Annotated in this window: 56 protein-coding genes and 1 tRNA gene (1 of these 57 only partly in view); 37 read left to right on the top strand and 20 right to left on the bottom strand. The window is 74.3% G+C overall.

Annotated elements, in window-relative coordinates:
• Positions 1-753 carry the end of a phosphodiester glycosidase family protein gene (locus H9624_RS12955; protein WP_251840305.1) on the top strand. 885 nt of this gene lie to the left of the window's left edge, so the window shows 753 of its 1638 coding nt (coding positions 886-1638); its start codon lies off the left edge, out of view; the stop codon is at positions 751-753.
• Positions 754-896: 143 nt separating this feature from the next.
• On the opposite strand, the gene H9624_RS12950 is transcribed toward H9624_RS12955, so the two are convergent.
• Positions 897-1310 (bottom strand): hypothetical protein, encoded by a 414-nt coding sequence (locus H9624_RS12950; RefSeq protein WP_251840304.1) that lies wholly within the window; start codon positions 1308-1310, stop codon positions 897-899.
• Positions 1311-1509: 199 nt separating this feature from the next.
• Here H9624_RS12950 and H9624_RS12945 point away from each other — a divergent pair, with 199 nt between their 5' ends.
• Complete coding sequence (locus H9624_RS12945; RefSeq protein ID WP_152192985.1) at positions 1510-1758, top strand: WhiB family transcriptional regulator; 249 nt, start codon at positions 1510-1512, stop codon at positions 1756-1758.
• 113 nt (positions 1759-1871) lie between these two features.
• A complete protein-coding gene (locus H9624_RS12940; protein ID WP_251840337.1) occupies positions 1872-2480 on the top strand; it encodes a DedA family protein in 609 nt (202 codons plus the stop codon).
• On the opposite strand, the gene H9624_RS12935 is transcribed toward H9624_RS12940, so the two are convergent.
• Positions 2477-3934: a sensor histidine kinase gene (locus H9624_RS12935; protein ID WP_251840303.1), complete on the bottom strand. Its 1458-nt coding sequence runs from the start codon at positions 3932-3934 to the stop codon at positions 2477-2479. The genes H9624_RS12940 and H9624_RS12935 overlap by 4 nt on opposite strands.
• Before the next feature lie 77 nt (positions 3935-4011).
• Between H9624_RS12935 and H9624_RS12930 the strand changes: the two genes are divergently transcribed.
• The 9 genes from H9624_RS12930 to H9624_RS12890 all read left to right on the top strand — a co-directional run bounded on the left by H9624_RS12930 (position 4012) and on the right by H9624_RS12890 (position 12653).
• Positions 4012-4509, top strand: a complete 498-nt coding sequence (locus H9624_RS12930) for a DUF2505 domain-containing protein (RefSeq protein WP_251840302.1) — start codon at positions 4012-4014, stop codon at positions 4507-4509.
• Between the two features lie 31 nt (positions 4510-4540).
• Complete coding sequence (locus H9624_RS12925; protein ID WP_251840301.1) at positions 4541-5512, top strand: AAA family ATPase; 972 nt, start codon at positions 4541-4543, stop codon at positions 5510-5512.
• Positions 5509-6759 (top strand): DUF58 domain-containing protein, encoded by a 1251-nt coding sequence (locus tag H9624_RS12920; RefSeq protein ID WP_251840300.1) that lies wholly within the window; start codon positions 5509-5511, stop codon positions 6757-6759. The genes H9624_RS12925 and H9624_RS12920 overlap by 4 nt, the downstream gene beginning before the upstream one ends.
• Entirely contained in the window at positions 6756-9245 is a 2490-nt protein-coding gene (locus H9624_RS12915) for a transglutaminase TgpA family protein (RefSeq protein ID WP_251840299.1), read from the top strand. The genes H9624_RS12920 and H9624_RS12915 overlap by 4 nt, the downstream gene beginning before the upstream one ends.
• Before the next feature lie 284 nt (positions 9246-9529).
• Positions 9530-10015, top strand: a complete 486-nt coding sequence (locus H9624_RS12910; protein WP_251840298.1) for an OsmC family protein — start codon at positions 9530-9532, stop codon at positions 10013-10015.
• On the top strand, positions 10012-10719 hold the full coding sequence (locus H9624_RS12905; RefSeq protein ID WP_251840297.1) for a hypothetical protein: 708 nt from the start codon (positions 10012-10014) through the stop codon (positions 10717-10719). The genes H9624_RS12910 and H9624_RS12905 overlap by 4 nt, the downstream gene beginning before the upstream one ends.
• 130 nt (positions 10720-10849) lie before the next feature.
• A complete protein-coding gene (locus H9624_RS12900; protein WP_251840296.1) occupies positions 10850-11290 on the top strand; it encodes an Hsp20/alpha crystallin family protein in 441 nt (146 codons plus the stop codon).
• A 59-nt stretch (positions 11291-11349) separates the two neighbouring features.
• Entirely contained in the window at positions 11350-12159 is an 810-nt protein-coding gene (locus tag H9624_RS12895) for a thymidylate synthase (RefSeq protein WP_251840295.1), read from the top strand.
• Between the two features lie 8 nt (positions 12160-12167).
• Positions 12168-12653, top strand: coding sequence for a dihydrofolate reductase (locus tag H9624_RS12890; RefSeq protein WP_286011196.1), 486 nt, complete (start codon positions 12168-12170; stop codon positions 12651-12653).
• Between the two features lie 2 nt (positions 12654-12655).
• On the opposite strand, the gene H9624_RS12885 is transcribed toward H9624_RS12890, so the two are convergent.
• From H9624_RS12885 to H9624_RS12870, 4 genes are all read right to left on the bottom strand, one after another.
• The gene (locus tag H9624_RS12885; protein ID WP_251840293.1) at positions 12656-12898 is read right to left on the bottom strand and encodes a helix-turn-helix transcriptional regulator; all 243 of its coding nucleotides are present in this window, start codon (positions 12896-12898) and stop codon (positions 12656-12658) included.
• On the bottom strand, positions 12891-13745 hold the full coding sequence (locus H9624_RS12880; protein WP_251840292.1) for an ABC transporter permease: 855 nt from the start codon (positions 13743-13745) through the stop codon (positions 12891-12893). The genes H9624_RS12885 and H9624_RS12880 overlap by 8 nt, the downstream gene beginning before the upstream one ends.
• Positions 13742-14686 (bottom strand): ABC transporter ATP-binding protein, encoded by a 945-nt coding sequence (locus tag H9624_RS12875; protein WP_251840291.1) that lies wholly within the window; start codon positions 14684-14686, stop codon positions 13742-13744. The genes H9624_RS12880 and H9624_RS12875 overlap by 4 nt, the downstream gene beginning before the upstream one ends.
• A 169-nt stretch (positions 14687-14855) precedes the next feature.
• On the bottom strand, positions 14856-15668 hold the full coding sequence (locus tag H9624_RS12870; RefSeq protein ID WP_251840290.1) for an alpha/beta fold hydrolase: 813 nt from the start codon (positions 15666-15668) through the stop codon (positions 14856-14858).
• A 39-nt stretch (positions 15669-15707) separates the two neighbouring features.
• On the opposite strand from H9624_RS12870, the gene H9624_RS12865 reads away from it, so the two are divergent.
• Genes H9624_RS12865 through H9624_RS12845 form a run of 5 tightly spaced genes read left to right on the top strand, consistent with a single transcriptional unit; the run spans position 15708 to position 19755 of the window.
• Entirely contained in the window at positions 15708-16433 is a 726-nt protein-coding gene (locus H9624_RS12865; RefSeq protein ID WP_251840289.1) for a DUF4129 domain-containing protein, read from the top strand.
• The gene (locus tag H9624_RS12860; RefSeq protein ID WP_251840288.1) at positions 16430-16882 is read left to right on the top strand and encodes a hypothetical protein; all 453 of its coding nucleotides are present in this window, start codon (positions 16430-16432) and stop codon (positions 16880-16882) included. The genes H9624_RS12865 and H9624_RS12860 overlap by 4 nt, the downstream gene beginning before the upstream one ends.
• Positions 16875-17861 carry an AAA family ATPase gene (locus H9624_RS12855; RefSeq protein ID WP_251840287.1) on the top strand — a complete coding sequence of 329 codons (987 nt, stop codon included), beginning with the start codon at positions 16875-16877 and terminating at the stop codon, positions 17859-17861. Before H9624_RS12860 ends, H9624_RS12855 begins: the two co-directional genes overlap by 8 nt.
• On the top strand, positions 17858-19165 hold the full coding sequence (locus H9624_RS12850; protein WP_251840286.1) for a DUF58 domain-containing protein: 1308 nt from the start codon (positions 17858-17860) through the stop codon (positions 19163-19165). The genes H9624_RS12855 and H9624_RS12850 overlap by 4 nt, the downstream gene beginning before the upstream one ends.
• Entirely contained in the window at positions 19162-19755 is a 594-nt protein-coding gene (locus H9624_RS12845; RefSeq protein WP_251840285.1) for a hypothetical protein, read from the top strand. The genes H9624_RS12850 and H9624_RS12845 overlap by 4 nt, the downstream gene beginning before the upstream one ends.
• 16 nt (positions 19756-19771) lie before the next feature.
• On the opposite strand, the gene H9624_RS12840 is transcribed toward H9624_RS12845, so the two are convergent.
• The gene (locus H9624_RS12840) at positions 19772-21331 is read right to left on the bottom strand and encodes an ABC-F family ATP-binding cassette domain-containing protein (protein ID WP_251840284.1); all 1560 of its coding nucleotides are present in this window, start codon (positions 21329-21331) and stop codon (positions 19772-19774) included.
• A 248-nt stretch (positions 21332-21579) separates the two neighbouring features.
• On the opposite strand from H9624_RS12840, the gene H9624_RS12835 reads away from it, so the two are divergent.
• Genes H9624_RS12835 through H9624_RS12815 form a run of 5 tightly spaced genes read left to right on the top strand, consistent with a single transcriptional unit; the run spans position 21580 to position 25767 of the window.
• Positions 21580-22086, top strand: a complete 507-nt coding sequence (locus tag H9624_RS12835) for a DUF2975 domain-containing protein (protein ID WP_251840283.1) — start codon at positions 21580-21582, stop codon at positions 22084-22086.
• Complete coding sequence (locus tag H9624_RS12830) at positions 22087-22308, top strand: helix-turn-helix domain-containing protein (protein WP_251840282.1); 222 nt, start codon at positions 22087-22089, stop codon at positions 22306-22308.
• On the top strand, positions 22305-23429 hold the full coding sequence (locus tag H9624_RS12825) for an NAD(P)/FAD-dependent oxidoreductase (RefSeq protein WP_251840281.1): 1125 nt from the start codon (positions 22305-22307) through the stop codon (positions 23427-23429). The genes H9624_RS12830 and H9624_RS12825 overlap by 4 nt, the downstream gene beginning before the upstream one ends.
• A 35-nt stretch (positions 23430-23464) precedes the next feature.
• Complete coding sequence (locus tag H9624_RS12820; protein ID WP_372435145.1) at positions 23465-24262, top strand: alpha/beta fold hydrolase; 798 nt, start codon at positions 23465-23467, stop codon at positions 24260-24262.
• Positions 24259-25767, top strand: a complete 1509-nt coding sequence (locus H9624_RS12815) for a SpoIIE family protein phosphatase (RefSeq protein WP_251840280.1) — start codon at positions 24259-24261, stop codon at positions 25765-25767. The genes H9624_RS12820 and H9624_RS12815 overlap by 4 nt, the downstream gene beginning before the upstream one ends.
• A gap of 63 nt (positions 25768-25830) precedes the next feature.
• On the opposite strand, the gene H9624_RS12810 is transcribed toward H9624_RS12815, so the two are convergent.
• Together H9624_RS12810 and H9624_RS12805 are read right to left on the bottom strand one after the other, a co-directional pair.
• Positions 25831-25907: transfer RNA gene (locus H9624_RS12810), tRNA-Met, on the bottom strand.
• A gap of 91 nt (positions 25908-25998) precedes the next feature.
• Positions 25999-29010, bottom strand: coding sequence for a UPF0182 family protein (locus tag H9624_RS12805; protein ID WP_251840279.1), 3012 nt, complete (start codon positions 29008-29010; stop codon positions 25999-26001).
• 197 nt (positions 29011-29207) lie between these two features.
• On the opposite strand from H9624_RS12805, the gene H9624_RS12800 reads away from it, so the two are divergent.
• Positions 29208-29765 carry a PPA1309 family protein gene (locus H9624_RS12800; RefSeq protein ID WP_251840278.1) on the top strand — a complete coding sequence of 186 codons (558 nt, stop codon included), beginning with the start codon at positions 29208-29210 and terminating at the stop codon, positions 29763-29765.
• Between the two features lie 4 nt (positions 29766-29769).
• Here H9624_RS12800 and H9624_RS12795 read toward each other — a convergent pair whose 3' ends face one another.
• Complete coding sequence (locus tag H9624_RS12795) at positions 29770-30888, bottom strand: YlbL family protein (protein WP_251840277.1); 1119 nt, start codon at positions 30886-30888, stop codon at positions 29770-29772.
• 139 nt (positions 30889-31027) lie between these two features.
• Here H9624_RS12795 and H9624_RS12790 point away from each other — a divergent pair, with 139 nt between their 5' ends.
• A complete protein-coding gene (locus H9624_RS12790) occupies positions 31028-32482 on the top strand; it encodes a zinc-dependent metalloprotease (protein ID WP_251840276.1) in 1455 nt (484 codons plus the stop codon).
• On the opposite strand, the gene H9624_RS12785 is transcribed toward H9624_RS12790, so the two are convergent.
• The gene (locus H9624_RS12785; protein ID WP_251840275.1) at positions 32479-33012 is read right to left on the bottom strand and encodes a M48 metallopeptidase family protein; all 534 of its coding nucleotides are present in this window, start codon (positions 33010-33012) and stop codon (positions 32479-32481) included. The two genes, H9624_RS12790 and H9624_RS12785, sit on opposite strands and share 4 nt — an antisense overlap.
• A gap of 136 nt (positions 33013-33148) precedes the next feature.
• Here H9624_RS12785 and H9624_RS12780 point away from each other — a divergent pair, with 136 nt between their 5' ends.
• Positions 33149-34180: a thiamine biosynthesis protein ThiF gene (locus H9624_RS12780; protein ID WP_251840274.1), complete on the top strand. Its 1032-nt coding sequence runs from the start codon at positions 33149-33151 to the stop codon at positions 34178-34180.
• Between the two features lies 1 nt (position 34181).
• On the opposite strand, the gene H9624_RS12775 is transcribed toward H9624_RS12780, so the two are convergent.
• The 3 genes from H9624_RS12775 to H9624_RS12770 all read right to left on the bottom strand — a co-directional run bounded on the left by H9624_RS12775 (position 34182) and on the right by H9624_RS12770 (position 37001).
• Positions 34182-34520 carry a WhiB family transcriptional regulator gene (locus H9624_RS12775; protein ID WP_307784963.1) on the bottom strand — a complete coding sequence of 113 codons (339 nt, stop codon included), beginning with the start codon at positions 34518-34520 and terminating at the stop codon, positions 34182-34184.
• A 109-nt stretch (positions 34521-34629) separates the two neighbouring features.
• Entirely contained in the window at positions 34630-34764 is a 135-nt protein-coding gene (locus tag H9624_RS16630; protein ID WP_286011195.1) for a hypothetical protein, read from the bottom strand.
• A 194-nt stretch (positions 34765-34958) separates the two neighbouring features.
• Entirely contained in the window at positions 34959-37001 is a 2043-nt protein-coding gene (locus tag H9624_RS12770; protein WP_251840273.1) for an ATP-dependent helicase, read from the bottom strand.
• A gap of 150 nt (positions 37002-37151) precedes the next feature.
• On the opposite strand from H9624_RS12770, the gene H9624_RS12765 reads away from it, so the two are divergent.
• On the top strand, positions 37152-37373 hold the full coding sequence (locus tag H9624_RS12765; RefSeq protein WP_251840334.1) for a mycoredoxin: 222 nt from the start codon (positions 37152-37154) through the stop codon (positions 37371-37373).
• A 70-nt stretch (positions 37374-37443) separates the two neighbouring features.
• On the opposite strand, the gene nudC is transcribed toward H9624_RS12765, so the two are convergent.
• Positions 37444-38418, bottom strand: a complete 975-nt coding sequence (gene nudC, locus H9624_RS12760; RefSeq protein ID WP_251840272.1) for an NAD(+) diphosphatase — start codon at positions 38416-38418, stop codon at positions 37444-37446.
• A gap of 85 nt (positions 38419-38503) precedes the next feature.
• Between nudC and H9624_RS12755 the strand changes: the two genes are divergently transcribed.
• The 9 genes from H9624_RS12755 to H9624_RS12715 all read left to right on the top strand — a co-directional run bounded on the left by H9624_RS12755 (position 38504) and on the right by H9624_RS12715 (position 47755).
• On the top strand, positions 38504-39664 hold the full coding sequence (locus H9624_RS12755) for a macrolide 2'-phosphotransferase (RefSeq protein ID WP_251840271.1): 1161 nt from the start codon (positions 38504-38506) through the stop codon (positions 39662-39664).
• Entirely contained in the window at positions 39661-40524 is an 864-nt protein-coding gene (locus H9624_RS12750; protein ID WP_251840270.1) for a phosphatase PAP2 family protein, read from the top strand. The genes H9624_RS12755 and H9624_RS12750 overlap by 4 nt, the downstream gene beginning before the upstream one ends.
• 48 nt (positions 40525-40572) lie before the next feature.
• A complete protein-coding gene (locus H9624_RS12745) occupies positions 40573-41886 on the top strand; it encodes a sugar ABC transporter substrate-binding protein (RefSeq protein ID WP_286011194.1) in 1314 nt (437 codons plus the stop codon).
• Positions 41883-42878 carry a carbohydrate ABC transporter permease gene (locus H9624_RS12740; protein ID WP_251840268.1) on the top strand — a complete coding sequence of 332 codons (996 nt, stop codon included), beginning with the start codon at positions 41883-41885 and terminating at the stop codon, positions 42876-42878. The genes H9624_RS12745 and H9624_RS12740 overlap by 4 nt, the downstream gene beginning before the upstream one ends.
• Positions 42878-43726, top strand: coding sequence for a carbohydrate ABC transporter permease (locus tag H9624_RS12735; RefSeq protein ID WP_251840267.1), 849 nt, complete (start codon positions 42878-42880; stop codon positions 43724-43726). Before H9624_RS12740 ends, H9624_RS12735 begins: the two co-directional genes overlap by 1 nt.
• Before the next feature lie 25 nt (positions 43727-43751).
• Positions 43752-45053: an ABC transporter ATP-binding protein gene (locus H9624_RS12730; RefSeq protein ID WP_251840266.1), complete on the top strand. Its 1302-nt coding sequence runs from the start codon at positions 43752-43754 to the stop codon at positions 45051-45053.
• A 508-nt stretch (positions 45054-45561) separates the two neighbouring features.
• Positions 45562-46035: a diaminobutyrate acetyltransferase gene (gene ectA, locus H9624_RS12725; RefSeq protein WP_251840265.1), complete on the top strand. Its 474-nt coding sequence runs from the start codon at positions 45562-45564 to the stop codon at positions 46033-46035.
• Between the two features lie 47 nt (positions 46036-46082).
• Positions 46083-47363 (top strand): diaminobutyrate--2-oxoglutarate transaminase, encoded by a 1281-nt coding sequence (ectB, locus tag H9624_RS12720; protein WP_251840264.1) that lies wholly within the window; start codon positions 46083-46085, stop codon positions 47361-47363.
• A gap of 2 nt (positions 47364-47365) precedes the next feature.
• Positions 47366-47755 carry an ectoine synthase gene (locus tag H9624_RS12715; RefSeq protein ID WP_251840263.1) on the top strand — a complete coding sequence of 130 codons (390 nt, stop codon included), beginning with the start codon at positions 47366-47368 and terminating at the stop codon, positions 47753-47755.
• Between the two features lie 88 nt (positions 47756-47843).
• Here H9624_RS12715 and H9624_RS12710 read toward each other — a convergent pair whose 3' ends face one another.
• The 5 genes from H9624_RS12710 to H9624_RS12690 all read right to left on the bottom strand — a co-directional run bounded on the left by H9624_RS12710 (position 47844) and on the right by H9624_RS12690 (position 53056).
• On the bottom strand, positions 47844-49400 hold the full coding sequence (locus tag H9624_RS12710; protein ID WP_251840262.1) for a leucyl aminopeptidase family protein: 1557 nt from the start codon (positions 49398-49400) through the stop codon (positions 47844-47846).
• A gap of 3 nt (positions 49401-49403) precedes the next feature.
• Positions 49404-49574 carry a DUF3117 domain-containing protein gene (locus tag H9624_RS12705; RefSeq protein ID WP_110852098.1) on the bottom strand — a complete coding sequence of 57 codons (171 nt, stop codon included), beginning with the start codon at positions 49572-49574 and terminating at the stop codon, positions 49404-49406.
• Positions 49575-49714: 140 nt separating this feature from the next.
• On the bottom strand, positions 49715-50572 hold the full coding sequence (locus H9624_RS12700) for an LOG family protein (protein WP_251840261.1): 858 nt from the start codon (positions 50570-50572) through the stop codon (positions 49715-49717).
• Positions 50569-51675, bottom strand: coding sequence for a succinyl-diaminopimelate desuccinylase (gene dapE, locus H9624_RS12695; protein ID WP_251840260.1), 1107 nt, complete (start codon positions 51673-51675; stop codon positions 50569-50571). The genes H9624_RS12700 and dapE overlap by 4 nt, the downstream gene beginning before the upstream one ends.
• Positions 51676-51679: 4 nt before the next feature.
• Entirely contained in the window at positions 51680-53056 is a 1377-nt protein-coding gene (locus H9624_RS12690; RefSeq protein ID WP_504740258.1) for an NAD(P)H-quinone dehydrogenase, read from the bottom strand.
• A 195-nt stretch (positions 53057-53251) separates the two neighbouring features.
• On the opposite strand from H9624_RS12690, the gene H9624_RS12685 reads away from it, so the two are divergent.
• Positions 53252-54085, top strand: a complete 834-nt coding sequence (locus H9624_RS12685; RefSeq protein ID WP_251840259.1) for a purine-nucleoside phosphorylase — start codon at positions 53252-53254, stop codon at positions 54083-54085.
• 15 nt (positions 54086-54100) lie between these two features.
• Positions 54101-55798: a phospho-sugar mutase gene (locus H9624_RS12680; protein ID WP_251840258.1), complete on the top strand. Its 1698-nt coding sequence runs from the start codon at positions 54101-54103 to the stop codon at positions 55796-55798.
• Positions 55799-55896 lie beyond the last annotated feature (98 nt).

Genomic DNA, 55896 nt, shown 5'->3' with positions numbered 1-55896 from the left:
GGCCTCAACCGGGTGCCCGGCCTCGTCCGCAACTGCGGCGGCCTCGACGACCTGCCCACCACCCTGCCGCTGCACGACGTCACGTGCACCGACCCCGACGAGCTCGTCGTCTTCACGGAGACCTTCGCGGAGCGGACCCCCGCCGGCGAGGGTGTCGAGGCGGTCCTCGACCGCCACGGTCGCGTCACCGAGCTGCGCGACGAGCGGGGCGGCCCGGTCCCTGACGGCGGCAGCACCGTCCAGGCCACCGGCGACCTCGCCCCCGTCCTGCGCTCGCTCGCCGAGGAGGGCGGCCGCCTCGACGTGCGGACCGCGCTCACCGGCGAGGACGGGCGCACCGTGCACCCCAGCCGCTACCCCGCCGTCGTCAACGGTGGGCCCGAGCTCGTCCGCGACGGCGAGCGGCACGTCACCGCCGCCACCGACGGCATGGTGCACCCGGACAACCCGAGCTTTTACTACGGCTGGGCCCACAAGCGGAACCCGCGCACCCTCGCCGGCGTGGACGACCGCGGCCGGCTCGTCCTCGTCACCGCGGACGGGCGCAGCACCGACGCGCTCGGGCTGTCGATCCCCGAGGCGGCGGACGTCGCCGTCGGGCTCGGCCTGCGGGAGGCCCTCAACCTCGACGGTGGGGGCTCGACAGCGATGGTCGCCGAGGGCCGGCTGCTCACCGTCCCGTCCGACGCCGCGGGCGAGCGCCCCGTGGGCGACGCCGTGCTCGTCCTCCCCGGACGTCCCACCCGCCCCTGACCTCCCCCCCCCTGCGCCGAGCGCTGAGTTGTTCCGCCGGAACAACTCAGCGCTCGGCACCAAGTGGAGCGGAACAACTCAGCGCTCGGCACCAAGTGGGGCGGAACAACTCAGCGCTCGGCGCCAAGGAGGGGGACGGGCGCCTAGACGACGGCGCGGGGCGGGGCGGTCCGGTTGGCCCAGGCGACGGACGGCGGGACGAGGAGCCCGACCGTGACCGCGACGGGCAGGACGACGAGGAGGGCGACGATCCACCCCGGGATGACCCCCGACTGGGAGAGGCCCGTGGCGAGCACGAGCAGCTGCCAGGTGACGAGGGGCCCGCGGCCCCAGCGCCGGCGCTGGAGGAGGGCCCGCGCCGCCACGACGAGGAGCGCGCAGATCCCGAGGAACATGAGCGCCAGCACGGCCGTGACGGGGCCGCCCGTGGTGCGCCCGCTGAGCACCTCGACGAGCATCCCCACGGCCAGGGCGACCAGCGCTCCGACCTCGACGAGGACGAGGAGGAGGGCCAGGACGAGAGGCATCGGCGGTCGCGCGGGACGGTCGGTGGTCACCGGCCCAGCCTACGTGGCACGCGGGTGTGACCGACGCCGCCCGTGTGACGAACACCACTCGGCTTCACCTGCAGTTCACCGTCCCGACCCCCTTGTCGGGCGGGACCGGGCCGTGTGAAGGTTGGAGGCAGTCACCGGCCGCGTTGGACTTCCCCCCTCAACGATCACGGCCTACCGCTGCGCCCAAGAAGGAGTTGCCATGGACTGGCGCCACACCGCTGCCTGCCTCAACGAGGACCCCGAGCTCTTCTTCCCCATCGGCAACACCGGGCCGGCCCTCCTCCAGATCGAGGAGGCCAAGGCCGTCTGCCGCCGCTGCCCCGTCGTGGACACGTGCCTCAAGTGGGCGCTGGAGAACGGTCAGGACGCCGGCGTCTGGGGAGGCCTGTCGGAGGACGAGCGCCGCGCGCTCAAGCGCCGTACCGCCCGCGCCCGCCGGGCCTCTTGAGTCTTACCGCACTGCTGAGCAGGCCCCCGGCGCCCTTCGCGGCACCGGGGGCCTCCTCCGTGTCCGAGGACGGCGGCCTCTTCGCCGGGGTCACCGACTTCGCCGTCAACCTCATGGAGACCCTGGGCGGACCGGGGGCCGCGCTCGCCATCGCGCTGGAGAACCTCTTCCCGCCGATCCCCAGCGAGGTCATCCTCCCGCTCGCGGGCTTCACCTCCAGCCAGGGTGAGCTCTCGCTCGTCGGCGTCATCCTCTGGACGATCCTCGGCTCCGTCGTCGGGGCGCTCACCCTGTACGGTCTCGGTGCCGCCCTCGGCATCCGCCGGCTCAAGGCGATCGCCGAGCGGCTGCCGCTCGTGGACGCGGGGGACATCGAGGACACCGAGCGCTGGTTCGACCGCCACGGCACCAAGGCCGTCTTCTTCGGTCGCATGCTGCCGATCTTCCGCAGCCTCATCTCGATCCCCGCGGGCATCGAGCGCATGCCGCTGCCCGTGTTCCTCGGGCTGACGACGGCGGGCTCGGCCATCTGGAACACCGTGCTCGTCGGGGCCGGCTACCTGCTCGGCGAGAACTGGCACGTCGTCGAGCGGTACACCGGCATCCTCCAGTGGGTCGTCATCGCCGGGGTCGTCGGCGCCGTCGGCTGGTTCGTGTGGAGCCGCACCGGCAGCCGCAACCGGGCGCGCCGGCAGCGCCGCGAGGAGCGCGCCGCCGACTAGCGGGCGTCGGCGATGTGCGCCCGCACCACGACCTCCGTGCCGCCGCCGGGAGCCGGGCGCCAGTCGATGGTGCCGCCGAGCTCGCCGCGCACGAGCGTCGAGACGATCTGGGTGCCCAGGCCGCTGAGGACGCTGCCCTCGGCGAGGCCCGCGCCGTCGTCGCGCACCGTGACGTCCAGCTGCTCCCCCTCGCGCTGGGCGGTGACGACGACGGTGCCGCCGGTGGGGCCCAGGCCGTGCTGGACGGCGTTGGTGACGAGCTCGGTGAGGACGACGGCGAGCGCCGTCGCGTCGTCGGCCGGGACCTGACCGAAGCTGCCGCTGACCTCGGTGCGCACGTGGCCCTCCCCCGCGGCGACGTCCGCGGACAGGCGCAGCACCCGCACGAAGAGGGCGTCGAAGTCGACGATCTCGTCGATGATCTGGGACAGCATGTCGTGGACGAGTGCGATGGTCGACACCCGCCGGATCGCCTCGCCGAGCGCGTCGCGCACCTCCGCGCTGCTCGAGCGGCGCGACTGGAGACGCAGCACCGCGGCCACCGTCTGGAGGTTGTTCTTCACCCGGTGGTGGATCTCCCGGATGGTCGCGTCCTTGGTGAGCAGCTCCAGCTCCTGGCGGCGCACCTCGGTGACGTCGCGGCACAGGAGCACCGCCCCGCGACGCTGCCCGTTCTCCGTGATCGGGATGGCGCGGAAGGAGACGACGACGCCGTGCGCGTCGATCTCCGAGCGCCACGCCGCCTTGCCGGTCATGACGACGGGCAGCGACTCGTCCACCGGGCTCGCGCCGTCCAGGACGTCGGTGACGGCCTCGACGAGGAGCTTGCCGGTGAGGTCGCCGATGACCCCGAGACGGTGGAAGCACGAGAGGGCGTTGGGGCTCGCGTAGAGGACCTCGCCGTCCAGGCCGAGCCGGAACAGGCCGTCGCCCACGCGCGGTGCCCCGCGCCGTGAGCCGGTGGGCGAGCCGGGCTGGGGGAACTCCCCGCGCGCGACCATCGCGCAGATCGCGTCGGCCGCCTCGACGTAGTTGAGCTCCAGGCGGCTGGACGTGCGGGTGATGCCGAGGTTGGCCTGCCGGGAGATGACGGCGATGGTCCGGCCCTCGTGGACGACGGGCACGGCGTCCTCGCGGACCGCGTGGGAGCCGATCCAGCGGGGCTCGGTGGCGCGCACCGGCACCTGGCGCTCCATCGCCTGCCGCAGCAGGCGGCGGCGACCGGCGGGGATGAGCCGGCCCACGACGTCCTCGTAGTAGACCGTCGCACCGGTCGAGGGGCGGCAGTGGGCGACGATGAGGAAGTCCTCCTCCCCCAGCGGGATGCACAGGAGGAGGTCGGCGAAGGAGAGGTCGGAGACGACCTGCCAGTCACCGACGAGCTGGTGCAGCCGCTCGATGCTGTGCGGGTCGAGCCGTGAGCGGTCCTGGATGAGTTCGCTGAGCGTCGACACCCCGTCAGCGTATAGCCCGCCCGTGCGCCGCCGCCGGTCCCGGTTACGCTGGGACCCCCGGCGACTGAAGGAGCAACGTGCGGTTCGACGCGACGATCGACTACCCCGCCGACATGGACACGGTGGCCGCGATGCTCGCCGACGAGGAGTTCGTCCGGCGCAAGATCGCCGCCTCCGGTGCGCTCGACTCCACCCAGGAGGTCATCTGGGAGGGTGAGGCCTTCACCGTCACCACCCGCCGGCAGATGCCCACCGACCAGGTCCCCTCCTCCTTCCGCTCGCTCGTGGGCCAGAGCCTGGACGTGCGGCTCGTCGAGGCCTGGGAGGCCCCGCACCCGGACCGCTCCCGCGTCGGCACCCTGTCCCTCGACATCGCCGGCGCCCCCGTCCGCGTCATCGGGCGCATGTCCCTGCAGCCCGGCCCCGACGGCGGGACGGTGCAGTCCTTCTCGGGGGACATCACCGCCTCCGTCCCGTTCTTCGGCAAGCCCATCGAGAAGGCCGCCGCCGGTGCCGTGGACCAGGTCCTCGCCGTCGAGCGCTCCATCGGGCTGGACTTCCTCGCCGGCAGGTGAGCCACCCGATCCACTCCCCGGGCCGCGGCCCATGGGGGAGGATCGAGTGGTGAACGAACTCGAGGAGCTCCAGGAGGTCGCCCACCGGGTCGAGGCCGCCATGTCGAGCGTCATCGCCGGCAAGGACGACGTCGTCCGGACGGTGGTCACCGTCCTGCTCGCCCAGGGCCACCTCCTCGTGGAGGACGTGCCCGGCGTCGGCAAGACCATGCTCGCCAAGGCGCTGGGACGGAGCATCGACTGCAGCGTCCAGCGCATCCAGTTCACCCCGGACCTGCTGCCCAGCGACGTCACCGGCGTCAGCGTCTTCAACCAGGACGCCCGGACCTTCGAGTTCCGGCCCGGGGCGGTGTTCGCCAACGTCGTCGTCGGCGACGAGATCAACCGCGCCTCGCCCAAGACGCAGTCGGCGCTGCTCGAGGCGATGGCCGAGGGACAGGTGACGGTCGACGCCACGACCTACCGGCTCGAGGAGCCGTTCATGGTGATGGCGACGCAGAACCCCATCGAGATGGAGGGCACCTACCCGCTGCCCGAGGCGCAGCGCGACCGCTTCATGGCACGCATCGAGATGGGCTACCCCGACCCCGCCGCCGAGCTCGACATGATCGGCGCGCACTCGCGCACCGACCCCCTCGCCGCCCTGCAGCCGGTGACCGACGCCCTCACCGTCGCGCGGCTCGTCGCCGTGGTCCGCACGCTGTACGCGAGCCCCGCCGTCCTCCAGTACGTCGTCGACCTCGCCACCGCGTCCCGGCGCCACCCGCGCCTGCGGCTCGGCATCTCCCCGCGCGCGGCCCTCCACCTCGTGCGCGCCGCCCGCGCCCACGCCGCCCTCGACGGGCGCACCCACGTCCTGCCCGACGACGTCCAGGTGCTCGCCGTCCCCGTCCTCGCCCACCGCGTCATCCTCAGCAACGACGCCCAGCTCGCCCGCGAGACGCCCGAGCAGGTCGTCGCCGGTCTCCTCGGCGAGGTGCCCGTCCCCGTGGGGGCGCGATGAGCCGACGCCCGCGTCTCACCGGCCGGGGGCAGGTCTTCCTCGCGCTGGGGGTCGTCGTCGTCGCGCTCGGGACGCTGCTCGGCTACCCGGACATCACCCGGGCCGGCGTCCTCGTCACCGGGCTGCCGGTGCTCGCCGTCGTCGCCGGGTGGCGTCCCGCGCCGCCCGTGGACCTCCAGCGGCTCGTCTCGCCGGCGCTCGTGGCCCCCGACCAGCCGGCGCAGGTCGAGCTCGTCCTGCGCGGGGGCGGCACCCGCCTCAGCCCGATCCAGGTGGCCGAGGAGCAGCTGGACCCGCTGCTCGGCACCGGCCCGCACTTCCTGCTGCCGCGCATGGACCCCGGCGAGCGCCACACCGTCCGCTACCACGTCTCCTCCCCCTCCCGCGGCGCGCACCGGCTCGGGCCGCTGCGCCTCGAGCGGCGCGACCCCTTCGGGATGACGACGGCGAGCGTCCGGCTCCCCGGGGAGGGCCAGCTCCTCGTGCTGCCCCGTATCGAGCCGCTGGGACCGAACCGGGTCCACGGCGGCGGCCTGGGCCGCGAGGGTCAGGTCCCCCACATGGTCGCGCTCCACGGCGAGGACGACGTGAGCATCCGCGCCTACCGCGACGGTGACGACCTGCGCCGCGTCCACTGGCCCACGACCGCCCACCGCGGTGAGCTCATGGTCCGCCAGGAGGACCGCCCCGCCCGCCGCCGCGCCGTCCTGCTCCTCGACGCCCGGGCCGGTGCCTACGGTGAGGCCCACGAGGCCTTCGAGTGGGCGGTGCGCGCCGTCGCCTCCCTGGCCGTCCACCTCGGTGAGGACGGCTACGCGGTGCACGTCGTGGGTGCCGGGGAGCCGGGCCGCACCGAGCTCCTCGCCGTCCTGCGCGCCCTCGCGCTCGTCGAGCCGACCGCCGACGCCCTCACCCCGTACGTCCGTGACGCGCACGCGCTGACGGCGGACGGCGCCGTCGTCGTCGCGGTCGTCGCCGACCACGACCCCGAGGCCGTGCTCGCCGTCCCGGCCGTCCGCTCCCCCGGCAGCCTCGGGGTCGCGCTCGTGCTCGACACCACGTCCTTCGCCGACGACCCCGAGGTGCGTGGCTGGTCCGTCCCCGGTGACGGCGAGCTCGTGCCGATCTTCACCGCGGCCGGCTGGCGCACCCGCACCGTCCGTGACGGCGACGCCGTCGCCGACGTGTGGGCCGCCGCCGTCCCGCCCGCCGCGGGGCGGCGGGCCGACCTGGCAGGCCTGCGGTGAACGACCCCTGGGTCACCGCGCTGCTCCGCGGCCGGTGGGTGGAGTCCGCGCTCGCCGTGACGGCGCTCGTCGCCGTGTCCTGGCCGCTGGGCGAACTCGTCTCGACCCGCCCGTGGATCGGGCCGCTGTTCGGGGTGCTGCTGCTCGTCGTCGCCGTCGGCTCACTCGTGCGCATGGCGCGGGTGCCGGCCTGGCTCGTCATTCTCGCCCAGGTGCTGGCCCTCCTCGGCGGGCTGGCGGGCTGGGCGCACCAGCACCGGCCGCCCGACGAGTCCACGCTCGTCGCGATGAGTGCTCTCGTGCGCGAGGGCGTCCTCACCATCCAGACCTACTCCGTCCCCGCCCCCGCGACGCCCGGGCTCACCTTCGTCGTCCTCGGCTCGATCGCCGCTCTCGCGCTCGTGGTGGAGGCGCTCGGGGTGACGTTCCGGGCGGGCGCGATCGCCGGTGTCCCGCTCCTCCTCGTCTCCGCGGGCGCGGCCTCCGGCTCGGGCCAGGCGCTCGACCCGCGCTACTTCCTCATCGGGGCGGCCGCCTGGCTCGTGCTCCTCTCCCAGCAGGGCCGCGCCCGGCTCGAGGAGTGGGAGGACCGGCCCGACGCCGCGGTGAGCGTCGACCGCGTCGCTGCCGCCCGCGGCAACCACCACCGGCTGGGCGTGACGGCGCGGGTCATGGGCGTGTCGGCCCTCCTCCTCGCCGTCGTCCTGCCCGGCGTGCTGCCGCACCTGCCGCCCACCGTCCTCGTCGACGGCCGCTCGGGCGAGGGCGCGCCCGGCACGGTGAGCTTCACCGACACCCTCGACCTCACCCAGGACCTCGCCGACCGGTCCAACGCCCCCGTCATCCGCTACCGGACCGACGACAGCTCCCCGCCGCCGCTGCGGGTGACGTCGACGACTCTGTACGACGACGGCCGGTGGACCCCGTTCGGCCCCGCGACGACCTCCCAGTACCAGGTCCCCGAGATCTTCACGATCGCCGGCTACTCGCTGGCGGCACCCGGGCTCGAGGCCACGCCCCGCACGATGACCGTCACGCAGAACGGGCTGCGGGCCCCCCAGCTCGCCGTGCCCTACCCCCCGACCGCCGTCGACCTCGGCGGTGTCGAGTGGCTGTGGACCCCCATCGGCGACAGCCTGACGGTCGGGGCGGCGCCGGGCACCTACGCGGTGGACTACCTCGAGATGGCCCCGCTCACCACGCTCCCGGAGGAGATCGGGGCGCCCCCCGTCCGCGCGGCGGAGCGGTACGCAGCCGACGAGCTCACCACGGAGACCGCCGACGACGGGACCACCTTCCTCAGCGCTCCCGACGGAAGCACCGTCGCGATCACCTACTCCGACGGTCAGACCCACTGGTTCCGCACCGACGGCAGCATCGAGGCCGAGGACCCTGACGGACGCATCCGGCTGGAGCCCCCCGTCCCGGAACCCCAGGCCCTCACCGTCGACCCCGCGTCCCGGCAGGTCGTGGAGGACCTCGCGGCCGAGCTCGCCGGGGACCGGACCAACCAGATCGACATCGCCCTGGAGCTCCAGCGCTACCTGCGCAGCCCGGAGTTCACCTACTCCCTCACCCTCGCCGACCCCGTCGAGGGGCCGGACGGTGAGCCGCTCGACCCGATCTCCCACTTCCTGGCGACCAAGCAGGGCTACTGCACGCAGTTCGCCACCGCGATGGTCATGCTCGCGCGCGCCCAGGACATCCCTGCCCGCCTCGCCATCGGGTTCCTGCCCGGCTCGCGCGGCCTGGACGGCACCCGCACCGTCGTGGCGAGCGACGCGCACGCCTGGCCCGAGCTCTTCATCACCGGTCTCGGGTGGACGCGCTTCGAGCCCACGCCGGGCCAGCGCAGCGGGACCGCACCCACTTTCGCCACCGAGGGCCAGCAGCAGGCGGTCCCCACCCCGCAGGAGGTGCCCTCGACCGAGGAGCCGACCGTCGCCCCCGCGGTCCCCGACAGCGCCGGCGGGGCGGGCGGCAGCGGCGAGGAGGGCTGGTTCGAGCGCCACGCCGAGGTGATCGGGTGGACGGCGCTTGGCCTGGCCGCCGTCCTCGCCCTCGCGTCGGTCGTCCCCCTCGCCGGCCGCTGGCACCGCTGGCGGTCCCGCCGCGGGCGCAGCCCCGTCGAGCAGGTCGAGGGCGAGTGGACCGTGCTCGTCGACGGCCTCGCCGACCTCGGTGTGGCCCCGCCGGCCGCGGCGACACCGCGGGCGCTGCGCGACCACTACGCGCGCGAGATCGCGCCCGACGCCCCGACGAGGGAAGCCCTGAACCGGGCGACCGACCGGCTCGAGTCCGCCCGGTACGCGGCGCAGACCCCCGAGCTCGGGACGATGCGTGAGGACGTGCGGCAGGTGGTGGAGTGGCAGCGGGCACGGGTGACCCGCCGTCGTCGTCTGCTCGCGACCCTGCTGCCCGCGGGGGGACGCGCCCAGCTCGGCGCCCTGCTCCCCGGCCGCCGCCCGCACCCCGCGGTGGACTGAGCGGCGTCCCTCCCCCGCGAGCCCCACCGCCGACAGCTGGATTTCTCGGCCGCGCAGCGCGCTCCACCCCGGAGGAATCCGGCTGTCGGCGCACGGGGGCTCCGGGAGAATCCGGCTCTCGGCACACGGGGGGCTCCCGGAGAATCCGGCTCTCGGCACACGGGGGGCTCCCGGAGAATCCGACTGTCGGCACACGGGGGGCTCCCGGAGAATCCGACATTCGGCACACTAGGGCCGTCCCGCCGCCAGTGTCGGCGCGCGGCGGGCCGTGCCACGATCGGGACATGACCGACACGACGACGCCGGACGAGCCCACCCACACCCCCGAGGAGACCATCTCGCCCGCACGCGCCCTGTGGGCCGAGCGCCAGGGCGCGCCCGAGTACATCGCCTACAACGGCCGCGGGGCGCAGGTGCGGATCGGCCGCGGCGACGCCGAGGGGGTGTTCTCCCCCGGTGAGCTGCTCAAGATCGCCCTCGCGGCGTGCACCGCGCTGTCCACCGACCACGTCCTGCGCAGCCGGCTCGGTGACGACTTCCCCGCCGTCGTCGGCGTCTCGTCCACCGGGGTGGAGGACGAGAACCGCTACGGGCACCTCGACGTCGAGCTCCTCCTCGACCTCGCCGAGCTCGACGAGGAGAAGCGGGACAAGCTCGCCGAGCGGGTCGAGCGCACCTCCGGGCGCCAGTGCACCGTGGGGCGCACCCTCAAGGCCGGCGCCGCCTACGACGTCGCCATCACCCACGAGCCGCTTCGGGGACAGTCATGAGCCGCCGTCGCCCCGCCCCGGAGGGCATCGGCGAGGTCGAGCCGGCCGCCAACACCCTCGAACGACGCATCGAGAAGGCTCTGGCCAGCGGGGCGGGCCGGTCCCGGGCACTAGCCGAGAAGGTCGCCGCCGCCAACCCCGACGCCTCACCGGCCGACGTCGTCGCCCTCCTCGAGCGGCGCTACCGCCGCCGGGTGAGTGTGCTCAGCGCCGCCGTCGGGCTCACCGCGGCCGTGCCCGGCGTGGGCACGGGCGTGGCCGCGCTCCTCACCACCGCCAACCTCGGCAGCTACCTGCGCGCGAGCACGACCTTCGTCGGCGCGGTGGCCCACGTGCACGGCGTGGACGTCGAGGACGTCGCCCGCCGGCGCACCCTGCTGCTCGTGTCACTCCTCGGCGAGGACGGCGCGCGCGCCCTGCGCGGCGAGCTCGGCGTCAGCACCCTCTACTGGGGCCGCGGGCTGCTCACCAGGCTGCCCCTCGGCACCGTCCGCGCCGTCAACAAGGGGCTCTCCCGCCGGCTCGTGCGTGCGGCCGCGGCCAAGAGCGGGGCCATGGTGCTCGGGCGGCTGGCACCCTTCGGGGTCGGCGCCGTCGTGGGCTGGTTCGTCGGCCGCCGACTCGCCGCCCAGGTGGTCACCGGGGCGCGCGAGGCCTTCGGCCCAGTACCCTCCACCACAGCATCGCCGCAGGTCACGCCCTAGGTTGAGCCGACGACACTCAACTCTTTCGCCGACGGTGAACGGCGCTGGCACTCTCCCCCGTCGAGTGCCAGAATTTGAGTCAGCGGCGCCCGGTCGGATCGGGCGCCTGACCGAGAAGGAGGTACCCCTGATGGCTCACTTCACCGACCCGTTCCGGGAGATGGACCGCGTGTTCAACACGGTGCTGCGCCAGGCCCCCGCGGCCACGGCGATGCCCCTGGACCTCTACCGGCGCGGTGAGACCTTCGTCGCCCAGATCGACCTGCCGGGTGTCGACCCCGCGACGATCGACATCGACGTCGAGGACCGCACGCTCACCGTCCGGGCCGAGCGCACGAGCATCGACGGCGAGGGCGTCCAGTGGCTGTCCCACGAGCGTCCCACCGGGACGTTCGCCCGCCAGCTGGCGCTGGGCACCGGGCTCGCGGTCGACCGCATCGACGCCGACTACGCCGACGGTGTGCTCACCCTGACGATCCCGGTGGCCGAGGAGGCCAAGCCGCGCAAGATCCAGGTCGCGCACACCCCGCGCACCATCGAGCAGAGCGAGAAGGAGCCCGCCACCGTCTGACGTGGCGCACGGAGGCCGCCGTCCGGACCGGACGGCGGCCTTCGGCTTACCATGGCGCGGTGACCACACCGCTCGTCCCGACGCCCTACGAGGACCTCCTGCGGCACGTGCTCGAGCACGGGACGCCGAAGTCCGACCGCACCGGGACCGGCACGCGCAGCGTGTTCGGCCACCAGATGCGCTTCGACCTGCAGGCGGGCTTCCCGCTCGTCACGACCAAGCGGGTCTTCCTCCGCGGCGTGGTCGAGGAGCTGCTGTGGTTCCTGCGCGGTGAGCACAACGCCCGCCCCCTCCAGGAGAGGGGCGTGCACATCTGGGACGAGTGGGCCGCCGAGGACGGCGAGCTCGGCCCGGTCTACGGCTACCAGTGGCGCTCGTGGCCCACCCCGGACGGCGGGCACATCGACCAGCTCTCCGGGGTGCTCGAGACGCTGCGGAGCAACCCCGACTCGCGCCGGATGATCGTCTCGGCGTGGAACGTCGCCGACCTCGACGCGATGGCCCTGGCCCCCTGCCACGCGTTCTTCCAGTTCTACGTGGCCGACGGGCGCCTCTCGCTCCAGCTCTACCAGCGCTCGGCGGACCTCTTCCTCGGCGTCCCCTTCAACATCGCCTCCTACGCCCTGCTCACCCACATGGTGGCCCAGCAGGTGGGCCTGGAGGTCGGCGACTTCGTGTGGACGGGCGGGGACTGCCACGTCTACGACAACCACGTCGACCAGGTCCGCGAGCAGCTCTCCCGTGAGCCCTACCCGCTCCCCCGCCTCGAGCTGCGGAAGGCGCCCTCGCTCTTCGACTACACCTACGAGGACGTCGTCGTCCACGGCTACGAGCACCACCCCGCGATCAAGGCGCCGGTGGCGGTATGACCCTCGGGATGATCTGGGCACAGGCCCACGAGCGCGTCATCGGCCGCGACAACGACCTCCCCTGGCACCTGCCCGAGGACCTGCGCCACTTCCGCAGCACGACCGCGGGCGACGCCGTCGTCATGGGCCGCCGGCAGTGGGAGTCGCTGCCGGAGAAGATCCGCCCGCTGCCCGGGCGACGCAACGTCGTCCTCACCCGCAACCCCGACTTCGAGGCGCCGGGCGCCGAGGTCGTCGACAACCTCACGGCCGCGCTCGAGCTCGTCGCCGGCGAGGACGCGTGGATCTGCGGCGGTGCCCAGGTCTACGAGGCGGCCATCGACCACGCCGACCTCCTCGTCGTCACCGAGATCGACCACGCCGTCGAGGGCGACACCTACGCGCCGCCGATCGGCCCCGAGTGGCAGGTCGACGAGCAGGACCCCGACGACGGCGGCTGGCACGTCGCGGAGAACGGCATGCGCTTCCGCATCCTCACCTACCGCCGCCGCTGACCTCAGCCCGGGCCGATCCGCGGGAAGGGCTCGAGGGAGAAGACGAACTCGAGCGGGACGTCGAAGTACGCGGCGATCCGCAGGGCGAGGTGCAGGCTCGGGGCGTACTCCCCGCGCTCGAGGTAGCCGACCGTCTGGTAGTGGACCCCGAGCGCGTCCGCGAGCTCGCGGCGGGTGACGCCGCGGTCGACGCGCAGGGTGGCGATGCGGTTGTGGACGGCCTCCGGGCTCCTCGGTTCAGACACGCTGCAGCTGCTTCTCCCGGCCGGCGGCGACGACGGAGCCCGACTCGCGCCGCGCCATCCGGCGCAGGAGCACGGGGGCGAGCAGGACACCGACGAGCGCCCACAGGCCGAGGACGCCGAGGGCCTCCGCGGTGCGCCACTCCTCGCCGATCTCGACGACGACGACACTCTCGGGCAGGACCGCGTGACGCATGAGGTGCCCCATCCAGTACATCGGGGTGAGCTGGCCGAGGACCTGCGCCCAGCCGGGGAGCTGGGCGGCGGGGACGAAGACCCCGGAGACGAGGACGAGCCCGCCCATGACGAGCATCCCCCAGCCGCCGACCGCCCGCGGGCTGCGGAAGACCGACCCGACGGCGAAGCCGATCGGCAGGCAGGCGGCGAGGCCGAGCACGAGCGCAGCGGCGAGGAGAAGGACGTCGGCGGGGCCGGTGGCGGACCACAGGCGCGGGACGATGAGGGTCGCCGGGACGGTGAGGACGACGACGTTGAAGGCGACCTCGAGGCTGGAGCGGACGCTCTGCCCGGTGACGTAGCCGCGCATCCCGTGGGGGACGGACTTGGCGCGCAGCAGCGTGCCGTCCTCACGCTCCGCGGCCACGAGCGTCGCCAGGCCGTAGGAGGCGGAGAACATCGTCGTGAAGGCGAGGACGCCGGGCAGGATGAGGAGCGCGAGCGAGATGCCCGCGCCCTCGACCTCGTTGGCGCGGTTGAACCACATGACGACGAGGAAGACGACCGTCCCCAGGACGTAGTACGTGAGGTCCTCGGGGGCGCGCATCGCGTTGCGGAACTCGATCCACCCGCGGCGTGCTCCGGCGCGGACGGCGCTGGTCGTGGGACTCATCGGGACTCCTCCCCGGAGACGAGGGTCAGGCCGGGGACGGCGGCCCCGTGGCCCTGCGGCGCGTCGCTGCGCGCGACCATCGCCAGGTAGGTGTCCTCCAGGGTGCTGCGGCGCACCTCGAGGTCGCTGACCTCCTCCCCGAGCCGGGCGAGGAGGTCGCGGACGAAGGCGGTGCCGTCGGACGTCGCGTGGACGTGCCGCTCCCCGTCCGCGGACCAGCGCACCTCGGTGCGTCCGGCGACCTGCCGGGCCAGCTGCTCGGCGCTGCCGTCGGCGACGATCCGTCCGCCGTCGAGGATGAGGATGCGGTCGGCGAGCTTCTCGGCCTCGCCGAGGTCGTGGGTGGTGAGGAGGATCGTCGTGTCCTCCAGGTCGCTGAGCCGGTGGATGAGGTCGTGGAAGTCGCGGCGGGCCACGGGGTCGAACCCCGCCGTCGGCTCGTCGAGGAAGAGGAGCCGGGGCCGCCCGACGATCCCGATCGCGACGTCCAGCCGGCGACGCTGGCCACCGGAGAGCTTCTTGACCTGCTGGTCCGCCCGCTCGGCGAGCCCGACCCGCTCGAGGAGCTCCGCCGTCGGGTAGGGCCGCGGACGCTCGGGGGTGGAGTAGGGCCGGTAGTAGGAGCCGAACTGCTCGACCAGCTCCCGCACGGTCCACCGGCCGTGGTCGCGCCAGGACTGGAGCACCACCCCGACGTCGGCGCGCCAGGGCTCGCCGCCCCGGGCGGGGTCCTGCCCGAGCACCCGGACCCGGCCCCCGGAGGGGAGCCGGAAGCCCTCGAGGATCTCGATCGTCGTCGTCTTGCCCGCCCCGTTGGGCCCGAGCAGCACGACCACCTCACCCCGGTCGACATGGAAGGTCACGCCGTCGAGGACGTCCGTGGTCCCGTACCGCATGCGCACGTCAGTCACGTCGATGACCGCGGAGTCGTCGCTGCGCATGTCCCACCTCCCGTCGTAGGGATGAGTAGGAATGTAGCAGGAGTGCTACATGTTGGGAAGGGTCCGAGGGCGATGGGCAGGCGTGGCCGTGGACGTCCGTGCGCCTGCTCGGGGACCGTCTCAGCGACGCAGCCGGCCTGCCGCCGACCGGGGCACCGCCCCGGCGAGCTCAGGACGCCGAGGCCACCCTCCGGACGACGGCGTCGGCGACCGCGTCGGGGCTCAGCTCGGGCAGCCAGTGCCCACCGGGCAGCGGGAGGAACTCGTAGTCGCCGTACACGTAGTCGCGGGTGAGCTCGGCGGCTCGGCGGCCGAGGTAGGGGTCCGCCTCGCCCCACACGTACGTCGTCGGCACCCCGACGCGCCCGGCACCCTCCCGGCTGAGCGGCACGCCGCGGTACCAGTTGAGCGCGCCGCGCGCCGCCCCCGGCTCACGCATCCGCTCCTGGTAGAGCCGGGCCTGCTCCGGCGGCAGCCCGGCCGAGACGAGGATCCGCTCCACGCGGCTGCGGAGGAGACGCTCGGGCAGTCCCGGCAGCTGGAAGAACGCCATGTAGGAGGAGCGCAGCGCCTGGTCCGAGCGCAGCATCGCCGCCGTGAGCGCCGCCGGGTGCGGGGTCGAGACCACCGTCAGTGACGCCACCCTGTCGGGGTGCCGCGACCCGGCCATCCACGCGGCCCCGCCGCCCCAGTCGTGGCCGACGACGTGCGCGCGGTCCACACCGGCGGCGTCGAGCACCGCGACGACGTCCGCGACGAGGAACTCCAGCCGGTACGCCGCCCGCGCCGCCGGGCGGGCACCCGGGGAGTAGCCCCGCTGGTCCATCGTGATCGTGCGCAGCCCGGCCGCGCGGAGCCGCGGCACGACGTGCCGCCAGCTCGTCGAGTCCTGCGGGAAGCCGTGGAGGAGCAGCACCGGCGGGCCGCTGCCCTCGTCACGGACGTCGAAGGTGAGGCCGCCCCTGCGCACGCGTCGCTCCATGTCCCCACGGTAGGGGACCTCGGCCGATACGGTGAGGTCATGGACGGGCGGCAGGCGACGGCGCGGCCCCGTGCCCGCGGGACGGCTCACCCGCTGCTCCTGCCGCTCCTCGCGGCGCTCGTCGCGCTCGCCGTCGTCGCCGGCGCCGCCCTCGCCGGGCCGTGGCACGTCGCGCCGCGCGAGGTGGAGCTGCGCCCCGTCCCCGTCGAGCAGACGACGACCCCGCCGGCGGAGGAGGCCCAGGAGGAGCCGCCGCCGGAGACGACCGAGCGGGGCGTCCCCGTCACGCTCATCCTCGCGGCGGTCGGCCTCCTCCTCCTCGCCCTCCTGCTCCGGGCGCTCCTGCGCCGGGCGACGCTCGCCCGGGGCACCACCGGCCCGTCCCACGAACCGGCCCCCGGCACCGCCGTCGAGCCCACCGCCGTCGAGGCCGAGCCGGACCTGCCGGCCCTGCGCCGCGGCGTGGCCGCCGCCCGCGCGGTGCTCGCCTCGCGCCGGGGGCCCGACGACGCCGTGATCGCCGCCTGGCTCGAGCTCGAGGCCGCCGCCGCGAGCTCGGGCGTGGCACGCGCCCCCTCCGACACCCCCACCGAGCTCACCACCGCCGTCCTCGACGCCACGAGCGCCGACCCGGACGCCACCCGCGGCCTCCTGCGCCTCTACCACCGCGCCCGCTTCGCCCCGCACGCCGTCCTCACCGCCGAGGACGTCGCCGAGGCCGGCCGCTGCCTCGAGCGCCTCGCCGCCTCGTGGGAGCCCCGGTGAGCCGGGGCCGGGCCGCGGCCGCCGTCCTCGCGGTCGCCGCCGTCGCCGTCGCCATGTGGGGCATCGGCTTCGACGGCGTCAACATCGCCCTCGCCGCCGCGGCCACCGCCGTCGTCGCGGCGCTCGTCGGCCACCGGGACCTGGGCCGCGACCACGTCCTGCCCCAGCTGCCCGCCGAGCAGCGCGGCGGCCACCGCCACGAGGTCTCCCAGCTGTCCTGGTCGCTCACCGACCGTGACGGGCGCGTCGGCGAGCGCGGCCTGCGCCAGCTGCGGGAGGTCGCCGCCGGCCGTCTCGCCCTCGCCGGCATCGACCCCGCCGACGACGACGCCGTGCACACCCACCTCGGCGAGCGCGCCTGGCGCACCCTGCGTGCCACCACGCCCCAGCCCGTGCGGGCGCTGGACGCCTGCCTCACCGCCCTCGAGAACCGGAGCCCCCGTGACTGACCAGCCCACCTCCTCCCCCGCCCCGCTGCCCGTCGCCGAGGTCGCCGCGCTCGGTGGTGACGTGCTGCGCGAGGTGGGCACCGCCGTCGTCGGCATGGCGCAACCGCTGCGCCTGGCACTGGCGGCGGTCCTCGCGGGCGGGCACGTGCTCTTCGAGGACGTCCCGGGGCTGGGCAAGACGCTGGCGGCGCGGTCCCTGGCGACCGCGCTGGGCCTGGACTTCCGGCGGCTGCAGTGCACGCCGGACCTCCTGCCCGCGGACATCACCGGCTCCTACGTCTACGACCCGGCGACGGCGGAATTCACCTTCCGCCCCGGGCCGGTCTTCACCGGCCTCTTCCTCGCCGACGAGATCAACCGGACCGCGCCCAAGACGCAGTCGGCGCTGCTCGAGGCGATGGCCGAGCGCCAGGTGTCGGTCGAGGGGACGAGCTTCCCGCTGCCCGAGCCCTTCCACGTCATGGCCACGTCCAACCCCGTCGAGTACGAGGGGACCTACCCGCTGCCCGAGGCGCAGCTCGACCGCTTCATGGTGCGCCTGGCCGTCGGCTACCCCAGCGCGCAGGCCGAGGCGGACGTCCTGCACCGGCGGCTGGACCGGCGCCGGGAGCGCGCGGACGTCCGCCAGGTCGTCACGCCCGAGCAGCTCCTCGGCATGCAGGCGGGTGTCGAGGCCGTCGCCGTCGACCCCGACGTCGTCGCCTACTGCGTGGCCCTGGCCGCGGCCACCCGCACGCACAGCGCCGTCGAGGTCGGGGCCTCCCCGCGCGGCTCCCAGGCACTGCTCCTCGTGGGACGGGCGCTGGCCGTGCTCGACGGCCGCGACTTCGTCACCCCGGAGGACGTCAAGGCGGTGGCCGTGCCCGCGCTCGCGCACCGCCTCACCCTCACCGCGGCGGCGTGGGCGGGCGGCACGCAGCCCAGCAGCGTCGTCACCGCTCTGCTGTCCTCCGTCCCCGGCCCCGCCAGCACCCGGTGACCCGCTGGTCCCCGCTCACCCACCTCACCGCCGGGCTCCTCCTGGGGGCGGGGGTGCTGGTCGCGGGTGCGCTCAACGGGCGACCCGACGTCGCCGCGCTGGGTGTCGCGCCGCTCCTCACCGCGGTGTGGGGCTGGACCCGACGGCCGCGCGAGCCGCTGGAGGTGCAGGTGCGCGCCCCGCGGCAGCTCACCGCGAGCACCGAGCTGCGCGCCCCGGCGCTGCTGCGCGGCCCGGAGGGTGCCGTCGCGGCCCGGCTGCGCTCCTCCAGCCCGGGCACCGAGCCCGACGAGTGCCTCGTCCGCCTCCTCCCGGGCGAGGTCCGTGAGGTGGCGCTCGCGACGACGAGCGTGCGGACCGGGGAGAACCAGCTCTTCCGTCTCGACGCCGTCGGGCTCGGCAGCGGGCACGTCACCACGGGCGAGGTCCTCACGGTGGGACCGTCCTCGGTCCTCGTGCTGCCCGGGCAGCGCCCGCTGGACCGGCTGCCGCTGCCGCCACGGCTCCAGGGGCTCGTCGGCCCGCACGCCGCCCGGCGGATCGGGGACGGCGAGGAGCTCCACGACGTCAACCTCTTCACCGCCGGCGACCGGCTGCGCCGCATCGACTGGCGCACCAGCGCCCGCCGCGGGGTCCAGGACGGACGCCTGCAGGACCTCTACGTGCGCCGCACGCAGTCGACCGCGGAGGCGACGGTCGTCCTCGTCATCGACTCCCGCGACGACGTCGGACCGGACGTCGCGACCTGGGCCGGCGGCCGCGAGGTGCTCACGAGCGACGTCACCTCCCTCGACATCGCCCGTGAGGCCGCGGCGTCCCTCGCGCGGGCCTACCTCGGCCAGGGCGACCGCGTGGGCCTGGAGGACCTCGGGCTGCGACGGCGGCCCGTACGCCCCGGCGGCGGGCGCCGGCACCTCGAGCGGGTCGTGCGGCGCCTGGCGCTGTCGGCACCCGAGGGCACGCCCCGCCCCCGCGTGCGCGCGCCGCAGGTGCCCTCCGGCGCGCTCGTCGTCGTCCTGTCGACCTTCCTCGACGACGAGGCCGCGACGATGGCGCTCACCTGGCGGCACGCCGGCCACCGGGTGGTCGCGGTCGACGTGCTGCCCCCGGTGCGCGGGGCGGAGATGTCGGTGCGGCTCCTCATGGCCTACCGGATGGTCTCGCTGCAGCGCGAGGACCGGCTCACCACCCTGCGGCGCGGTGGCGTGGAGGTGGTCCGCTGGGCGGCGGACGGCCCACCGCCCAGCGGTGGGCGTGCCGAGCTCGCCACCCTCGCCCGCCGTCGCCACGGGGCACCGCGATGAGCCCGCTGCAGCGGCTGCTCCAGCGTGTGCGCGCCGTCCTCCCCCGGCCCGACGGCTCGCTCGCCGTCGGGCGCCGGCGGACGCCCCGGCGGCCACGGACGGCGCTGCGCACCGGCCCGGCCGTGCCCGCCCTCGTGCTGCGCGCGGCGCTGCTCGCGCTCGTCGCCGGTGCGGGGGCGGTCGTGGCCGGCAGCCCGACGGAGCTGGCCGTGGCGGCGGCGCTCGGCGTGGTCGTGGCGACGCGCCCGCACGCCGCGCTGCTCGCGATCACGGTCGCCGTCCTCGTGGCCATGCGCGCGCTCACGCCCGGCCCGTGGTGGGCCCTGGTGCTGCTCGCCGTGCTGAGCCACGCCGCCCTGCGCGTCGGCGCCCTCACCGACGCGGTGTCCTGGCGCGGGCGGGTGGAGGTGGCCGTCCTGCGCGACGCGCTGCCCGGGTTCCTCGCCGTCCAGGCGGTCGCGCAGGTCGCCGTGGTCCTCGCCCTCGTGCTCGACGGCGCCGCTCCCGTGCCCTGGCTCGTCGTCCTCGCCGTCGCCGGCCTGGCCGTCCTCGGCTGGGCCCTCGTCCGGGACCTCCGCGCCCGCCCGTAGGCGAGGACGGCGCTGGTCAGGTCACCCGCTCGAGGCGGCCTCCGGCCGTGAGCCGGACGACGGCGTCCAGACCCAGCCGCTGGAGGAAGGCGCCGTCGTGGCTGACGACGAGCAGCGCGCCCCGGTAGGCGCCCAGGGCGGCGACGAGCTGGTCGACGGTGGGGATGTCGAGGTCGTTCGTCGGCTCGTCGAGGACGAGCAGCTCCGGCGGTGGGTCGGTGAGCAGGACGCGGGCGAGCGCGACGCGGAAGCGCTCACCGCCGGAGAGCGTGGCGACCGCGCGGTCGACCATGTCCCCGCGCACGAGGAGCCGCGCGAGACGGTTGCGCACCTCCCCGGGGGCCAGGTGGGGCGAGGCGGCGCGCACGATGTCGAGGACGGTGGCGCCGTCGTCGAGCTCCGCGCGCTGGGGCAGGTAGCCGACGCGGACCGACAGCGTGGGCAGGAGCGAGCGCAGGAGCGTCGTCTTGCCGACGCCGTTCGCCCCGACGAGGGCGACCCGCTCGGGGCCCTGGAGGACGACGTCGCGCCCGTCGCTGCTCGGCAGCACCGCCAGCCGGCGCCCGCGGGGCACGTGCGGGTCGGGCAGGTCGACGCGCACGGCGTCGTCGTCGCGGACGGCGGCCTCGGCGAGGTCGACGGAGGCGCGCGCGGAGGCGAGGCGCGCGTCCACCGCGGTCCGACGCTCGCCCTGGGACCGCTCGGCGGCGTTGCGCCGCGCCCCCAGGACGATCGGCGGGTACTTGCCGTCGGCGCGGTCCTTACGGCCCTGCCGCTGGCTGTGTGCCATGCGCTCCTCCGCCCGGTCGCGTTCCCGCTGCTCCCGGCGCAGGGTCTGCTCGGCGGTGCGCAGCGCCTGCCGGGCCGCCTCCTGCTGGGTGGCGAGCCACTCGCGGTAGGCGCTGTAGGGGCCGCCGAAGGTGACGAGCTCACCGGCCCGCAGCTCGGCGGTGGCGTCCATGAGGTCGAGCAGGGCGAGGTCGTGGCTGACGACGACGAGCGTGCCGCGCCACCCACGCACGACCTCGTAGACCCGCTCGCGCGCGTCGCCGTCGAGGTTGTTCGTCGGCTCGTCGAGGAGGGCGACGTCCGCCCCGCGCAGCCGCACGCCCACCAGCGCCGCGAGAACGGCCTCCCCGCCGGACAGCGCGGTGACCGGGCGGTCGAGGTCCACGGGCAGGCCGAGGGTGGCGAGCGCCGCGGCGGCGCGCTCCTCGACGTCCCAGTCGGTCCCGACGGCGTCGAAGTCGGCGGGGTCCGTGGAGCCCGCCTCGATCGCCCGCAGCGCGCGGAGGGTGGTGGCGACGCCGAGGAGGTCGGCGAGGACGGTGCCCGGGACGGCGGTGAGCCGCTGCGGGAGGTGGTCGACGACGCCCCGGACGGAGACGGTGCCCCCGGTGGGGACGAGGGCGCCGGAGACCAGCCGGAGCAGCGTCGACTTGCCGGCACCGTTGGCGCCGACGAGCCCGGTGCTCCCGCGGCCGAAGGCGCCGCTGACGCCCTCCAGGGCAGGGGTGCCGTCGGGCCAGGAGAAGGAGAGGTCGTGGAGGACGACGGAGGACGAGGGGTGGGGCACGGTGAGGACCTTTCGGGGCGGCGGGACGTCGCGCCGCGCCCGTGGGGGCGTCAGCGCGCTGGCGGGGCGCTCCGCAGGTCTGTCATCGCTGGTCCTCTCGTCCGTCCCTCTCGCGCGGGGCACTCCGCGGGGACCCGCACAGCCTGCGCCGCCGGGGCCGCTCGGGGCAACCGAATTACTCACCCCCCTTGCCAGCACCTATCGAGTCTCGATAGATTCCCATCGTCGCTCGATTCAAGGAGGCCTCCATGGGCAGGTACGCCGTCCGCGTGCTCCAGCTCGTCATCGCCGTCGCACTGCTCGGGTCCGTCGTCGTCCAGGCGGTCCTGCTGCCGCTGCTGTGGGTCGATCTCGACGGCCTGGCCACCGCCCCCCGGGTGGCCTTCGCCGCCAGCCTCCTCCTCGGGGTCGCGTGCCTCCAGGTCATCGCCGTGTGCATCCTGCGCCTGCTGGGGATGGTGCGCCGTGGCACCGTCTTCTCCACGGGCGCGTTCCGCTACGTCGACGTCGTCATCGGCGCCATCGCGGCGGCGTCGGTGCTCATCCTCGCCGTCGCGGTGACCTTCGCCGTCGTCAACCGCACGACGCCCGGGGACGAGGTCGCGCCCGGCGTCGTCGGGTTCATCTGCGGCATCGCGCTCGTCGTCGGCGGCGTGGCGCTCGTCGTCTACGTCATGCGGACGCTGCTCGTCCAGGCGGTCGAGACCGCCGCCCGCGCCGAGCACCTGCGCTCCGAGCTCGACGAGGTGATCTAGGTGCCCATCGTCGTCGACATCGACGTCATGCTCGCCCGCCGGAAGATGTCGGTCGGGACGCTGGCCGAGCGGGTGGGCATCACGCCCGCGAACCTCGCGGTGCTCAAGAACGGCCGCGCCAAGGCCGTCCGCTTCACCACCCTCGAGGCGCTGTGCGAGGCGCTCGAGTGCCAGCCGGGCGACCTGCTGCGCTGGGAGCCGGACGGGACGCCGGCGCCGTGAGCGCCGCGTGGGACACCGACGTCCTCGTCGTCGGTGCGGGTCTCGCGGGGCTGCACGTGGCCGCGCTGCTCGCCGGACGCGGGCACGCGGTGAGTGTCGTCGACAAGCGCACCGACCTCGGCCGGGCGGTCCGCACCACCGGCATCTTCGTGCGCCGCACCCTGGACGACTTCGCGCTCCCCGAGGACCGCCTCGGACCGCCGATCCGGCGGGTGGCGCTCTACCCGCCGAGCCTGCGCCGGCCCGTCGTCCTGGACAGCGACCGTGACGAGTTCCGTGTCGGGGACATGCCCGGGCTCTACGCGGCCTTCACCGACCGGGCCCGGGAGGCCGGCGCCCGGGTCCTCCTCGGCACCCGCTACGCCGGGTACGCCGACGGCGCGGCGCAGCTCGTGGGCAGCGACGGCGCACCGTCCGTGGCCCACGCACGGTTCGTCGTCGGGGCCGACGGCGCCCGTTCCCGGGTGGCGCGCGACCTGCACCTGGACCGCAACGAGCGACTTCTCGTCGGCGCCGAGGAGGTGTTCGCGAGCGCGGGCACCGAGGTGCCGGCCTTCCACTGCGTCCTGCACCCCCGGCTCGCCCCGGGCTACCTCGGCTGGGTCGTCGACGACGGCGAGCACGTCCACCTCGGCACCGCCGGCTACGGCTCCCGCTACCCCGACGGCGTGTGGCGCGCGATGCGCGACCTCGCGGCCGTGGCGCCCGGCCTGCCGTCCCGCCCGGACGCCGTCGAGCGCCGCGGCGGCCCCATCCCGGTGGGCGGGCTGCTGCGGCGCATCAGCTCCCCGCGCGGGCTGCTCGTCGGGGACGCCGCCGGGGCCGTGTCCCCACTGACGGCCGGCGGCCTGGACCCGTGCCTGCGCCTGTCCGAGCACGCCGCGGACGCCCTCGACGACGCCCTGACGAGCGGTGACGCCGGGGCCCTGCGCTCCTACGACGGCGCCGCGCTGCGCCGGCGGTTCCGCGGGCGGGTGGCGATGCGGCGCGCCATGGGCCTCGTGCGCTCCCCGGGCGCCATGGAGGCGACCTTCGCGGCCCTGCGCACCCCGCCGGGGCAGCGCGCGGCCCGGAGCATCTTCTTCGCCGACCGGTCCTTCCCGCTGCCCGCCCCGGTCTGATCCAGGGCGGGCCGCCGTGCCGTAATGTCGGCCTCGTGGATGTCCTCGAGCGGAACAACGTCCGGGTGAGCGGCACGGCAGACGGCCCCACCATGGTGCTGGCGCACGGCTTCGGCTGCGACCAGCAGATGTGGCGCCTCGTCGTCCCTCACTTCGAGGCGACGCACCGGGTGGCGCTCTTCGACCACGTCGGCGCCGGCGGCTCCGACGCGTCCGCCTACGACGCCGCCCGGCACGCCCGCCTCGAGGGCTACGCGCAGGACGTCGTCGAGATCATCGACGCCCTCGACGCCGGGCCCGTCGTCCTCGTCGGCCACTCCGTGAGCGCGATGATCGGCCTCCTCGCCGCCCGCGAGCGGCCCGAGCTCGTCGACCGGCTCGTCCTCGTGGGTCCCAGCCCCCGCTACATCGACGACGGCGACTACCGCGGCGGCTTCAGCCAGGAGGAGATCGACGAGCTCCTCGAGACGATGGACGACAACTACCTCGGCTGGTCGGCCCACATCGCCCCGGTCATCATGGGCGTGCCCGACCGCCCCGAGCTCGGTGAGGAGCTCACGTCGAGGTTCTGCCGCACCGACCCCACCCTCGCGCGCCGCTTCGCCCGCACGACCTTCCTCTCCGACAACCGGGCGGACCTGCCGGAGGTCACGACCCCGGCGCTCGTCGTCCAGTGCCGCGAGGACGTCATCGCGCCCATGGAGGTGGGCGAGTACGTCCGCGACCACCTGCCGAACAGCGACTTCACCGTCCTCGACGCCGTGGGGCACTGCCCGAACCTCAGCGCCCCGGACCAGCTGGTCGCGGCGATGAAGGCGTACCTGTCGGCGTGAACGACCGCGCTGCCGCCTGGGACGAGGCACCGAGCGGCCTGCTCGTCCTGGCCGACGACGGCACGGTCCTCGACGCCAACGCGACCTTCCTCCAGTGGGTCGGGCGGCCCGCGGCCGAGGTGCTCGGGCGGGTGCGCCTGAGCCAGCTCCTCTCGGTGGGCGGGCGGATCTACTGGGAGACCCACCTGTCCCCGCTGCTGCACGTCGAGGGCCGGGCCGAGGAGGTGGCGCTCGAGCTGCGCGGCCCGGGCGGCCGCGTCCCCGTGCTCATGACCGCCGTCGTGGCCCCCGACGGCCGCGTGCGGGTCTCCGTCTCCAGCGCGCGGGACCGCTCCCGCTACGAGCGCGAGCTGCTGGCCGCGCGGAAGGACGCCGAGTCCGCCGCCGAGCGCACGCGGGTCCTCCAGGACGTCACCGCCGCCCTCTCGGCCGCGGTCGGCCGGGACGGGGTGGCCGCTGCCCTGCTGCGCACCACGCCCTCCCTCGCCGCGCGCGCGGCGACGTGCTGGCTCACCGACCCCGCGGGCAGGCTGGTCCCCCACTCGGCCACGGGCGAGGAGGCCGGCAGCACCGGGCCCCTGCCCGCGCGTTCGTGGCCGCGCGCCGCGGTCGTCGCCGACGGCCGTGTCCTCGTCCCGCTCCACGGGCAGTCGGGGCTGCACGGGGTGCTGTCCCTCCTGCCCGACGACGGCGCGGGCGCCGAGCCGCCGGACCTCGCCGTGCTCACCGCCGTCGGCCAGCAGGCGGGCGCCGCCCTGGACCGGGCGGGTCTCTTCGACCGCAGCGCCGCGATCGCCCACCAGCTCCAGCAGGCGCTCCTCACCGCTCCCCTGCCGCAGGACGCGCGCGTGGACGTGACGACGGCGTACCGCCCGGGCGTGGAGTCCCTCGAGGTGGGCGGGGACTGGCACGACGCCTTCCACCTCGACGACGACGTCCTGGGGGTCGCCATCGGCGACGTCGTGGGCCGCGGGCTGGACGCCGCCATCGCCATGGGGCAGCTGCGCAGCGCCGTCCGGGCGCTCGCCGGTCCCGACGTGGGCCCCGCCCGGGTGCTCGGCGCCCTGGACACCTTCGTCCAGCGCGTCCCGGACTCCACCTCCGCCACCGTCCTCTACGGCGAGCTCGACCTGCGCACCGGGCGCTTCCGCTTCGCCTGCGCCGGCCACCTGCCGCCGCTGCTCCTCGAGCGCGACGGCACGCCCCGGCTCGTGTGGGACGGGCGCTCCACGCCCCTAGGACTCAACGTGCCCGGCAGCGAGCGCCCGGAGGCGGCCGTGGACCTCGTGCCCGGTGACCGGCTGCTCCTGTACACCGACGGACTCGTGGAGCGGCGCGACCGTCCGCTGCCCACCCGCCTCGACGAGCTCGTCGCCGTGGGCGCGCGGAGCCGGGCGCTCGAGCCGGGCGCGGCGGTGCGCTCGGTGACCGAGCGGATGCTCCCTGCCGGGGAGGGCCACGACGACGTCTGCCTGCTCCTGCTCACCTGGCTCGGCGCCGCCTGACCGGCCGGCGCCGGGCGCCCGGGGAACGCAGAAGGCCCGGACCTGATGGGCGGGGCCTTCTCCTGGTAGCGGGGGCAGGATTTGAACCTGCGACCTCCGGGTTATGAGCCCGGCGAGCTACCGAACTGCTCCACCCCGCGTCGGTAGTCACCACCCTACGCGGCGGCGACCCCCGGTGGCAATCCGGCGGGCAGTGAGGTGACTCACCACCCGCCGGACTACCGGGCCGGGTCAGCCTCCGCCGTCGTCGCCGCCCTCGGGCGGTGTGCCGTCGGCGGGCGCCTCGCCCTCACCGTCGGCCGGCGGTGTCGCGCCGTCCTCGGGCGCAGGGACCTCGCCCGCCGCGGCGGCGTCGAGCTCCTGCTGGGCCTCGGCCGCCTCCGCGAGCGCGGCCTGGAGGCGGGACTGCGCCTCGCCGTAGGTCGTCCAGTCACCCTCGGTGAGGGCCGCCTGGCCGTCCTGGAGGGCCTGGTTCGCGTCGGCCAGCGCCTGGGTGAGGCGCTCCTGCGCCGCGGCGTCGACCTCCGTGGTGCCCTCGGGCGTCTCCCCCTCGGGTGCCTCGCCGTCGGGGGTCTCGTCGACGACGTCGGCGTCCCCGCCCTCGGCACCCGAGTCACCACCGAAGACCTGGTCGAGCGCCTCGGTGAGCGTCGGCGCGAAGCCGATCTCGTCACCGAAGGCGACGAGCACGTACTGCAGGAGCGGGTACTGCGTGCCGGCCGAGGCCTGGACGTAGACCGGCTGCACGTAGAGCAGGCCGCCGCCCACCGGGACGGTGAGGAGGTTGCCGTGCAGCACCTGCGAGCCACCCTGCTGGAGCAGGTTGAGCTCGGTGGAGATCGTCGGGTTGGAGTTGAAGGTGTTCTGCACCTGGCCCGGGCCGGGCACCGTGACGTCCGAGGGCAGCTCGAGGAGCCGCAGCTGCCCGAAGCCCTCTCTCACCTCACCCGCGGTGTTGCCGGTCTCCGAGTCCACCGCGAGGAAGCCGGTGAGGATGTTGCGGTCGGTCTGGCCACCCGGGATGAAGCTCGAGGTGAGCGAGAACTCCGCGGTGTCCTGCCCCGGCATCTGCATCGTGAGGTAGTACGGCGGCTGCGGGACACCCTCGCCCGCGGTGGGGTCGTTGGGGATGTTCCAGAAGTTTCCACCGGAGTAGAAGGAGGCCGCGTCCGTCACGTGGTAGCGGCTGAGCAGCTCGCGCTGGACCTTGAAGAGGTCCTCGGGGTAGCGCAGGTGGCTCATGAGGTCGCCGCTGATCTCCGCCCGCGGGGAGATGTGGTCGGGGAAGACGTTCTGCCAGGTCTGGAGGATCGGGTCCTCCTCGTCCCACTCGTAGAGCGTCACCTCGCCGTCGTAGGCGTTGACGACCGCCTTGACGGAGTTGCGGATGTAGTTGACCTCCTCCGGCGCGGGGCCGACGACGACGCCACCGAGCTCGTCGGTCAGCGCGTCGGTCGTCGCGTCCTCGAGGGACTCACGGGCCGAGTAGGGGTACTCGTTCGTCGTCGTGTAGCCGTCGACGATCCACACGAGCTCCTTGGGGGTCGACTCGTCCCCGTCCATGTCGACGATCGCGGGGTAGGCGCGCGCGTCGAGGGTGAGGTAGGGCGCGACCTTCTGGACGCGCTCGTGCGGGTCGCGGTCGTAGAGGATCTGCGACTCGGAGTTCACGCGGTCGGAGAACAGGATCTGCTCCGAGCCCATGCGGATCGCGTAGAGCAGCTGGTTCCAGAAGCTGCCCAGGCTCGGCCCGCCGTTCCCCTCGTAGGTGGTGTTGACCTGGCCCTGGTCGGCGTCGTCGTTCGGGTAGTCCAGCTCCCACGGCTCGGTACCCTCGGGGGCGCCGACGATCGAGTAGCTCGGGGTGTTCTGCCCGAAGTAGACCCGCTCCTCGTACTCGCCGAGCTCACCGACGCTCGGGATCCCGTACTCGAAGAAGGCCGGCTGGCCGTCCCCGGCGACGGTGTTGCCGTACGCGGCGACCGCGCCGAAGCCGTGGGTGTAGACCGTGTGGTCGTTGACCCAGGTGCGCTGGTCGTTGCCCAGGCCGTCCTGGTTGAGCTCACGGATCGCGATGACCGTGTCGCGCTTCTCGCCGTCGATCTCGTAGCGGTCCACGGCCAGCGTCGGGGCGAAGTCGTAGTACTGCCGGTTCTGCTGGAGCTGGCGGAAGGTGGGGCTGACGATGTTCGGGTCGAGGAGCCGGATGCTGGCGGTGGACTCGGAGTCGTTGCGCAGCTGGCCGGCCTCGGCCTCGGTGACGGCGTCGTAGGTCTGGGTCTCGACGTCGTCCAGGCCGTACGCGACGAGCGTCGCGTCGATGTTGCGCTGGATGAACGGCGACTCCGCCTCGACGGCGTTGGGCGTCACCTGGAAGCGCTGGACGACGGCGGGGTAGATCCCGCCGATGACGACGCCGGAGACGATCATGACGCCGACGCCCGCGGCCGGCAGCAGCCAGCTCCCGCGGAAGGCGGCGACGATGAAGAGGATCGCGATGATGACCGCGATGACGGCGAGGATCTCGCGGCCCGGCAGGTTGGCGTTGATGTCGGCGTAGGACGCACCGGCGAAGCGGTCGTTCTGGCCGACGAGCAGCGAGTAGCGGTCCAGCCAGTAGTTCGCCCCGATGAGGAGGACGAAGACGGCGGCCATGACCGACAGCTGGACCCGCGCCGCGCGCGTCACCCGCTGGGGACGGCCGGCGAGCTGGATGCCGCCGTAGAGGTAGTGCGTGACGAGCGAGGCGACCAGCGCGATGAGGACGACCGTCATGAGGAAGGAGACGAGCGTGCGCAGGACCGGCAGGGTGAAGACGAAGAAACCGACGTCGATGCCGAACTCCGGGTCGGTGGTGCCGAAGGGCTCGCGGTTGAGCCACATGAGCACCGAGCGCCAGTTCCCGCTCGCGGAGATGCCCGAGAAGATGCCCAGCACGATCGGGGCGCCGATCATCACGAGGCGGCGCAGCGGCTCCACGCTCTCGCGGTAGCGGTCGAGGTTCTGCTGCTCAGGGGTGACCGGCGCGTAGATGGGACGCGAGCGGTAGGCCAGGCGCAGCCCGAGCCAGACGGACACGCCCATGACGAGGAAGCCGATGGCGAAGAGCACCGCACGGGTGATCCACTCCCGCCACAGGACCTCCTCGAAGTCCAGGTGCGAGAACCACAGCACCTCCGTCCAGAACTGGGCGGTGATCATGAGGATCGCCGCGAGGACCGCGAGGACGACGAGCGTGGGCACGAGTGCGCCTCGTCGTCGGCCTCCGGCGGGCCGCGGTGGTCGTGGGACGGAAGAGGTCGTCACGTGGTGGCACCTTCGGTCGTGGAGCTGTCGGGAGGCGGCGTGGGTCGCCCCTGCCGGGACAACGCGCCGCCCACCCTCTAGGTTCCCACATGCGCCGCTCGCCTCCCCGTCCTCAGGTGCGCGATCATGGGCCCATGACGGCTTCCCCCACCGAACCCAGCCCCCGCCAGCACGCCCTCGCCGAGGCGGTCCGCGACATCGAGCGTCACGTCGGCTCGCTCGGCTGGGACTCCCCCGTGCTCGTCTTCTCCCTCGTGCGCACGGCCGCGGCGCTGGCGGTCAACCCCGCGCTCGCCGGCGAGCTGCCCGACGGCGCCGAGGAGTCGGCGCGGCTGGACCCCGAGCACCTGCTGTCCATCGAGCAGGACGGCCTCCCGCAGGCCGACACCCTCGAGGAGCTCCTCGCCCAGCTCGGCTGGCCCGAGGAGGTCGACGGCGCCGCGATCGTCGTCGAGCGCATCGTCGTGCCGCCGGAGGCGGAGACGGACATGCCGCGGGACCCCGACGCGGCCGTCGCCTACCTCGAGGCGCACCCCGACCGGCAGGACGTGCGGATCGTCGCCGGGGTGCTGCGCACCGGGGAGTCCTGGTGCGCGCTGCGCTCCCGTGCGCACGACTCCGACGACGCCGTGGGCGGCTCCCCCGACGCCGTGCCCGGGCTCGTCGAGGCGCTGCGCGCGACCTTCGCCTAGCGGCTCAGGGGGCCGGGCACCGCTCGAGGTCCCCGGTACGTCCCTCCGTCACGGCCTCGAGCGCCGCGACGGCGTCGGAGACGGTGTCGACGGCGACGACCTCCAGGCCGTCCGGCACCGCGCCGGTGACGTCGCCGCAGTTCTCCACCGGCGCGAGGAACCACTCGGCGCCGTCGCGCCTCGCACCGGCGAGCTTCTGGGCGATGCCACCGATCGGGCCGACGTCACCGGCGAGGTCGACCGTGCCGGTGCCGGCGACGACGGCGCCACCGGTGAGCGAGCCGGGGGTGAGCATGTCGACGATCCCGAGCGTGAGCATGAGCCCCGCGCTCGGGCCGCCGATGTTCTCGATGGCGAAGCCGACGTCGACGGGCAGGTCGACCTCCGGGGAGATCATCACGCCGAGGAGGCTGCCGCCGTTGCCGTCGTCGGCGGTGACGACCTCCACCGGCGTCTCCTCCCCCGCGCGCTCGACGCCGAGGGTGACGGTCGACCCGGGCGGGGTGTCGGCGAGGACGTCGCTGAGCACGGCGAAGGAGGTGAGCTCGGTGGGCTCGGCGCCGGCGGCGATGCTGACGAGGGTGTCGCCCTCCTCGAGCAGCCCCGTGGTGGGGCCGTGGGGGCTGGTGCCGGCGACGCGCAGCTCGGTGGGCACGTCGTAGTCGAGCTCGGTGAGTGCCGCGACCGTGGCGTTGGTCTGCGAGGAGCTCATCTGCAGGGTGGACTCCTGCTCGACGTCCTCCCGGGTCTGTTCGGGGTCGAAGGCGGCCTCGCGCGGCAGCACCGTCGTCGTCCCCGAGAGCCAGCCGCCGATGACCTGGGCGGCGGTGGCCGGGAAGCCCGGCCCGCCGCGCGTGGAGACGGTGGTGAGCCGCAGCTCCCCGTCGGTCGGGTAGGTCTCGGTGCCCTCGACGGTGATGAGCGGGGCGTCGGTGCCGGGGGCGTCCCCGAGGGTGTCGACCGTCGGCCCGGGGCTCTGGATCGCGTAGGGCGGGGTGATGACGAGCATCGCCAGGGCGAGGACGAAGGTCACCGCACCGGCGACGGCCGCGGTCACCGTCCGAGGGGTGAGCAGCGGCCGGTCGTCGTCGGTCACCGGGGGGCGGTCGGGTCGCAGGCGCACCGCCACATCATCACCCCGGGCGGGCGGCAGACCGAACCGTCCGGTGTCGTCACGCCCTCGGCGAAACCGCTCCGGCCGTGCTCTGGCCCGCCGGGCCGCGGGGTTACCGTGGTGCCCCCCGAAGGATCGGAGCTGTCGAATGAGCCAGGACCCCGCCGGTGAGGAGAGCTGGGAGGCGCTGCTGCGCTCGATGCTCGGGCCGCAGGCCGCCGACGAGGCCATGGCCGCGATGCGCGCCGCAGGCCTCGACCCGGAGGCGATGGCCAGTGCCGCCGGCCTCCCCCAGGACCGCAACCAGCTCGCGATGATGCTCGGCCAGATGCAGCACATCCTCGCCGCCGGCGGCAGCGACCCCGTCAACTGGGCGCTCGCCGGTGACGTCGCCACCCAGGTGGTGCGTCAGACCGGTGACGTCACCGTCACCGCCGCCCAGGCGGCCGAGGCCACCGAGGCGCTGCGCGTGGCCGACCTGTGGCTGGACGCCGTCACCGAGCTCGGTCCCAGCGGGGGCGCCACGCGGGCGTGGTCCCGCTCGGACTGGGCCCGCGAGACCCTGCCGACGTGGAAGACGCTCGCCGAGCCCATCGCCACCTCCGTGGCCCGCGCGCTCGAGCGCGTCCTGGAGGAGCAGACCCGGGAGCTCGGTGACCACCCGCTCGCGGCCGGCCTGGGCGCCGGTGCGGGCGGCGGCATGATCCGCCAGCTCGGCGGCGCCGTCTTCGGGATGCAGGTCGGCCAGGCCGTCGGCACGCTCGCCGGGGAGGCCTTCGGTGCGTCCGACACCGGCCTGCCGCTCGTCGAGGGCCACGACGCCGCCCTCGTCCCCGCCAACGTCGAGGCCTTCGCCGAGGGCCTGGACGCTCCCGCCGAGGAGGTCCGTCTCTTCCTCGCCGTGCGGGAGGTCGCCCACGCGCGGCTCTTCGCCCACGTGCCGTGGCTGCGCGCCCACCTCCTGGGCACCGTCGAGGCCTACGCCCGGGAGATCTCCATCGACACCGGGGCCATCGAGGAGGCCGTCCGCGGCCTGGACCCGAGCGACCCCGAGTCCCTGCGCGAGGCGTTCTCCGGCGGGGTCTTCGCCCTGGAGCAGAGCGACGCGCAGCGCGCGGCGCTGGTCCGCCTCGAGACGGCGCTGGCGCTCGTCGAGGGCTGGGTGGAGGTCGTGGCCGGCCAGGCCGTGGCACCGCACCTGCCGCACGCCGTCCCCCTGCGCGAGATGGTCCGCCGCCGGCGCGCCGCGGGCGGTCCGGCCGAGCAGACCTTCGCCTCGCTCGTCGGCCTCGAGCTGCGGCCGCGGCGGCTGCGCGAGGCCGCGGCGCTGTGGACGCACCTGGCCGAGCAGCGCGGCGTCGAGGCGCGCGACGCCCTGTGGTCCCACCCCGACCTCATGCCGACGGCAGAGGAGCTCGACGACCCGAAGGGATTCGTCGCCGCCCGTGACGCCGCCGCGAGTGCGGACGAGGACGTCGACGCCGCCCTCGCGAGCATCTTCGCCGAGGCCGAGCAGGCCGAGGGCACGGACACCGCCCAGGACGAGGACGCCGCCGACGACGACCGTCCCGTCGGGGACGACGCCGAGGGCGACCCCCGCTAGTCCTCCGTCCCGCCAGGCTCGGGGGCCTGCCGTCCCTCGAGCCGGCGGGCGAAGGAGACGCCGTCGAGGAAGCCGCGGGCCCGCTCGGTCTGGGGGTAGCGCTCGACCCAGGCCCAGAACTCGGGCCCGTGGCCGCCGACGAGCAGGTGGGCGAGCTCGTGGACGAGCACGTAGTCCAGCACCCACGTGGGCATGCCCTTGACCTGCTCGGAGATGCGGATGGTGCCGGTGCCCGGCGTGCACGAGCCCCAGCGCGTGGTCTGGTTGCCCACCCACGCGACGGACTGCGGGCGGGCACGACCCTCGAGGTAGCGCGTGGACAGCTGCTCGGCGCGGGTGGCGAGCTGTGCGTCCGACGGCCGCCGGCGGCGACCGGTGCGCTCGAGCCGCTCGACCATCCGCGCCACCCACTCCGCCTCCTCGGCCGCGGTGAAGCGGTCCGGGATGGCGACGACGGTGCGCCCGTTCTCCCGGAAGGCCTGGACCGTCCGGGTGCGCCGGCGGCTGCGCCTGACCTCGATCTCCGACATGCGTCCAATCTACGGCGGGCCACCGACACCTCGGCCGCGCGGCCCGTCCCCGTCCACAGGCGCGGCTGTCCACAGGGCGCCGGTGCAGCCGCGCGGCACGGGTCGGCCCGCTGCCATCCTCGGGGTGGGAGGGCACATGCGACTACGACCGGGCACCCACGTGCTGTGGCGCCAGGAGGGCAGCAGCCAGGTCCACGCGGACCCGGACCACGCCGTCGTCCTGGACGGGCTGACGGGTGAGGAGCAGCGGCTGCTCGACGGCCTCGAGCGGGAGACGAGCGAGGCCGCGTTCCTCGCCCGTGGACGCGAGCTCGGGGTGCGTGCCGGCCGGGCGCGCGAGCTGCTCGCCCGGCTCGAGGACTGCGGCGCGCTCGAGCGGGCGCGCGACCCCTCCCTCGACCACCAGGGACTGGGCGCGGAGGTCGACCACTGGTCGCGGGTTGCCCACTGCGACGCGAGCGACGTCGTCGGCCGCCGCGGCCGCGCGACGGTGGCCGTCCTCGGGCTGGGGCGGCTCGGGCTGCTCGTCGCCGCGGGCCTCGCGGCCGCCGGCGTGGGGACACTGCTCGTGGAGGACCGGGCGCGCGTCCGGCGTGACGACGTCGGCCTGGGCGGCTACGGCCTGCACGACGTCGGCACGGAGCGCGGGGAGCGGGGCCGGGCGGTGCTGCGCCTGGCGCACCCCCACCTGCGGACCTCGGCGCCGGCGCGCACCCGGCCTGACGTCGTCGTCCTCGTCGAGCAGGACGTCAGCGACCCGGTGCGGTTGCGGCCGCTCGTGCGGGAGGACGTCGTCCACCTGCTCGTCGTCACCCGGGAGGTGGACGTCGTCGTCGGTCCGCTCGTCACGCCCGGGGCCGGACCGTGCGGGCGCTGCGTCGAGCTGCACCGCACCGCGGCAGACGAGCGGTGGCCGGCGGTGGCCACGCAGCTGCTCGGCACGCCGGCGAGGGGTGTCGAGGCCGCCACCTGCCTGCTCGCGGCCGCCGTCACCGTCGGGCAGCTCGTGGCCTACCTCGACGGCCGGCCGGTGGCGACGGCGGGCACGAGCCTCGTCGTCGACGCGCGGCGGCCGGTGCCCCGGACACAGCAGTGGCCGGGGTACCCGGACTGCGGGTGCACCGGCCTGCCGGCGCGGACGGGGGTGGTGCCGGCCGCTCGGGCCTGACTCAGGCCGCGGGGTGGTGCTTGCGGGGACGGCCACGGCCGCGCTTGGTCGCGACGACCTCCCCGCCGATGAAGACCTCTCCGCCCCACACGCCCCACGGCTCGGCGGGCTCGAGCGCGCCGGCGAGGCAGGCCTCGCGCACGGGGCAGGTACGGCACAGCGTCTTGGCGAACTCGACGTCCGCCTGACGCTCGGCGAACCAGAGGTCGGGGTCCTCCGCGTCCTGGCACGGGGCGAGCGGCGTGGGCTCGAGCAGCGCGAGCTCGTCGGTCTCCTCGGCCAGCGGCCACGACTGTGAGGACCCCTCGTTGAGGCGGTCGAGAAGGGTGGTGAGTTGCACGAGATTCTCCGTGAGTGCGAAGCCGGGTCTGGACAGACCTGCGGCAAGTCCCCGGGAGGGGCGAACCGCGGTCGGGAGCTGCGCGGTCCGGCGGAGAACGTGTGTGGTTCTACGGCGTCCGGAGCGCGCGGCCCTCGGCGTAGCCGACGGGCGCGGGGCGAAGGCGGGAGCAGTCCCCGGTGAACCAGGGCAGAGCTCGGCCCAGCTCACGGCTGGCGGCATCCATCGAGATGATGGTGATCACTGCGGTTCACCTCCCCTTCGCACATGGGGACCCCTCGTGTGCTGGCTAGGCACGGGCCCCGACTCGGTCACGGACGAGTAGGAGATTACGCCCGCCCTGTGACGGGGGGCAAGGTATTTACCGAGGGAGATTTTCCGGGCCGCCTCGACGGCCCGGAACCCGCGTGCTGACGCGGCTCTGGCCGGCAGGAAGGCTCAGGCGCCGGGCGGCTCGACGACGACCTCCTCGCCGCGCACGACGGCGAGGACGGCGGGCCCGTAGGACTCGAGCTTGGCGGCACCGACGCCGCGCAGGATGCCGAGCTGGCGCAGGTCCTTGGGCTTGGCCTCGGCGATCGCGGCGAGGGTCGTGTCGTGGAGGACCGTGTAGGGCGGCTTGCCGATCGCGGCGGCCACCTGCCCGCGCCAGGCGCGCAGGCGTTCGACGAGGACGGCGCCCTCGGGGTCGGACTCGGCGAGCTCGGCGATGCGGTCACGCCGGGGCGCGCGGGCGGCGGGGCGGCGGGCGGCGCCCTCCTCGGGCCACAGGCCGTCGAGGAAGCGCGAGGGCTTGCGGCTCGCGCGCCCGCCGACGGTGCGGGCTCGGGCGTAGGAGAGCATGAGGTGCTCGCGGGCCCGGGTGACGCCCACGTAGAGCAGTCGGCGCTCCTCGGCGACCGCCTCCTCCGTCTCCGCCAGGGAGATGGGCAGCAGCCCCTCGCTCACCCCGACGAGGAAGACGGCGTCCCACTCCAGGCCCTTGGCCGCGTGGAGGGAGGCGAGGGTGACCCCGGAGACAGTCGGGGCGTGCTGGGCGCTGGCCCGCTCCTCGAGCTCGGTGACGAGCCCGGCGAGGTCCGCGCCGCGGGCGGCCGCGATCTCGTCCGCGAGCGCGACGAGCGCCTGGAGCGACTCCCAGCGCTCGCGGACCGCGCCGCGGGCGGCCGGCGGGTCCGGGGCCCAACCCATGCCGGCGAGGACGTCGCGGACGGCGTCGGGCATGGGGTGGTCGGTCATCGTGCGGGCCGCCCCGCGCAGGAGGACGACGGCCTCGCGCACCTCGCGGCGGGAGAAGAAGCGCTCCCCGCCGCGCACGAGGTAGCCGATGTCCGCCTGGGCCAGGGCCTGCTCGAGCGCCTCGGCCTGGCCGTTGGTGCGGTACAGGACGGCGATCTCCCCCCGCGGCACGCCGGACTTCTCCAGGGCCGCGATGCGGGCGGCCACCCCGGCGGCCTCCGCGACGTCGTCGTCGAAGGCCTCGAAGCGGACAGCGGGCCCCGAGGGGCGCTGGGCGACGAGCCGGACGGCCGCGCTCGAGCGGTGCCTCCCGGCCCGCTCGAGGACGCTGTTGGCGAGGGACACCACCTGGGGCGTGGAGCGGTAGTCACGCACGAGGCGCACCACCTCCGCGCCGGGGAAGCGGCGCGGGAAGTCGGTGAGGAAGCGCGGGGTGGCACCGGTGAAGGAGTAGATGGTCTGGGAGACGTCCCCGACGACGCACAGCTCCTTGCGGTCCCCGAGCCACAGGTCGAGGAGGCGCTGCTGGAGCGGGGAGACGTCCTGGTACTCGTCGACGACGAAGTGGCGGTACTGGCGGCGGACCTCCGCGGCGACGTCCGCGCGCTCCTCGAGGATGCCGACCATGAGGAGGAGGACGTCCTCGAAGTCGATGACGCCGCGCTCGGTCTTGACGTCCTCGTAGATCTCCAGCAGCCGCGACACCGTGGCGCGGTCCTGCCCGGCCGCCTCCTCGCGGCCGGCCGCGACGGCGCGCGTCACGTAGTCCTCGGCGGTGACGAGGCTGACCTTGGCCCACTCGATCTCGGCGGCGAGGTCCCGGATGCTCACGCGGTCCACGCCCAGTCCCAGGCGTGAGGAGGCCTCGGCGACGAGCGGCGCCTTGTGCTCCTGGATCTTCGGCAGCCCCCCACCGATCGCCGCGGGCCAGAAGTAGGACAGCTGGCGCAGCGCGGCCGCGTGGAAGGTGCGCGCCTGGACGCCCCCCACCCCGAGGTCGCGCAGCCGCGAGCGCATCTCCCCCGCGGCGCGGGCGGTGAAGGTGACGGCGAGGACGGTCGTCGGGCTGTAGACGCCGGCCCGCACGCCGTGGGCGATGCGGTAGGTGATGGCGCGGGTCTTGCCGGTGCCCGCGCCGGCGAGGACGCACAGCGGCCCGGTGAGGGTCTGCGCCACGGCGCGCTGGTCGTCGTCGAGGGCCGCGAGGAGCTCCTCGCTGCTGGGGGTGGTCGTGCTCGTCATCGAGGTCAGTCTCTCAGCCCCCACCGACACGCGGCCCGGCCGTCCCCAGGCCAACGGAAATACGCCGTCGCGCGACGGCGTTATGGTCGGCGAACCCGACCGAAGGAGACCTCTGTGAGCACGACGACGCCCGAGCCCGGCACGATCACGATGTACACGACCACGTGGTGCGGGTACTGCCGCCGGCTGAAGAAGCAGCTCGACGGCGAGGGCATCGGCTACCGCGAGGTCAACATCGAGGAGGACCCGCAGGCCGCGAGCTTCGTCGAGGAGGTCAACGGGGGCAACCAGACCGTCCCGACGGTCCTGTTCCCCGACGGCTCCGCCGCGACCAACCCCTCCCTCAACGAGGTGAGGACCCGCCTGGGCTGAGCCCCGGGCCGCAGCCGGACGCAAGGTGTGGGGTGACGGACCTCCGAGGTCCGGAACCCCACACCTTGTCTCATGCCGGGGACGGGCCGGCCGCCAGCGGGCCGCCGTACCAGTCCTCGATGAGCGAGCGGGCGATCGAGGACAGCGAGGGCAGGAGCACGGTCCCCTCGGCGACGGCGGCGGCCAGCCCGGCGCGGGTGAAGAAGCGCGCCTCGGTGAGCTCCACGCCGTCGACGGTGATCTCGGTGCCCGCCCCCGCGGCGACGTCCGCCCGGAAGGCCGTCATCAGCGAGCAGGGGAAGGGCCACGGCTGGCTGCCCTCGTAGCGCACCGCGTCGACGACGACGCCGGTCTCCTCGGCCACCTCCCGCCGCACCGCCGCCTCCAGCGACTCCCCGGGCTCGACGTAGCCGGCCAGGGTGGAGAAGCGGTGCTCGGGCCAGTGGGCGGCGTGCCCGAGCAGCAGGCGGTCCTCGGCGTCGACGACCGCCATGATGACCGCGGCGTCGGTGCGCGGGTAGTGCAGCGAGTGGTCGACGACGCAGCGGCGCACCCACCCCGCCTCGAGCACCTCGGTCGCCTCCCCGCAGCGGGGGCAGCGCGGGTTGCGCGCGTGCCACGCGGCGAGCGCCACCGCCGTCGTGCCCAGCCCGGTGTCCCGGTCGCTCAGCCGGTCCCCGATCTCCCGCAGGTTGCGCATCCCGACGCCGGCGAGGAGGGCCACGAGCGGCGCGTCGGTGTCGACCGGTGCGCCGTCGAGGTCCCGCTCGGAGCCGAGGTGGCCGGGCAGGACGAGCGCGACGAAACGCGCGTCCCCCTCCCGGCCGAGGTAGTGGACCTGCTCGGCCGTCCACGCGTCGGCCGGCACGTCAGCCGCGGGGAGCAGGACGAGACCGTCCTCCCCCGCCCCGACCTGGCCCCGGTGGACGAGGAGGACGCGCGTGCCCGGGTCCTCCCGCAGCTCCCCGAGGAGGCCGGGACGGGCGCGGGAGGCGCCGTCGGCGTCGATGGTCGTCCGGGCGAGAGGGAGCTGGGTGAGGGCCACCCGGGCACCGTATCCGCACCCCGATCTGGGGGCGCGCCGCGGGTGCCGCGGGTGAGGAGGGCACGCGGGTCCTACGGTTGGGGGCGTGACACGTAGATCCCCCCTCGCCCTGGCGGCGCTCGCCACTGCGGCGGTGCCGGGCCTCGACGTCGTCGCGACCCGCTCCCCGCAGAGCACCACCGCCGACTTCCAGGTCACCGGGGTCCTCGACTCCGGCGGACGCCACTGGGTGGTCCGCTGCCCCCTGCACGCCTCGGCCGGGGCGTCGCTCGAGGCGGAGGTCGCACTGCTCGGCGCCCTCGCGGCACACGTCCGCGACGGCGCGCTGCCCTTCGCCGTGCCCGAGCCCGCCGGCTTCGCCGCCCTTCCCGAGGGTGGGCGCGCGATGGTCTACCGCCAGCTGCGCGGACGCCCGCTCGACCTCGAGCGCCTCGGCCCCGGGCCCGGGCTCGCGGCGGACCTGGGGCGCAGCCTCGCGGCGCTGCACGAGCTGCCGGCGCGGATCGTCGAGGACGCCGGCCTGCCGGTCTACGACGCCGACGAGTACCGCAAGCGCTGCCTCGCCGAGGTCGACGCCGCCGCCCGCACGGGGCACGTGCCCACCGTGGTGCTGGCCCGCTGGGAGCGGGCCCTGGAGGACGTCGCCCTGTGGCGCTTCCGCACCACCCCCGTCCACGGGGACCTCGCCGAGGAGCACGTCCTCGTCCAGGACGGTGAGGTGAGCGCGGTCATCAGCTTCTCCGACACCCACGTGGGTGACCCCGCCGTCGACCTCGCCTGGCTGCTCGCGAGCGCTCCCGAGGAGTGCCTCGACGCGATCGAGGAGGCCTACGCCCTCGCGCGCCCCGAGAACGCCGACACCTACCTCCTCGACCGGGCCCAGCTCGTCGGGGAGCTCGCCCTGGCGCGCTGGCTCATGCACGGCGTCAACACGTCCAACGAGCAGGTCGTCGCGGACGCCGTCCACATGCTCGAGGATCTCGCCGAGCAGGTCCGGGACGCGGAGCCGATCGGTCACCGCGAGCCCGTCGTCGTCCCCGGCCGGCCCGAGGACTGGGCCGAGGACGGCGACGACGCATCCGCCGCCGACGAGGACCTCGACCCGAACGCGACCGCCGAGCTGCCCTTCCTGCGCACCGAGCAGTCCCCGGACGGCCGGGCGGAGGGGACCGAGCCCGACGGCGGGGAGACCGAGCCCGAGGGCGAGGAGAGCGAGCCCGACGGCGGGGAGCCGTCCCGGGCGTGAGCGGCGGCCCGTCCGCCGGCACGCTGCGCCGGGACGCCGCCCTCACCGCCGTGCTGGCGGCCGTCGGCGTGCTCGCCGTGTGGTGGGTCTTCGTCACCACCGCCCTGGGCCAGCAGGTGGAGAGCACCGCGCTCGAGGGGTCGCGGATCGGCCGGCGACGCCTGTCCGAGGGCAGCCAGACGGTGCTCGACGTCGTCTCGGTGCCCTTCCTCATCGTCGTCATCGTCGTCGGCGTCGCGGTCGCCCTGCTGCAGCGGCAGGGGCGGGTCGCGCTCGCGGTGCCGCTCCTCGTCGGCGGCGCCAACGTCACGACGCAGGTCCTCAAGTACCAGGTCCTCACCCGCCCGGACCTCGACATCTCCGAGGCCGTCGCCAACTCGCTGCCGAGCGGGCACACGACGGTGGCCGGCACGGTGGCCGCCGTCGCCGTCCTCGTCGCGCCGCCGCGCTGGCGCTGGGCCGCCGCGCTGGCGGGCTGGGCCTACGCGGGCGGGACCGGGCTCGCGACGATGGTCAACGGCTGGCACCGCGCCTCCGACGTCGCCGCGGCGATGCTCGTCGTGCTCCTCTGGGGCGCGCTCGCCGTCCTCGTCGCCGGACCGGCCGTGCACGGTGCCGGGGACCGCCCCACCGCGGTGACGCGCCGGCTGGTCCTCCTCGCCGCCGGCGTCAGCGCGCTGCTCGCTGCCGTCTCGCTCGTCGTCACGTCCGGGCTCCCCGCGACCGGCGCGAGCCGCGCCGAGCTGATCGTCGCCTACGGCGGCGCCGTGCTCGGGGTCGCGGCCGTCACCCTCCTCACCGCGGGCCTCCTCCTCGACCTCTGCACGCGCACCCCGGCGCGCCCCCGCCCCGCCCGCTGACCCCGGGCCCGCTCTCGGGATGCGGACACCGCACTCTCGGTGTTGTCTATGGGCCACACGTCGGCCGCCGCAGGCCGACCGTCACGCCGAGGAGGGCACGTGCGACGACCGCGGACGACGATCACGGTCCTGACGCTCGCCCTGGCCGCCGGGCTCAGCGCCTGCGCCAGCGAGTCCGGACCCCCCGTGCTCACCTGGTACATCAACCCCGACGACGGCGGCCAGGAGGCCCTCGCCCAGACGTGCACCGAGGAGGCCGAGGGCGAGTACCGCATCGAGACCTCGCTGCTCCCCCGCGACGCCGCGTCCCAGCGCGAGCAGCTCGCCCGCCGCCTCGCGGCCTCCGACGAGTCGATCGACATCATGAGCCTGGACCCGCCGTTCATCCCCGAGATGGCGGCCGCCGGCTTCCTCGCCCCCGTCCCCGACGACCTCCAGGAGACCGAGGACGTCGTCCAGGGCGCGGTGGACTCCGCGACGTGGGACGGGGAGCTCGTCTCCGTCCCGTTCTGGGCCAACACCCAGCTGCTCTGGTACCGCAAGTCCGTCGCCGAGGAGGCCGGGCTGGACATGGAGCAGCCCGTCACCTGGGAGCAGCTCATCGAGGTGGCCACCGACCAGGAGCTGCTCCTCGGCGTCCAGGGCGCCAAGGCCGAGTCGCTCACCGTGTGGATCAACGCGCTCATCACCTCCGCCGGCGGGGAGGTCATCGCCAACCCCGAGGCCGAGGCCGACGAGGTGGAGATCGACCTCGACTCCGACGCCGGCCGCGCCGCCGCCTCCGTGCTCCAGCAGATCGGGCAGGGCGGCCTGGCCGGCTCCGGGTTCCCGACGGCGGACGAGAACGCGTCGATGAACCTCTTCCGCGGGGACGACGGCTCGTTCATGGTGAACTGGCCCTTCGTGTGGCCCGCCATCAACGGCTCGGACCCCGACATCGTCGAGGACATCGGCTGGGCCATCTACCCGCGGATGGACGAGGGCACCGACGCCGCACCGCCCGTCGGCGGGATCAACCTCGGGGTCAGTGCCTTCAGCGAGCACGTCGACGCCGCGTACGCCGCCGTCGCGTGCATCACCCGGCCCGAGCACCAGGCCGAGTACTTCGTCACCAACGGCAACCCGCCGTCGTCCGTCGAGGCCTACGAGGACGAGCGGGTCCAGGAGGACTTCCCGATGGCCGACACCATCCGGGAGTCCCTGGAGCTCGCCGCTCCTCGTCCCCAGACGCCCTACTACAACGAGGTCTCGATCGGCCTGCAGGAGACCTGGCACCCGCCCGCGGGGGTCGACCCCGAGGAGACCCCCGGGTCCTCGGCGGACTTCATCACCGCGGTCCTGCGAGACGAGAGGCTGCTATGAGCTCGAACATCCCCGCGGCCGGGCCCGCAGCGGACCGGCGTCCCGACGCCCCGACGCCCCGGCCGGACTCCCGCCCGCGCGGCAGGAAGGGCTCCGACCGCTCCCGCTCCGAGGCCCGGCTCGGCTGGTACCTCGCCGGGCCCGCGTTCCTCATCATGCTGGCGGTCACGCTCTACCCGATCCTCCAGGCGCTGTACGACTCGCTGTTCAGCCTGCGCCTCACGGCACCGGACGAGACCGAGCTCATCTGGTTCCGCAACTACCAGGTGGTCCTCGGCGACCCCGCGTTCCTCCAGTCGCTGTGGATCACGATCGTCATCACGATCATCACCGTCCTCATCGAGCTCGTCCTCGGCTTCCTCCTCGCGCTCGTCATGCACCGCGCGATCCAGAACCTCCGCGGCCTCATCCGCACGGCGATCCTCGTGCCCTACGGCATCATCACCGTCGTCTCCGCCTTCGCGTGGTTCTACGCCTTCGACATCAACTCCGGCGGCTACGTCAACAACTGGTTCGACTGGGTGCCGGGCATCACCGAGGACCTCAACTGGTTCTCCTCGCAGGGCACGTCGCTGTTCGTCATCATCGCCTCCGAGGTGTGGAAGACGACCCCGTTCATCTCCCTGCTCCTCCTGTCCGGCCTCGCGCAGGTGCCCGGGGACCTCGAGGAGGCGGCGAAGGTCGACGGCGCCACGGGCTGGCAGGTCCTCAAGCGGGTCATCCTGCCGAACATGAAGGCCGCGATCATGGTCGCCGTGCTCTTCCGGGCGCTGGAGGCCTTCCGGATCTTCGACAACGTCTACATCATGACCAACGGCGCGAACGACACCGAGGTGCTCTCGCTGCTGGCCTACAACACCTCGATAGGGCGGCTCGAGATCGGCCTCGGCTCGGCGATCTCGGTGCTGCTCTTCCTCTGCGTGCTCATCATCGCGGGCATCGCGATCAAGGGCTTCAAGGTCGATCTCGCCGGCTCGACGGGAGGCAAGTGATGAGGGGCCTGTCCACGAAGCAGAAGATCGGGTGGGTCGCGATCACGCTCGTCGTCCTCGTGTGGTCGCTGTTCCCCGTCGTGTCCATCGCCATGACCTCGTTCAAGACGCAGGCCGGCCTCTTCTCCGGGACCTTCCTGCCCGAGGAGTGGACGCTGGAGAACTACAAGACGATCCTCGCGCCCGGCGGCAGCGCCCAGGACCTCTTCCTGCCCTCGCTGCGCAACTCCATCGGCATCTCGCTCATCGCCACCTTCATCGCCGTCTTCCTCGCGACGCTGTGCGCCTACGCCATCGCGCGGCTGGACTTCCGGGGCAAGCGGGTTATCCTCACCACCGCCCTGGCCGTGTCGGTCTTCCCCGTCGTCTCGATCGTCACGCCGCTGTTCAACCTCTGGCGCTCGATCGGCCTGTACGACACCTGGGCCGGCCTCGTCATCCCCTACCTGTCCCTCACCCTGCCGATCTCCATCTGGACCCTGGCGGCCTTCTTCCGGCAGATCCCCTGGGAGCTGGAGCAGGCGGCCCAGGTCGACGGCGCCACCCCGTTCCAGGCCTTCCGCAAGGCCGTCGTCCCGCTCGCCGCCCCCGGCGTGTTCACGACGGCGATCATCGCCTTCTTCATCGCGTGGAACGACTTCGTCTACGGCATCTCGCTCACCTCGACGAGCGCCGCCCGGCCCGTGCCGGCGGCCCTGTCCTTCTTCACCGGCGCCTCGCAGTTCGAGGAGCCCACCGGCTCGATCTCGGCGGCGGCCATCGTCGTCACCGTGCCGGTCGTCATCGTCGTCCTGCTCTTCCAGCGGCGCATCGTGTCCGGCCTCACCCAAGGCGCAGTCAAGGGCTGAGGCCCGAACGAGAAGGAGTCCAGCCATGGCATCGATCACCCTCGACAACGTCGTCAAGACCTACCCGGACGGCTTCACCGCGGTCAAGGGCGTGAGCCTCGACATCGCCGACGGCGAGTTCGTCATCCTCGTGGGCCCGTCCGGCTGCGGGAAGTCGACCCTGCTGCGGATGATCGTCGGGCTGGAGGACATCAGCGACGGCGAGCTGCGCATCGCCGACGAGGTCGTCAACGACAAGGCGCCGCGCGACCGCGACCTCGCGATGGTCTTCCAGAACTACGCGCTGTACCCCCACCTCACGGTCTACGAGAACATCGCCTTCCCGCTGCGCCTGGCCAAGGGTGAGTACACCGACGAGCAGATCGACGAGCGAGTCCGGGAGGCCTCCCGGCTCCTCGAGCTCGACGAGCACCTCGAGCGCAAGCCCGCCAACCTCTCCGGCGGTCAGCGCCAGCGCGTCGCCATGGGCCGCGCGATCGTCCGGCGGGCCAAGGCCTTCCTCTTCGACGAGCCGCTGTCCAACCTCGACGCCAAGCTCCGCGGGCAGATGCGCACCGAGATCGCCCGCCTGCAGCGCAACCTCGCCACGACCACGGTCTACGTCACCCACGACCAGACCGAGGCGATGACCCTCGGGGACCGGGTGGCCGTGCTCCGGCGCGGCGAGCTGCAGCAGGTGGCCAGCCCGCGCGGGCTCTACGACCAGCCGATCAACCTCTTCGTCGCCGGCTTCATCGGCTCCCCGCCGATGAACTTCCTGCCGGGGATCGTCGAGGGCGACGTCCTGCGCCTGCCCATCGTCGACGTCCCCATGGACGAGCGGATGCGCGCCGCCGTCGGCGACCGTGAGGTCGTCATCGTCGGTATCCGCCCGGACGCCTTCGAGGACGTCGACACGATGGAGCCCGACCGCGCCGACGCCGGGGTGCGCCTCGAGGTCGACGTCGACGTCACCGAGTGGCTCGGTGAGGTGCTCTACGCCTACATCCCCTTCGAGACCCACGAGGCCGTCCAGGCGCAGCTCGAGGAGCTGGACCGGGACCTCGACGGCGAGGGCATGCGCACCCAGCTCATCATCTCCCTCGACGCGGCGAGCACCGTCCGCGCCGGCGACCCGGCCGAGCTGTGGTTCGACCCCGCCTCCCTCCACCTCTTCGACCCGGAGTCCGGTGACAACCTCACCCGCAGCGAGGAGCGCGCGGCCGAGCTCGAGGACCAGGCCCGGGCGATGCGCGAGCGCGCCCTCGAGCGGGCCAAGCGGCGGGCGGAGAAGGACGGCCAGCAGGACGGCGAGCGCGCGACGCAGACCGCCCGCACACGCCGCTGACCCACCCGCCCGCCCCGCTCCGACCCCCTCGCCACCGACAGCTGGATCCCGCACCGGGCGGGATCCAGTTGTCGGCGCACGTGGGGTGGGGCACGTGGGGGGCGGGTGGGTGGGCGGTAGTCATCGGCGCGGCTCGCTCCACTCGCCGCGCTCCGCCGCACCTCGCCGCGTCTCGTCTCGTCTCGGTGAGCTGACTCCGGCGGGGGCGCCGCGGGCGGGTGGTGCGCATGGTCCAGGTCACACTTGAGGAAATTTCTCACCATGTGGACGCAATTTTCCCCTCCCGAAAGCGTCTCGAGCACGGGCGGACCTTCCCGCACGGTGCCACGCGATACGGCCGGTGCGGCGGCGCGCGGCGGACGACCCCGGCCGCCGACGAACCGCTCCCGTCGGCTGTCGGACGGCGCGGGACCTCGTTAACGTGGTTGGCCGTATGCCCCCCGCCACACCAGCAGCACCCCGTGTCCCGTCCGCCGCCGCACCCGACACAGGCAGCGGCCACCCGCCCGTGACCGTCCGGGCCCCGGAGCCCGCCGAGGGCGCCGACATGTGGCGCCTCGCCCGCGACTCCGGTGCCCTGGACCTCAACACCTCCTACGCCTACCTCCTGCTGGCGCGCGACTTCGCGCGCACCTGCCGGGTGGCCGTGGTCGACGGTGAGGTCGTGGGCTTCCTCCTCGGCTACCGCCGCCCCGAGGAGCCGAGCACGCTCTTCGTCTGGCAGGTCGCCGTCGACCCGGCCCAGCGCGGCCGCCGGCTCGCCGCCCGGCTCCTGGCCGACGCCGCCGCCGGCGCCGGCTTCGTGGAGGCCTCGATCACCGCGGACAACACCGCCTCCCAGCGCCTCTTCGAGAGCTTCGCCGCCGAGCGCGGCGCCCCTCTGGTCCGCAGCGAGCTCTTCGCCGCCGCGGACTTCCCCGACGCCGGACACGAGACCGAAGGGCTGGTGAGGATCGGCCCCCTGGAGCCCATCGAGAGCTGAACCCACACCCGCACGCGTCCGTACCGCCACGAAAGGCAGCCTCCCCGATGACGATCACCAGCCCGACCACGACCACGACCGAGCTCGAGTCCGAGGTCCGCAGCTACTCCCGCTCCTGGCCGGTCACCTTCGACCGCGCCGTCGGCGCGACGATGTACGACACCGACGGCAACCCCTACATCGACTTCTTCGCCGGCGCCGGCTCGCTCAACTACGGGCACAACAACCCGGCCCTGAAGAAGGTGCTCATCGACTACCTCGCGCGTGACGGCGTCGTGCACTCGCTCGACATGTTCACCGCGGCACGCGACGAGTTCCTCACGACCTTCGCCGACACGATCCTGCGCCCACGCGGACTGGACCACAAGGTCGTCTTCCCCGGGCCGGGCGGCGCCAACGCCGTCGAGGCGGCGCTCAAGCTCGCCCGCAAGGTCACCGGCCGCGAGTCGGTCATCAGCTTCACCAACGCCTTCCACGGCATGACCCTGGGCGCGCTGTCGGTGACCGGCAACGCGATGAAGCGCGGCGGGGCGGGCGTCCCCCTCGTCCACGCGACACCGATGCCCTACGACGACTACTTCGACGGCGACGTCCAGGACTTCCTCTACCTCGAGCGGCTGCTCACCGACTCGGGCGGCGGCCTCAACCAGCCGGCCGCCGTCATCGTCGAGACCATCCAGGGCGAGGGCGGGATCAACGCCGCCCGCGCCGAGTGGCTGCGCAACCTCGCCGGCCTGTGCAAGCGGCACGGGATCCTGCTCATCGTCGACGACATCCAGATGGGCTGCGGCCGCACCGGAGGCTTCTTCAGCTTCGAGGAGGCCGACATCGTCCCCGACATCATCACGCTGTCGAAGTCGATCAGCGGCTACGGCCTGCCGATGGCGCTGACCCTCGTGCGCCCCGAGCTCGACATCTGGGAGCCGGGTGAGCACAACGGCACCTTCCGAGGCTTCAACCCCGCCTTCGTCACCGCGACCGAGGCGATCCGTCGCTACTGGTCCGACGACGCGCTCGAGCGCAGCACGATCTCCCGCGGCATGGCGATCGAGTCGCGCTTCAACGCGCTCGTCGCCCGCTACGAGAGCCACGGCCTCGTGGCCAAGGGCCGCGGCCTGGCCCGCGGGCTGCAGTTCCCCTCCGGCGAGCTCGCCGGCCGGGTCACCCAGGAGGCCTTCGCGAACGGCCTGCTCGTGGAGACGTCCGGACCGGGCGACGAGGTCGTCAAGCTGCTGCCCCCGCTCACCATCAGCCCGGCGGAGTTCGAGGCCGGCATGCGCATCCTCGAGCAGGCCGTCGTCACCGTCCTCGAGAACCAGGAGAACTGACCATGATCGTTCGTAGCTTCCACGACCTCGACGACACCGAGTTCGACATCCAGACCCCCAACTGGCGCTCGAAGCGCATCATCCTCGCCCGGGACAAGGTGGGCTTCTCGGTGCACGAGACCACGCTGTACGCGGGCACCGAGAACGAGTTCTGGTACGCCAACCACATCGAGGCCGTGATGATCGTCGAGGGCGAGGGCACGATCACCGACCTCGGCACCGGCGAGACGCACGAGCTGCGTCCGGGCTCGATGTACCTCCTCAACGAGCACGACAAGCACGTCGTCCGGCCGCGTACCGAGATCCGCACGATCTGCGTCTTCAACCCGCCCGTCACCGGCCGCGAGGTCCACGACGAGAACGGCGTCTACCCCTTGATCACGGAAAACTGACGCCCCCCTCTCCACCTCATATGCGGAAAATCCGCGGCTCCGGAGTCTCCGGAGCCGCGGATTTCGCGCATATGCGCTGGGTTGGGGGTTAGGCGAGGTCCTGCAGCCAGCGGAGCAGGAGGCGGGCGCCGTAGCCCGTGGGGCCCTCGGGGATCTCGTCGCGGGCCTTGGTCGCGCGACCGGCGCCGGCGATGTCCAGGTGCGCCCACGGGGTGTCCCCCGCGAAGTGCTGGAGGAACAGGGCCGCGGTGATCGAGCCTCCCGAGACGTGCGGGTCGCGCGCCTGGTGGGAGATGTCGGCGACGGCGGAGTCCAGGGCGTGCCGGTAGGAGTCCTCCAGGGGCAGGCGCCACGTCCGCTCGCCGCTCACCTCGCCCGCCGCCTGGAGGGCGGCGGCCAGGGACTCGTCGGTCGCGTAGAGGCCGGCGTGGGTCCGTCCCAGGCCCAGCGTCACCGCGCCGGTGAGCGTGGCGACGTCGACGAGGACGTCGGGCCGTGCGGTGTCACGCACCCAGGCGATCGCGTCGGCCAGGACCATGCGGCCCTCGGCGTCGGTGTTGGAGACCTCGATCGACGTGCCGTCGTAGGCGCGCACGACGTCGCCGGGCCGGTAGGAGGAGGCGCCGAAGGCGTTCTCCGCCAGGGCCAGCACGCCCACCACCCGGTGGGGCACCTGCAGCTCGGCGGCGGCGAGGACGGTCGCGAGCACCGCGGCGGCGCCGGCCATGTCGGTCTTCATGCCGACCATCGACTCGCGGGGCTTGATCGAGATGCCGCCGGTGTCGAAGGTGATGCCCTTGCCCACGAGCGCGACGGTCCGCCCGCCGCGCCGGCGCGGGCTGTAGGTGACCGTGACGAGCCGCGGCGGGGTCGCGGAGCCGGAGCCGACGGCGAGCAGCGCGCCCATCCCCTGCGCCCGGATCCAGGCCTCGTCGTGGACCTCGACGCTCACGCCGGGGACACCCGCGGCGAGCGCCTGGGCCTGCTCGGCCAGCCACTGCGGGTTCTTGACGTTGGACGGCGTCGCGGCGAGGAAGCGGGCCCGCACCGTGGCGGTGGCCGCCGTGCGCGCCGCCGCGATGACGGCGGTGTCCGCGTCGTTGCCGAGGAGGACCAGCCGGGAGGCGGCAGGCTTGCCCGGTCGCGGGGACTGCGCCATGCGCGGGCCGCGGTAGGCGGTGAGCCAGAAGCCCTCGAGCAGGGCGGCCAGGCCGGTGGTGCCGGCGAGCGCGCCGATGGGCGTGACGACCGTGCCCAGCCCGGTGGTCGTGCGGCACAGGGCCGAGCCGACCTTGCGCATGGCGTCCGGGCCGGCGTCGCCGACGCCGAGGAGCACCAGGCGGGCCGGCAGCTCGTTCCAGCCGAAGTCGCGGCCGGGCAGGGCACGCGGCAGGTCGAGGACCGCCGACTCCCCCGCCCGTCCGGTCAGGCCGTGGCGCGCGGCGAGGTCGACGAGGTCGATGCCGTAGCGCGCGGCGGCGTCCGCCGTGCCGGGGCGGGGCTCGACGCCCTCCTCGCCGGCGCCGGCGGGCGCGACGGCGACGACGACGGCGCCGGCCTGGGTGAGGTCGGCGCCGTCGAGCGAACCGGCCTCACCGACGACCTCGGGAAGCTCGGCGAGGCCGAGCTCGCTCAGGGAGGTCAACGGTCAGGCGGGGGCGACGGCGCTGAGGGCCTCGCTGAGCTCGCCTGCCTCCGCGGGCGTGAGCTCGACGACGAGGCGACCGCCACCCTCGAGGGGAACGCGCATGACGATGCCGCGTCCCTCCTTCGTGACCTCCATCGGCCCGTCCCCGGTCCTCGGCTTCATCGCGGCCATCTGGCACCCCTATTCGATCGACGTGTCGTGCCGCAGGGTCTGCGGCGCACCGGGACCAGTCTAGTCCACCCCTCCCCCGCGGCGGTGTGCGCTCGGGGCAACGGTGCAGGTCGGGGCGCTGCGACGGGCGCCCGGGACGCTCAGGAGGTCGAGGCCTCCTCCGCGGTGCGGGCCTGCGACTCCGCCTCGTCCCGCATGAGCGCGAGCCGGTCACGGACGCGGTCCACGGCCTCCTCGGCGGTGTCGACGACCTGGATGAGGTCGAGGTCCGCCTCGGCGATCGTGCCCGCCCGCACCATGGTGTCGCGTGCCCAGGCCAGCAGCCCGCCCCAGTACTCAGAGCCGACGAGCACGATCGGGAAGGAGTTCACCTTGCCGGTCTGGACGAGGGTGAGGGCCTCCCACAGCTCGTCCATGGTGCCGAAGCCGCCGGGCAGGACGATGAAGCCGAGGGCGTACTTGACGAACATCGTCTTGCGGGCGAAGAAGTAGCGGAAGTTGACCCCGAGGTCGACCCACTCGTTCATGCCCTGCTCGAAGGGCAGCTCGATGCCCAGGCCCACCGACACCCCGCCGGCCTCGCAGGCACCCTTGTTCGCGGCCTCCATGACGCCGGGGCCACCTCCGGTGATGACGGCGTAGCCGGCCTCGACGAGCAGGCGCCCGACCTCCTCGCCCATCCGGTACTCCGCGGAGTCGCGACCGGTCCGCGCCGAGCCGAAGACGCTGATGGCGGGGCCGAGCTCGGCGAGCGCGCCGAAGCCCTCGACGAACTCGCTCTGGATCCGCATGACGCGCCACGGGTCGGAGTGGACCCAGTCGGCGTCGCCGTCCTTGGCGAGCAGGCGCTCGTCGGAGGTCTCGGCGGGGATCTGCGCGCCGCGCAGCGTCACGGGCCCCTTGCGGTAGACGTCGGCGTCACGGCTGTCGCGGACGGAAGGGCGCTCGGGTTCGCGGCTCGCGCCTGCGGAACCGTTGCGGTTGTAGGACCGGCTCATCGTGCTCCTTCGGTCAGCCACGCCTCCAGGGCGGTGGCACAGTCACGGATCTGGGCGGTGGGGCAGTGCTCGTCGTCGGCGTGGGCCAGGGACGGGTCACCGGGCCCGAAGTTCACGGCCGGCACCCCGAGCTCGGCGAAGCGGGCGACGTCGGTCCACCCGTACTTGGGGGCGGGGCCGCCGCCCGTCACGCGCCCGACGGCGGCGAGGAAGTCGCCCACGCCGGGGGCGTCGAGGCCGGGGCGGGCCCCGGAGGCACCGTCGACGACGGTGACGTCGTAGCCGGCGAGCACCTCGCGCACGTGCGCCTCGGCCTCGGCGAGCGAGGACGACGGCGCGAAGCGGTAGTTGACGAGCACCTCGCAGGAGTCGGGCACGACGTTGCCGGCGATGCCGCCGCTGATGCCGACCGCGGACAGGCCCTCGCGGTAGACGAGGCCGTCGACCTCGACGGAGCGCGGCTCGTACTCGGCCAGGCGCGTGAGGATGGGCGCGGCGAGGTGGATGGCGTTGACCCCGCGCCAGGCGCGGGCGGAGTGGGCGGCGCGTCCCGCCGTCGTGACGGACACGCGCAGCGTGCCGTTGCAGCCACCCTCGATGCCGCCGTTGCTCGGCTCCCCGAGGACGGCGAAGTCGGCGGCCAGCCACTGCGGGTGGTGGCGGGCGAGGCGGCCGAGCCCGTTGCGCTCGGCCTCGACCTCCTCGTTGTCGTAGAACACCCACGTGACGTCCCACGCGGGTGCGGTGAGCCGCGCCGCGAGGTGGAGGGCGACGGCGACGCCGCCGAGCATGTCGACGCTCCCGCGGCCCCACAGCACCTCCTCGCCGTCGACGGTGCGCAGCTCGCTCGGCAGGTTGCCGGCGACCGGCACGGTGTCGATGTGGCCGGCGACGACCGCCCGACGCTCGCGGCCGAGCCGGGTGCGCGCCATGACGGCGTCACCGTCGCGCAGCACCTCCAGGTGCGGCAGGCCGGCGAGAGCGGCCTCGATCGCGTCGGCGAGCGGCCCCTCCTCGCCCGAGACGGAGGGGATGTCGCACAGGGCGCGGGTGAGGTCGACGACGTCGGCCGTGCGCAGGTCCGGGAGCGCGGGGGCGGTCATGCGCTCACTCCCCCGTCTGGTGGAGCGTGCGGGCGGCCTCCGCGATCGACCCGCTGAGCGAGGGGTAGATCGTGTAGACGTTGGCGAGCTGGTCCACCGTGATCCGCTGCGTGACGGCGACGGCGAGCGGGAAGATGAGCTCGCTGGCGCGCGGCGCGACGACGACCGCGCCGAGCACCGCCCCGGAGTGCCGGTCGGCCATGACCTTGACGAAGCCCTCGCGGATGCCGAGCATCTTCGCCCGCGGGTTGCGGGCGAGCGGCAGCTGGGTGATGACGGCGTCGACCTCGCCGTCGTGCACCTCCCGCTCACCGACGCCGATGGTCGCGATCTCGGGGGCGGTGAAGATGTTGGCGGTGACGGCGTCGACGTCGAGCGGGGAGACGGCGTCACCCAGCGCGTGCCACATGGCGATGCGGCCCTGCATCGCCGCCACGGAGGCGAGGGGCAGCACGCCGGTGCAGTCGCCGGCGGCGTAGACGCGCACCCCCGTCGTGCGGGAGACGCGGTCGACCTGGATGTGCCCGCTGTCGCGGAGCACGACACCGGCCTCCTCCAGGCCCAGGCCCGCGGTGCTCGGCACGCCGCCGACGGCGACGAGGCAGTGGGAGGCGGTGACGACGCGGCCGTCGGTGAGCTCGACCTCGACGCCGTCCCCGACGCGGCGGACGGCGGCGGCGCGGGAGCGGGACAGGACGGTCATGCCGCGGCTGCGGAAGACGTTCTCGATGAGCTCGGCGGCGTCCTCGTCCTCCCCGGGCAGCACCCGGTCGCGGCTGGAGACGAGGGTGACGGGCACGCCGAGGCCGTTGTAGGCGCCGGCGAACTCGGCGCCGGTGACGCCGGAGCCGACGACGACGAGGTGCTCGGGCAGCTCGGTGAGGTTGTACATCTGCGCCCAGGTGAGGATGCGCTCGCCGTCCGGCTGCGCGTCCGGCAGGACGCGGGGGGTGGCGCCCGTGGCGACGAGGACGATCTCGGCGACGAGCTCGATCTCCTCGCCGTCGGCGGTCGTCACGTGGACGGGCCGGGTGCCGGTGCTGCCGAGGTGGCCGGCCAGCCGGCCGGTGCCGTCGATGACCCGGATGCCCTCCCGCTCGAGGCGGGCGCGGATGTCCTGGGACTGGCGCTCGGCGAGCGCGAGGACACGCCGGTTGACGGCGGCCATGTCGACGGACGTGCCACCCCCGCCGCGGATGCCGAGCTCGGCGGCGGCCTCCGTCGTCGTCATCCACTCGGCGGTGGCGATGAGGGTCTTGGAGGGGACGACGTCGGTGAGGACGGCGGCCCCGCCGGTGCCCTGCCGCTCGACGAGCGTCACCCGCGCGCCGAGCTGCGCGGCGACGAGCGCCGCCTCGTAGCCGCCGGGCCCGCCGCCGATGATGACGACGCGGCTGCCCGCGCGGACCGGCGAGCTGCCGGCCGCGTCCTGGGTACGGCGTCCCTCGGTGGGGGCGGTCGGGGCGGGGCGGTCCGCGGCGGGCCGGTGCTCGTCGGTCGATGTGCTCACGCAGGCATTGTGCCGCCTTTGTCCCGCAGCATGCCCGCCGAGCACCCCGGACGGTAACGTCGGGGCATGGTCACCCCCACCGGCACACCGGACCACGACGCGCCCTTCGCCCTGGCCCGTGAGGCGGCCGACCGCCTCGCCGCGCTCACCGGGGTGGCGCGTCACGACGTCGCCCTCGTCCTCGGCTCGGGCTGGGGAGGGGCGGCCGAGCTCCTGGGCGAGACCGTCGCCGAGGTGCCCGCCGAGGAGGTGCCGGGCTTCCGCGCCCCCGTCGTCGCCGGCCACGGCGCCACCATCCGCTCGATCCGCATCGACGCCGACGGCGAGGCGCGCCACGCGCTCGTGCTCGGCTCGCGCACGCACTACTACGAGTCGCGCGACGTGCGGGCGGTCGCGCACGGCGTGCGGACCGCCGCCGCGGCCGGTGTGCAGCGCCTCGTCCTCACCAACGGCTGCGGGGGCCTGGACCCGGCGGTGGCGCCCGGCACACCGGTGCTCATCTCCGACCACATCAACCTCACGGCCGCCTCGCCCCTTGAGGGCGCGACCTTCGTCGACCTCACCGACCTGTACTCCCCGCGGCTGCGCGACATCGCGCGGGAGGTCGACCCCACCCTCACCGAGGGCGTCTACGTCCAGCTCCCCGGCCCCCACTACGAGACGCCCGCGGAGGTGCGCATGGTCGCGCTCCTCGGCGGCACGCTCGTGGGGATGTCGACGACGCTGGAAGCCATCGCCGCGCGGCACGTGGGCCTGGAGATCCTGGGCCTGTCGCTCGTGACGAACCAGGCGGCGGGCATCAGTGCCCAGCCGCTCTCGCACGAGGAGGTCATCGAGGCCGGCCGCGCTGCCGGCCCGCGGATCTCCCGGCTGCTGGCAGACATCGTCCGTCGTATCTGAGAGAGGAACCCATTCATGGATGTCGACGTCGTCCGGAGCTGGATCGCCGAGGACCCCGACCCGCAGACCGCCAACGAGCTGGGGGTGCTCCTCGAGCGTGCCACGACCGGCGGCCCGGAGGCCCCCGAGGCGCGTGCTGAGCTGGAGGACCGGTTCTCGGGCCCCCTCGCCTTCGGCACCGCCGGGCTGCGCGGAGCGATCGGCGGGGGTCCCAACCGGATGAACCGCGCCGTCGTCATCCGCACGACGGCGGGACTCGCCGCGTGGCTGAACGAGCAGCTCGGGGGCGCCGCGCCCCGCGTCGTCATCGGCTACGACGCCCGGCACGGCTCGGCGCGCTTCGCCGAGGACGCGGCCGCCGTCGTCACCGGAGCCGGCGGGGAGGCGATGCTCATGCCGACCGTCGGCCCCACCCCCGTGCTCGCCTACGCCGTGCGGGCCCTGGACGCCGACGCCGGGATCATGGTGACCGCCTCCCACAACCCCAAGGAGGACAACGGCTACAAGGTCTACCTCGGCGGGCGGGTCGTCACCGACTCGGGGCAGGGCGCCCAGCTCGTCTCGCCGGCCGACGCCGAGATCGCCGCGCGCATCGCCGCCGTGGGGCCCCTCGAGGACGTCCCGCGGCCCGCCGACGGCTGGCAGGTGCTCGACCCCTCGATCACCGAGGAGTACGTCGCCCGGGTCGCCTCGCTCGTCCCCCACGGCTACGCCCGCAGCCTGCGGATCGTCTACACCCCGATGCACGGCGTCGGGGCCGAGGTGGCCGTCGCCGCCCTCGCTGCCGCCGGGTTCACCGACGTCCACGTCGTCGCCGAGCAGGCCGAGCCGGACCCCGAGTTCCCCACGGTGGTCTTCCCCAACCCCGAGGAGCCCGGCGCCCTCGACCTCGCCTTCCGCCTCGCGCAGCAGGTCGAGGCCGACGTCGTCATCGCCAACGACCCCGACGCCGACCGCTGCTCGGTGGCCGTGCCGGACACCGGCACGGTCGAGGGCTGGCGCCAGCTCACCGGCGACGAGGTCGGTGCGCTCCTGGGCAAGCAGGCCGCGATCAGCGCGGCGGTGTCCGGGCACGGGGTGCTCGCCAGCTCCATCGTGTCCTCGCGGCTGCTCGCGCGCATCGCCTCCTCCCACGGCCTGGAGCACCGCACGACGCTCACCGGCTTCAAGTGGATCAGCCGCGTGCCGGGGCTCGTCTTCGGTTACGAGGAGGCGCTGGGCTACTGCGTGGACCCGCAGGCCGTGCGCGACAAGGACGGCATCAGTGCGGCCGTGCGGGTGGCGCTGCTCGCCTCCCAGCTCGTCGACCGGGGCAGCACGCTCCTCGACGTGCTCGACGAGCTGGCCCTCCAGCACGGGCTGCACGCGACGGCGCCGCTCACCCTGCGCGTCGAGGACGTCTCGGTCATCCCGCCGGCCATGAAGCGGCTGCGCGAGAGCGGCCCGGAGTCCCTCGCCGGCTCGCCGGTCGTGCGGACCGTCGACCTCTCCGTCGGCGAGGACGGGCTGCCCCCGACCGACGGGCTGGTCTACCTCACCGCCCGGGGCGACCGGGCGATCATCCGGCCCAGCGGCACCGAGCCGAAGCTCAAGTGCTACCTCGAGGCCGTGGAGCCGGTGAGCGAGCAGGACCGCCTGCCCGCCGCCCGCCGCGCCGCCGCCGAGCGCCTCGAGCAGATGAAGGCCCAGCTCGGCGCCCTCATCGGCCTGTAGCCCACGTCCGGGACGCACGTCCCAGCGCGCGCCGCACAGCTCCCCCCTTCCCCTTCCCCCTCGCCGAGCGCTGAGTTGTTCCTGGAACAACTCAGCGC

The sequence above is a fragment of the Oceanitalea stevensii genome (assembly GCF_014837105.1).
GTDB lineage: Bacteria > Actinomycetota > Actinomycetes > Actinomycetales > Actinomycetaceae > Oceanitalea > Oceanitalea stevensii.
Note: the sequence above shows the minus strand (reverse complement) of the source record. Positions and strands in the feature narration are given on the sequence as shown.

Excerpts from the sequence above, each read along its gene's own strand:
- H9624_RS12945 (WP_152192985.1), top strand. The coding sequence starts at position 1,510 with ATGGACTGGCGCCACACCGCTGCCTGCCTCAACGAGGACCCCGAGCTC.
- H9624_RS12940 (WP_251840337.1), top strand. The coding sequence starts at position 1,872 with ATGGAGACCCTGGGCGGACCGGGGGCCGCGCTCGCCATCGCGCTGGAG.
- H9624_RS12925 (WP_251840301.1), top strand. The coding sequence starts at position 4,541 with ATGGGGGAGGATCGAGTGGTGAACGAACTCGAGGAGCTCCAGGAGGTC.
- H9624_RS12920 (WP_251840300.1), top strand. The coding sequence starts at position 5,509 with ATGAGCCGACGCCCGCGTCTCACCGGCCGGGGGCAGGTCTTCCTCGCG.
- H9624_RS12910 (WP_251840298.1), top strand. The coding sequence starts at position 9,530 with ATGACCGACACGACGACGCCGGACGAGCCCACCCACACCCCCGAGGAG.
- H9624_RS12905 (WP_251840297.1), top strand. The coding sequence starts at position 10,012 with ATGAGCCGCCGTCGCCCCGCCCCGGAGGGCATCGGCGAGGTCGAGCCG.
- H9624_RS12900 (WP_251840296.1), top strand. The coding sequence starts at position 10,850 with ATGGCTCACTTCACCGACCCGTTCCGGGAGATGGACCGCGTGTTCAAC.
- H9624_RS12890 (WP_286011196.1), top strand. The coding sequence starts at position 12,168 with ATGATCTGGGCACAGGCCCACGAGCGCGTCATCGGCCGCGACAACGAC.
- H9624_RS12880 (WP_251840292.1), bottom strand. The coding sequence starts at position 13,745 with ATGAGTCCCACGACCAGCGCCGTCCGCGCCGGAGCACGCCGCGGGTGG.
- H9624_RS12875 (WP_251840291.1), bottom strand. The coding sequence starts at position 14,686 with ATGCGCAGCGACGACTCCGCGGTCATCGACGTGACTGACGTGCGCATG.
- H9624_RS12870 (WP_251840290.1), bottom strand. The coding sequence starts at position 15,668 with ATGGAGCGACGCGTGCGCAGGGGCGGCCTCACCTTCGACGTCCGTGAC.
- H9624_RS12865 (WP_251840289.1), top strand. The coding sequence starts at position 15,708 with ATGGACGGGCGGCAGGCGACGGCGCGGCCCCGTGCCCGCGGGACGGCT.
- H9624_RS12845 (WP_251840285.1), top strand. The coding sequence starts at position 19,162 with ATGAGCCCGCTGCAGCGGCTGCTCCAGCGTGTGCGCGCCGTCCTCCCC.
- H9624_RS12835 (WP_251840283.1), top strand. The coding sequence starts at position 21,580 with ATGGGCAGGTACGCCGTCCGCGTGCTCCAGCTCGTCATCGCCGTCGCA.
- H9624_RS12800 (WP_251840278.1), top strand. The coding sequence starts at position 29,208 with ATGACGGCTTCCCCCACCGAACCCAGCCCCCGCCAGCACGCCCTCGCC.
- H9624_RS12790 (WP_251840276.1), top strand. The coding sequence starts at position 31,028 with ATGAGCCAGGACCCCGCCGGTGAGGAGAGCTGGGAGGCGCTGCTGCGC.
- H9624_RS12785 (WP_251840275.1), bottom strand. The coding sequence starts at position 33,012 with ATGTCGGAGATCGAGGTCAGGCGCAGCCGCCGGCGCACCCGGACGGTC.
- H9624_RS12780 (WP_251840274.1), top strand. The coding sequence starts at position 33,149 with ATGCGACTACGACCGGGCACCCACGTGCTGTGGCGCCAGGAGGGCAGC.
- H9624_RS12770 (WP_251840273.1), bottom strand. The coding sequence starts at position 37,001 with ATGACGAGCACGACCACCCCCAGCAGCGAGGAGCTCCTCGCGGCCCTC.
- H9624_RS12765 (WP_251840334.1), top strand. The coding sequence starts at position 37,152 with ATGTACACGACCACGTGGTGCGGGTACTGCCGCCGGCTGAAGAAGCAG.
- H9624_RS12745 (WP_286011194.1), top strand. The coding sequence starts at position 40,573 with ATGGGCCACACGTCGGCCGCCGCAGGCCGACCGTCACGCCGAGGAGGG.
- H9624_RS12740 (WP_251840268.1), top strand. The coding sequence starts at position 41,883 with ATGAGCTCGAACATCCCCGCGGCCGGGCCCGCAGCGGACCGGCGTCCC.
- H9624_RS12735 (WP_251840267.1), top strand. The coding sequence starts at position 42,878 with ATGAGGGGCCTGTCCACGAAGCAGAAGATCGGGTGGGTCGCGATCACG.
- H9624_RS12730 (WP_251840266.1), top strand. The coding sequence starts at position 43,752 with ATGGCATCGATCACCCTCGACAACGTCGTCAAGACCTACCCGGACGGC.
- ectB (WP_251840264.1), top strand. The coding sequence starts at position 46,083 with ATGACGATCACCAGCCCGACCACGACCACGACCGAGCTCGAGTCCGAG.
- H9624_RS12715 (WP_251840263.1), top strand. The coding sequence starts at position 47,366 with ATGATCGTTCGTAGCTTCCACGACCTCGACGACACCGAGTTCGACATC.
- H9624_RS12705 (WP_110852098.1), bottom strand. The coding sequence starts at position 49,574 with ATGGCCGCGATGAAGCCGAGGACCGGGGACGGGCCGATGGAGGTCACG.
- H9624_RS12700 (WP_251840261.1), bottom strand. The coding sequence starts at position 50,572 with ATGAGCCGGTCCTACAACCGCAACGGTTCCGCAGGCGCGAGCCGCGAA.
- dapE (WP_251840260.1), bottom strand. The coding sequence starts at position 51,675 with ATGACCGCCCCCGCGCTCCCGGACCTGCGCACGGCCGACGTCGTCGAC.
- H9624_RS12685 (WP_251840259.1), top strand. The coding sequence starts at position 53,252 with ATGGTCACCCCCACCGGCACACCGGACCACGACGCGCCCTTCGCCCTG.
- H9624_RS12680 (WP_251840258.1), top strand. The coding sequence starts at position 54,101 with ATGGATGTCGACGTCGTCCGGAGCTGGATCGCCGAGGACCCCGACCCG.